Source organism: Halobacillus campisalis (assembly GCF_030345335.1).
Classification (GTDB): Bacteria; Bacillota; Bacilli; order Bacillales; family Halobacillaceae; genus Halobacillus_A; species Halobacillus_A campisalis.
Window position 1 is genome coordinate 173,014 of the sequence record NZ_JAPVRC010000007.1, and the last position, 57,671, is coordinate 230,684.

Consider the following 57,671-nt stretch of genomic DNA (forward strand, 5'->3'; position numbering starts at 1 on the left):
TGAGTTGGCACGATTCTTGCATATTCATAATCGAGAGGTAAATAAAGAAGGGAGCAAATTCTATGAAGGTAAGTAAGCTTATCATGCTTGTGCTAGTGATGGTCGTCATCGTTGGTTCAGGAACATCCAGTCTTGCAGCTAAAGGAAAAGATGATCCCGCTATTAAGGGGAGCCTTGTCATTGCCGGGGGATCACTTGGGACAAGCAATGTGGAGGTGTATGAAGAGTTCATTGATTTAGCTGGAGGTGACAAGAATGCAAAAATCGGCATTGTACCTGCCGCTTCAGGATCTTTGAAATCCACTGAAAAATTTAAGGAAGATTTGATTTCTTACGGAGTAGAGCAATCCTCGATTGAAATCCTCGAATTATCTTCCCATGATTTCAGTGGAACAGATGAGAACGAGAGAAAATGGAAGAGTAATGCTCAAAAGAACAAAATGGTAAATAAAATTAAAGATCTCAGCGGAATTTGGTTCGTCGGTGGGGATCAATTGAAAATCACCGACACTCTTCTAAAGAAAAACGGTAAAAAGACAAAAGCTTTGGAAGCGATTTAGGATATTTATGAGGATGGAGCAGTTCTTGGGGGGACAAGTGCCGGAGCCGCCATCATGAGTGATGTCATGATCACTGGTGGAGACAGCCTTGGCGGGTTCAACCAGGAATTCACTTCAGAAGACGTTTCCAATGCTGACGAGGAGTATGCACCCGTTTATATTGAGGAAGGTCTCGGGTTTTTCCAATGGGGTATTGTCGACCAACACTTTAATGAACGGTCACGCCTGGGCAGACTAGCCGCTACAGCTTTGGAGTATGAGACACAGGGAAATTATGCTTACGGTATTGATGAAGACACAGCGATGGTCGTCCATAACAAGGAACAAACCATTGATATCATAGGAAAAAGCACCGTCGCAGTCATCGATCCATCTGAAGCTGAAACAAAGGGAAAAGAAATCGACAATCTTGATCTCAGCTTCTTATCCCCCGGAGATCAAATAAACGCAGACGATAAAACCTTCAACATCAACGAAGACAAGGTTTCTACCACAGGATACGAGTATTTCAACTTTGATCCTCTCCCGGCAACTGGAGTACTCACGTCGTATGGTACATTACCAAACTACCTTTCTTATTCACTTGTCGATAACGAAGCCGCAAATGAAGTGAAGAGTTATCTTTACGACAGTGATGGCGAAGGTTTTCAACTGAACTTTGAGCAGAAAGAAGAGACGGATGGGTTCTGGGGCTATCAGGATGGCCAGAAGGATTCTTATTCACTAGCTCATGTGAAAATGGATATTGAACCTATTCAGATTAATTTTGAAGAAAATAACCAGGCCATTACAGATTACAACACCTCCACATTCAGCGTACCTGACATTTCATTCAATCCTGAAACCAAAGGCAGCTTAGTCATGGCAGGTGGAGCTTTAGGCAGCTCCAACGAAGAAGTTTACGATGCATTCATTTCAAAAGCTGGTGACGATGCCACCATCGGAATTATCCCAGCAGCAAGTTCCAGCTTAAAATCTTCAAATACCTTTAAAGAAGATTTGATCCATTATGGAGTCGATGAAGAGAGCATCGATATCCTCCCTCTTTCCAATCACGATTTTAGCGGAACAGAAGAAGATGAGAGTGAGTGGTTGAAAAATAGAAATGATCAAGAATTAGCGGAAAAAATAAAAGAATATGACGGCATCTGGTTTGTCGGAGGCGACCAAACGGATATTACAGCGACACTATTAAACGAGGATGGTACCCAATCGGAAGTTCTGGAAAGCCTTTGGTCCATTTATGAAAAAGGCGCTGTATTAGGCGGCACAAGTGCCGGGGCTGCCATCATGAGTGACGTGATGATTGCTGGAGGCGGAAGCCACGATACGTTAGCAAAAGGGTTCACCGATACGTACGACGGCATGTCCCAGCAGGAAGGCGGAGCCTCCTACTTAGAACAAGGATTAGGTTTCTTCCCGCACGGCATCATCGACCAGCACTTCGATAACAAAGCACGGTTAGGGCGATTGATTGCCACTACCTCCGCTCACGGTAATGAAGAGGAGTTCTCTTACGGCATCGACGAGGATACGGCACTGATTTTCGATAACCAAACAGGAATCCTTGAAGTTGCAGGACGCGCCGGGGTGTCCGTTGTCGACCTGTCAGAAGCTGAGAATTCTGATAACGCCCCCTCCTTATATGAGGACATCCAATTATCATGGATCACGTCGGGAGATACGTTGGATCTGAACACAAAGACTTTCACAATCAGTGACGCTAAAGTTTCGACAAAAGATTATGAGTACTTTGATTATGAAGCCGTCCCGCATTCAGGCGTGCTCACCCCTCACCCGACCTTGGCTAACTTTTTATCTTACAGCCTTCTGGATAACTATCGCGAAGACGAAGTGAAAAGCTATAGTTTTCATGAAGGAAAAGGATTTGAGTTAACATTTAGTAAAGAAGAAAACACAGAAGGGTTTTGGGGATATCAAGATGGGAATAAAGATGATTATTCTTTCTTGCATGTGAACATGGATATCCAGCCGGTTGAAGTTGATATTGCGAAACAAAAATAATTGATCTCTTCATCCTCGGTGTTGATGTTCTTTGTGAAAAACTCCGAAGAGCAGTATTGTTAAGAATAGAGGAAGGGGGGATGGGAACCACTCGTCGTTTCCATCCCCCACCTATTACTTTCTTTCATGATCCAAAGGCAACTTCCCCGCAAAAATAATGAAGTACGCTTTCTCGTAAAAAGGCTTCAGCCTACCAGTCCATTTACTTACACACAGGAGCGCAGCTGAATATGCTTTCGCTGCAGAAACCTTAATAAGCTTTGAGTCCTCTAGTAATTATCTGCCGCTTCATCATGAGCAACCACCTGCTCACGATTCAAATCCCGACTTAGCCCCAAAAATACCAGGCTACTCAATTTCAAATTCTACAGCCAATTGTGTGGAAAGCTCTGTATTTGCCGCTTCGAATGTTTTTATTACCCTATAGGTGCCTGAGCTTACATCAAGTCTTGCTAAATCGATTTCCTGAGTATGCGTTTTGCCTGGTTCTAGCTGATATCCGATCATTTCGAAAGACTGGTCTCCCGATATGTTTTCCCATGCTCCGGAACTATACTTTTCTATAGAATAAGGCTTGCCGAAGTTTAAGTGCGTAGGTCCCCAGTTCTCTACTTGAATTTCCAATGTATCATCTGCTCCTAAAACTTCTCTTTCTGTATACATACGAGCGTTTAACTCTTCAGGCGGTACGTGATAGATGGCTACATCGGTATCTAAAATTTCATGATCTTCACTTAAGACTTCTTGACTGTAAGTGTAAACCGCTCCTTCTTTTTCAGGAAGCTGCACCCTCAGCTTTTCACCTTTTGTAAAGACTTCTTCTTTTACGACCTCAATTTCTTCTAAATCCTTTCCTCTTTCAACGAGTTGGACGCGAATTTTCTCGTTCGGAAAAGACTCGTTAGTACCCACTTTTGCACCTGGGTCCACCCTATGATAAGTGGTCGTTAAATGAATTCCTTCAAAAAATTTATTTGTGTATGGTTCATACCCTGCTTTTTCGCTTATCCCCTCTGTGGTCCAATCTTTATAATCAGTCATGCCACTCTCAGCGTCAGGCTCCCCGACTTGATTGGGGATATTGTTTGATGCTCCACCGTTTTCTGTCATCGTGGAACAGCCGGTAATAAGTAGTAATAAGATAATCACCCTCATACCTTATCCCTCCTTATTAAGACTTCTTGAAAAACTTCAACTAAATCAAATATTGTATGGCAGCTGCTGAAACACTGCCATTCCCGCTCATCATATAAATGAAAGTAAAAAATCCCCTTCGAACATGCAGCTCCCCAGAATAGAAGATATATGATTTTAAAATTAGTCATTTGCTCTAAAGTTAAAAGAGCAAATGACTAATGAGTAAAACAAAATTTAAAAGGTTCTATTATAAGGGTGAATTACCTTTAATTCATATAGCGATATTCCATCAAGCTATTCAACATATAGACTTCCTGCAGTAGTTCTTCTCCTACATTCGTTTCCAGAACCTTTTTTCTCTCGAGCTCTTTATCAACCAGTCGTTTCACCGATAATACATCTGTTCCATTAAGCAGGACGTCTTCTTTGGAGTTGAAGTGTTTATGGGCGACTAGCTGCATGCCGTACGAGTTGTATAACAACGTATAACCAGCTATGCCTGTGGTAGATTGATAGGCTTTAGAGAAGCCTCCATCGATGACGATCATTTTTCCGTTGGCTTTGATTGGATTTTCTCCGTCTATTTCTTTGACGGGGGTGTGTCCGTTTATAATGTGTCCTTGTTCAGGGTTAAGGTCGAATTCTGCCAGGATGTTACGGCAGATGTCTTCTTGTTCCCGTAAGGTGTAATAAGGGTTTTTCTTTTCTTTATGAGATTGTTTATCTTTAATAAAATATCTTTCGAAGGTAGTCATTTCTCTTTTACCAAAGAGGGAGGAATATTCACCTGTCCATAAATACCAGACCATGTCTGTTGCGAGATCGTCTGTCTGTTCTGGATTAGCAAAAGCGTGACGCAAATAATATTCAAAAATATCCAGCAGGTCACGGCCACCGTAAGTTTTGTTTTCGATCGTCATTTTTTCCATATTTCCTTTTTCGTCTAAAGGAATACATCCGTGAATCAACAGGTTTCCGTTATATTTCAAATAAAGGCTGCCTTTTTTCATAAGGAAATTCATATGTCTTGCCAGTTTTTCCGAGTGTTGGATAGAAAACAGCAGCTTGTCGATGACTTGTTCTTCCTCTTCTAACAGCTGATCCGGTCGCTCTGGATCGACAGTTGCGAAGCATGGGTTATCAAGCGGATATGTGTTTCCGTGAATCGTAATTTCGTTGTTATCGTAATCCACTTTCTCAAGCAGTCGTCTCTCAGACATATTAAAGTACGATCGTCTCTTTATGATCGGGCTTTCCAGCTTGAACTGAATCATGGCAATGGCTTGGTGAATTTTTGTAATTTGATCTTTTTCCTGCGTCGATTGTTTTTCGTCTGAATCTACTTTTGGCCTAAAGGCTGGATGGTCATCGTAGTATTTCTCCGCAAGGTTGAGAAGGGGCCTAAGGTTGATTCCATATACGTCTTCAATAATGTCTAAATTATTGTACCTGGCGCAAATACGAAGAATATTGGCTAGACAAACCTTTGATCCGGCAAACGCACCGATCCATAGGACATCATGATTTCCCCACTGGATATCTACAGATGGATAATTGATGAGAGTTTCCATAATTTTATCAGGTTCTGGTCCACGATCATAAATATCACCGACAACGTGAAGATGGTCGACTACCAATTTCTGCGTCGTATAAGAAAGCCCGATGATGAGCTTGTCAGCTTGTCCAAGCGAAATAATCTGCTGGACAATTTTTGAATAATACGATTCTTTATTGATGAAATCATTCGTTTTGTACAGCAGTTCTTCTATAATGTACACAAACTGCTCGGGCAGCGCTTTCCTTAATTTCGAACGAGTATATTTGGAGGAGGCATACGAGATGAGCTTTATCATCCGTTCGATGATTTGTGAGTACCATTCGTTCAATTCTTTCGTATTGTCAAAACCGTTCTTTATCAGCTTGATTTTTTCTTCAGGATAATAGACTAATGTCGCAAATTCATCAATTTCCTTATCGGATATTTCATCCTTAAAAAGGTCGGTTATTTTCTCTTTTACTCTCCCTGAACCATTTCTAAGTACATGTTGAAACGCTTGATACTCTCCGTGCAAGTCGCTGACAAAATGCTCTGTCCCTTTTGGCAGATTAAGAATGGCTTTTAGATTAATAATTTCAGTGACTACTTTTTCTTCCGTATCATATGTTTTAGCCAGTAAATCTAAGTATTTTGAGTTCATTTATGTATCCCCTTTCTAAATTGATTACTGTTAACTCTTTTCACTTCTTATTTTACAGGAGAAATATTAATTTGAACCCTAATGGTTAAATTAATTCGCAAAAACCGCTGAAAAATGTACAAACACTTCAGCGGTTGCTTTTAATCTATCAGCTCCGTTACATTTCCTTGTTGTTTTGTGATAAGTTATATCGAGATATTTCGATGTTTTCCGTTACTAATAATGGTGCTTGAAGGTCCGGGAAATCACTCGCTTTCCTTGGGCGTACGGTGAGCTTCCTCGGGCTAACGCCCTGTGGGATCTCACCATGTACTGTTCTCCCATCTCTTACACGTAAATTACTCTAGAGCCATAAATCAGTTCATAAATCTTATGGGGGGACGATCCAGCTCCAGCGCTTAGCGGCTATTGAGACTTCCTTCACTTCTGGACGATAAGTCAACAACGAATCTCTCCGTTCTTCGTGTTTCCTTTATCTCCGACAGCTCAGTCCAGTCCATACGCCGCTGACCAAAGCGCTTCCGCTTTTACAAAAGGAGTCTTGCAATTTCCCGGACCTTCTTGCTCTTATGAGGATAACGGAAACATCTGTGACCACGCTTCCCGTAGTAAACTGGAACTGTGCAGAATGGAACTTTTTCTGTATCACTTATGAAAGGCTTCCTCTGATGCCCGAGGGTTCGTTCATTTCATATCGCATGGGGTGGATTGGAAACGACGAGACTCCCGCGGGAGATGGTCCTAGGCGAGATCCCACAGGGCGAAGCCCGAGAAAGCTTGCCAGGTCCCCCGCAGGAAAGCGAGTTGTTTCCCATCCACCCCTGCTCTTCATAAGCTAACGAACCATTGGTCCAGAAATGGGTCAAACAGAACTCACCTATGAAAATGATTTATAAAATGGAGTATTCGACGTCGTCTCTCTCTTTTCCTACCGTCTCCATATAATTGCTGCCCCACTCATACATGGATTCTAAAATAGGAATTAATGTTTCACCGTGTTCCGTGAGCGAGTATTCAACTTTTGGCGGTACAACTGGATAAACTTCGCGGTGAATGAGCCTGTCCTCTTCCAGTTCTCTGAGCTGTTTTGTGAGGATTTTTTGTGTAATGTCAGGAAGCAGACGTTGTAATTCTCCAAATCGCTTTGTGCCTTCTTTTCCTAAATGCCAGAGGATGATCATCTTCCATTTGCCTCCGATTAGAGACAATGTGAGTTCTTTTTCACAATTGAATTGCTGCACTGGTTGTCTAGTCAATCGTCTCTCTCCCATCGTATATCTATTGCACGGTATCATTATGGATACTAGGTGTTTTAAAAGTGCGTACTATTATTATACTACTAGAGCTTATACAATGGATACTGTGACAAATCATCATACAACAAGGAGGCTATTATTACTATGAGTCGTTTTACGATCCCACGTGATATTTATTTCGAAGAGAACGCCCTGGAAGTACTAAGGGAATTTGAAGGAAAAAAAGCCTCATTAATCATTGGGGGAGGTTCCGTTAAACGAAACGGAAACCTTGAGAAAATTCAAGAACATTTGGCAGCAGCCAATATAGAAACAGAAGTGTTAGAAGGTTTCAATACAGAACCAACATTTGAAATGGTAAAACAAGGTGCAAAAGATCTTGAATCGTTCCAGCCGGATTGGATTATCGGCATCGGAGGCGGATCCGCGATGGATTCCGCTAAAGCGATCTGGCTCTTTTATGAAAACCCGGACCTTTCTTTTGAAGACGCCATTAAGCCTTTTGAGCTTCCACGTCTTCGTACAAAAGCGAAATTTGCCGGTATTCCTACTACAAGTGGAAGTGGATCTGAAGTTTCCAACCTTTCCGTAGTAGCCGACGAAACAACAAATGTTAAATATCCATTGGCAGACTTTGAACTGACGCCGGATGTCGCAATTATTGATCCAGTCATGATCGAAGAACTGCCTAAACACATCGCTGCTTATACAGGCATGGACGCATTCACGCACTCCATCGAATCTTATGTAGCTAAACCAAGAACCCTGTATACGGATATTCTTGCGCTTGGCAGTGCAGAAGTAATCAAAGATAACCTGCTTGCTTCCTATCAAGGCGATCAAGAAGCAGCTAAGCAGATGCACAGCATTCAAGCTATGGCTGGTATGGCATTTGCGAACGCAGTACTAGGTAACGTGCACAGCCTGGCCCACAAAAGCGGCCCGACATTCGGCATTCCACATGGTTATGCCAATGCCATCTTCCTGCCGTACGTGATTCAATTCAACCGTGCTGTAGTTGAAGATCGTTTTGCTGAAATTGCGCGCCGTATCGGACTTGAAGGAAAAACAGATGCTGAATTGACAGATTCACTTGTTGAGTATATCTATCAATTAAACAAAGACCTTGGTCTTGCCACCACACTCCAGGACTTTGGCGTATCTGAAGAAGATTTCAACAAACACCTTGATACGATGGCAAAAAATGCAATGGAAGATCCATGCACAGGTACAAACCCGCGTGAAACTTCCGAAGAACAAATGAAAGAGCTTTATAAAGCTTCATTCTACGGACAAGAAGCTTTAGTAAAAGCATAATGATGGATAAAAAGACGGAGCTTAGGGATATTCCTTAAGCTCCGTTTTTATTTATCGAGGAGTTATAATTTGATAGATTTTCAGTAAGCGTTAAATTCAGTGTTGATATTTATACAAGCTCCCTACTCTGAATACTTAGTTTCAAGATGTTCGGACTGATTCCAAATGGAGTAAGAACTGGACGTAAAGAGGCTATCACGCGGGGTTGACTTATCCTTCGATACCGGTGGTGGGCATTCATTTCACTTAAATGATTTCTACTTATCCCCCACCTAATTTTTGTTATTCAACGTTAGCTTTATAATATTCACCATAATGGTGGTTAAAACAACAATCGAAAAACCAGCACCTTACATTAAAATAAAATAATTAGAGTCATCAGCAGCATTGCTTGCTAGCAATATTATAGGAATTAAGGTTATTATCGGCCAAATGAATCCATGCCCTAGAGGTAATTCCTTTTTCCTTTTCTTGGAGGTGATATTACTTGCTTTGGCCATCCAGACTCCTCCCCATAAACGTTTATCGCTCATTAAAATCTTCTATTTCTCCCTTTCAAGCAGTTCATCTAATTTTTGTTCCATTCGATGTAATTGTTTATTTTTATTCTTGTCCCTCTTTACATAAGAGACAATCCCTATTACTACAGCCACAATAATAATGAAGAAAAACAATTGAAACATTATATCTCCTACATGAAAGCTGTCTGTCGTTAATAATAAGAACATGTAGACCCCTCCGTTACAGACGTGCAACATACTGCACGATTAAATGAATTTTTCTGTTATCTCTTTTATTCCATTCAAATGGCTAATCAATGAGATTCCTGCAAAACAAATGGTTGAAAAACTTAGCAGCAGAACTTTTTTCAGTGATTTCCCTTTAAGGTAATCCACTCCTACCCAATAGATCGCTACAATTATAGAAGCAAAGAACATGTGATAGTGCATCTTCTGGGATGCGATTTCATCTACTAACCATCTCATTTTCCACTCGTCATCTTGTGTAGGGGTATAGGTGATTCTTTCTTCTTCGATTCCCAATGCGTTATGTGGCTGAACGGTCACCGCATCATCCTTTTTCTCAACTACGTCGTAACCGAGCGGTGAATATTCGAGTGGATAAGCCAGGACGTAGGACAATGCGAGTGCAACCATCAGAAATGCAGTGTAAAGAAGGCCACGTCTGATTTTATTCAGTGTCTGTTCAGTCATCATTAACCTCCAATAAAGCTCTGCCTTTTATTATCTAATCATCGTCATTGTCTTCATATCCAAAACCAGATTTACCCCAGTAGTAGAGAAACGCTGCTGGTGCGGCAATCATTAAGATCCCGATGATCAAATTCATTGAACTCCTCCTTAGTTTTTGTGAGCTTACTTTCTATACGAATGAGGAAGCATTGAGTTTCACTCGCCCTGGCTTCCTTCATATCTCGAAATGAGGGAATACGGTGAAATGAAGTCTACACAACAAAAAAATCCCGCCTCAACTTTTGAGACGGTTTTTTCCTTCAATGTAAGTATGGGGATTTTCTTCTGTAAGTAAGCGGATGAATTCTGCTTCATGCTTCGGGGATACCTGAATCGTTTGATGATCCCCATACAGAATATCCAATCGATCAATAGAAAGCGCAGGAGCTGTAAAGGGATTCCTGGTCTTGCCGAGTTTCTTTATTTTTTCAATCGATATACTTTTTCTGAATGGGCCGTAGCTGATATGAACCTTGCCCTTTTCAATAGTATAACCGGTTCTAAACCATATCCATAGAAGCAGCCCGATGATTAAACCTGAGACGATATACCCGGGTATACTATTATATCTGATCAGCTGCCAACCTTCAGGCTCACCTCCAATGATATACATCGTCAGGATAAAAAGAATAATACCCCCGAACATGATAAGAAACCAACCATCTTTTTTTGAAGAAAAATACAGAGGGACCACTCCCTTTATTGAAAGCGTTGTTAAACGATTTTGAAGACTCCGTTTCGAGACTTTTGGAGGAGATGGTGGCTTTAGATTGGAAGATGCTCGAAACTACTTTCAAGTGCAGGAAGTTTCCAAAACTAAATGCTATAACCACATCAATGGAGTGTGATGCCCCCGTTATTATTAAGAAGCCTCTTATTCAAGCGATTTCGAAAAGCAGATGTATGTTAGGGGCGGCGGGGAATGGGGAGACTCCTGTGGGAAGAGAGTGCTTGGTGAGATCCCGCAGGACGAATAGTCCGAGGAAGCTCACCGCGCTCCCACGGAAAGCGAGCCATTCCCCGCCGCCCTGATCCACTCACCAAATGTCACGGAATCAAGTCTTCAGCAATAACGACAGCAGCTGGATTCCACCTCCTTCACAACGGTTCCAGAATAGCGGTCATGCGGCATAAGGGCTCCTTCTTGTATTGTAAATCCTTTTCGATCTTTCCAATAATCAATACCGCTGATCAAGTCTCGATAAGCCATCCGCTTAACGATTTGCTTTGACGTCGGCTTGCCTTCTCCTTCATTATCCAAGGCCAACCCCATAGACAAATACCCAACGGTCGTACCGCTCGCCTTAAGCTGAGCGTACTCCAGCGACCACATGACGAGAGTCGGTGTGATTAATGCGTGTACGGCTTCATTTTTCACTTTTTTGCGGAGCAGCTTTTCTACACCGAAAGTTACGGCTGTTGAAATCACGAAGTCTATACAGAAAGCTGCGGTTCTTTTTTTTGTAATTAAGTGCATGTTCTGTTCTTCTCCTTCTACTAAGTATGTTTTTTATACTAACGATTTCACCTTACAAAAGGTTTCAAAAAGATATAGTTTGCCTATGCTAAAGGATGGATAGAGATTTTAGATTCATGCTACTTATGAATCAATTTGAGCAGCAGAAAGTTCATACTGTTTACATATACCCTTACCGGGTAATAGTATGCAACATATAGAGATGAAACGGAGGGATCTCGTTATGGAACAACATCATCACTCTCATTCTCAAGAAGAACATGACCATCATGAAGACCACGATCATTCTGGTCACGATCATGGTGCGATGATTGAGGATTTCAAACTGAGATTTTATATTTCTTTGTTCGTTACGATTCCAATTTTATTATTATCACCCATGATTCAGGAATTTTTCGGTTTTAGTTTAACTTTCCCTTACGATCAATACGTTTTATTCGGCCTGGCTACGTTTGTCTTCTTCTATGGAGGATGGCCGTTTTTGACTGGAGCTGTTGATGAACTGAAGAGTAGAAATCCAGGCATGATGACGTTGATTGGTCTGGCCATTGTCGTGGCTTATGGATACAGTTCGCTTGTTGTCTTCGGCTGGACAGGAAAGAACTTTTTCTGGGAACTGGCTACACTGATTGATATTATGCTTCTAGGTCATTGGATTGAAATGAGATCCGTGATGGGAGCTTCGAATGCACTTCAGGAATTGGTGAAATTGATGCCAAATACCGCGCATCGATTAACGGAAGATGGCAAAACGGAAGAGGTCGCGTTGAACGAACTCCATGCAGACGACCTTGTGCTCGTAAAGCCTGGAGAGAAAATCCCTGTAGATGGATTAATTACAGACGGAAGCTCTGCCATTGATGAATCTATGTTGACTGGAGAATCTGTACCTGTTGAAAAAGGCAAGGATGATGAAGTGATAGGGGGCGCCATCAATAAAGAAGGAAGCCTGACCATCCAAGTAAAAAACACGGGAAAGGATACGTATCTTTCCAAAGTCATCACCCTTGTAGAGGAAGCACAAAATTCAAAGTCGAGGGCTCAGGACTTAGCGAACCGTGCAGCCAAATGGCTGTTCTATCTAGCGCTCGGAGCCGGTATTACGACATTCATCGTATGGATCGCTTTAGGATTTTCCTTTGATGTCGCAATAGAACGAATGGTAACTGTCATGGTCATCACGTGTCCGCACGCTCTAGGATTAGCTGCCCCGCTTGTCGTGGCCGTATCCACCTCTTTATCTGCAAAACAGGGACTGTTGATCAGAAACCGTACTCAATTTGAGAATGCACGAAGGATCGACGCCGTCATTTTTGACAAAACAGGAACCCTGACAAAAGGTGAGTTCGGGGTCACGAATATCATTCCTGCCAACGAGCAAGCGGAACAGGATGTTTTATACTGGGCCGCAAGCGTCGAGCAAAACTCTGAACACCCTCTCGCTAAAGGAATTTTAGAAAAAGCTGAGGATCAAGAGATTGCTCTCGGTAAAGTGGAAGACTTTGAATCCATAACCGGACAAGGGCTAAAAGGAACGATTGACGGCAGATCCGTTAAAGTTATGAGTCCAGGGTATATGGACGAGCAGGGGTATTCGTATGATCAATCAGCGTTTACTGAACTGTCTGAAGAAGGAAAAACCGTCGTCTTCGTACTTGTAGACGATCAATTTATCGGGATGGTCGCACTTGCTGATATGGTCCGGGATTCAGCGAAAGAAGCGATTGCCGAGCTGAAAGCCAAAGGCATCCACTCCATCATGCTTACTGGAGATAATGAAAAGGTTGCTCACTGGGTCGCAAAGCAGCTCGATATTGAAGAGGTTTATGCAGAAGTCATGCCTGATCATAAGTCGGACAAGGTGAAGGAAGTCCAGTCCAGCGGAAGGAAAGTCGCTATGACAGGAGATGGCATCAACGACGCTCCCGCACTGGCTACAGCGGATGTAGGCATTGCCATCGGCAGCGGTACCGACGTGGCGGTGGAAACAGCAGACATTGTGCTCGTCCAAAGCAACCCGAAAGATATCGTGTCCGTGTTGAGTTTATCTAAGAACACGTATAGAAAAATGGTCCAGAACCTCTGGTGGGCAACTGGCTACAACATTTTTGCGATTCCATTAGCTGCAGGAGTTCTTGCTCCTATCGGAGTTGTGCTCAGCCCAGCTGTAGGTGCTGTTCTAATGAGTTTAAGTACAGTCGTAGTAGCAATTAACGCAAAGCTGCTTAAGGCTGATTAAATATATATAGATGATAAAATGAGGAGGAACTGAAAATGAAAAAAAGAATGTTAGGATTGGCTGCGCTATTGTTGATTTTGCTTGTCGCTGCTTGTTCCAGCGATGAGCAGGAAAATGAAAGCACGAACGAGAACGAGGAAAGCAATGAGTCCAGTGAAGAAATGGACCATTCTGAAATGAATCATTCAAGTTCAGGCGAGGTGCCTGACGATCTTGAAGAAGCAGAGGATCCTTCCTATGAAGTCGACAGTACCGCTGTCATGAATGCAGACCACATGCCAGGAATGGATGGCGCAGAAGCAACGATTTCTGGAGCTTTCGATACGGTAGCTTATGTCGTTTCTTATGATCCAACCAATGGCGGAGAACGTGTGGAAGATCATAAATGGGTCATCCATGAAGAACTCGAAGATCCAGGAGAGGCACCTCTTGAAGAGGGAGCAGAAGTCACCTTAAACGCTTCTCATATGGAAGGCATGGAAGGTGCTGAGGCAACCATTGATTCCGCAGAAGAAACAACTGTCTATATGGTCGATTTTGAACCGACCGACGGAGGAGAAAAGGTTGAGAACCATAAATGGGTAACAGAAAGTGAATTATCCGATGAATAATATGTAAATGAAACGGACACCATTCCCAGTTTGGGGATGGTGTTTTTTTATAATGTAACCATGGTACGATAGGGGAAAAATAGAAATGACAGGTGATTCCGTGTTAAAGAGAATAGAACTTCAACGTGAACGCATTCCTTCTTTTCAAACTTATCCTTTTTCAATCCCTTCTATAAAAAATCTTCAGCATCTTGATATCAGCAACCGGGTGACTTGCTTTGTTGGAGAAAATGGCTCCGGTAAATCGACGCTGTTAGAAGCCATCGCCGATCGATGCGGCTTTCATACAGCAGGCGGCGGACGGAATAATTATTATGACGTCCATGCTTCTGAATCGGCACTCGGAGATTATGTCAAACTGTCCTGGCTGCCAAAACTGACGAAAGGCTTTTTCCTTCGCGCCGAGTCTTTCTATGATTTCGCGTCTCATATTGATGAAGTCGGCGCTCATGGAGCATATGGCGGGCAGTCGCTGCACGCACAGTCTCATGGGGAGTCGTTTTTGTCTCTATTCTTGAACAGGTTCCACGGGAAAGCCATTTACCTGTTGGACGAGCCTGAAGCGGCTTTGTCCCCTCAGCGTCAGCTTTCTTTTTTAAAAATCATGCATGACTTAGTTTCCTCAGGAGACTGCCAGTTCATTATAGCCACCCACTCCCCCATTCTGTTAGGGTATCCTGACGCTGATATTTACAGTTTTGATGAAGAAGAGATTCATAAGATCCAGTATGAGGAGACAAACCACTTTCAGATTACGAGTTATTTTTTGCAAAATCGTGAGAGATTTCTCCGCGATATTTTAGATGATGATTGAACTTAGCTTATAAAAGAGTTGAGCTGACGGTATTTTTTAAATAATTGGAATTTGGAATCTTGTTCACTCTCCAACCAACTTAACTCTTTCAAGCAAATGTACGTTTATATCACCATTGGGTTTTCTTTGGAGAGAATAAACTGATACCGTATCAAGAATGAATGCCTCGCTCATTTCCATTGATAATAATTCATCAGTTTCTTTAACTGACAGCGATGAATTATTACATAATGTGCAATGGGGCTTATAAGGAAATGAGCTATCTGTAAATTTAATATTTGAATTTACAAGTTGTTCGTGAAATTTTCGAAACGGACTTTCATCTTGTAAGGTAAAAAAGAAAATATCCGTATGTGGAAACCTGCTGACTTTTCCGAAAGTGCCCTTAATCGGTCTCGTCCGTGAAGCTATATCTTTAGTAATTTTATAGACATTGCTCGAATCTTGTTCGTACTGTAAGACTCCTATTCCACTTGAACCAGCCACAGTTATTTCGGCAGGCAAAGACATAGTATACCTATATTCAGATCTTATCTCCTTAACTTTATCAGCAATTTTATTTGGTAAATCCAATACGATGTATGTATCATGTTTCAAACTTTTCACTCTAAGTCCTCCTCTCTTTTAACCTCTCCTGCCTCTTCCGATTATAATCGATTTACTTAAATAATGTTAAAGATGGTTGTTGATGTTCATAAGAGAGTTATTCAATAATAAAGAAGGATTGTTGAATACTCAATTTCGAGATAACCGGGGTTCGTTGCCGAATTAAGAGTCAGGGGTGGTTGGGAAGCTACTCGCTTTCCTGTGGGGGAACTGGCGAGCTTCCTCGGGCTTGCAGCCCTGTGGGATCTCGCCTACCTCCTTCTCCCACGGGAGTCTCGCAGCTTCCCAACCACCCCATTTGATAGAGTTAAGAAACGAACCCCTTTACCAAGAAAGTGGGTCTTCTATATGCCTGTCAGGTGAGAAGATAGCGCCTCACATCAAGTTTTTACACTTGTTATGAAAACCAGCAAGTGTTTGCTTTTTCGTGAAGCGGTTTCGAGAGACATATATGGAAAGGGACGGAGGGAAACGGTGAGACTCCTGTGGGATGAGCGGGACAGGTGAGACCCCACAGAGCGAAGCTCGAGGAGGCTCAGCGCCCGCCCCACGGAAAGCGAATCGTTTCCTGCAGCCCCTAAACTCTCACTATACCTCGAAACTAAGCCTTCAAGAATAGGGAGATTATATGAATAACAACATGGAAATTTAACAGATCATAAATAAAAAGGGCGATCGCAGTATGAAGCAATCGCCCTCTTTCATTAACCTTTAAATCCTATTATTCAACTTGAGAAATTTATTACAATCGGTGCGAAAAAACCTTAGGATGCAGACCAGACGTCCTTCGCAAAGCGACCGGATTGTTCAAGCCCTTCCAACCAGGCAGCTGCTTCTTGATTACTTGTCTGATGAAGGTCTTGATAACACCCGATCAGCGTATCCGTCACTTCAGGAGCCATCTTGCTGCCATCGCCGCAAATGTACAAGTGGCCTCCTTGATCTAAGAGAGAGATAATCGTTTGTGCATTTTTCTTCATTAAATGCTGGACATATACTTTTTCTTCATTGTCCTGTCTGGAGAATGCACTATGAAGCTCAATAAGCCCAAGGCGTTCGGCTTCCTTCAGTTCTTTCTCGTATAAAAAGTCCTGTTCTGGATGACGGCACCCGAAGTACAGGTGAGCACTTCCCAGCGTTTTCCCTTCCTGCTGCATGACATGGCGAGCTTGGATGAATCCTCTAAACGGCGCGATTCCCGTTCCTGGTCCTACGAGAATCATCGGAGTTTCAGGATCGTCAGGCAGCTGAAATTCCGATTGAGGCGTCCTAATGAAACAGGCGATTTTGTCTCCTGTTTCTCGAGATGCGAGATAGTTAGAAGCTACTCCTTCATACTCGCCTTTGCCGCTCCAGGCTTCCCCACGGACGACACTGACCGTAACACTTGTCTGGTGTTCATCCACACGTGGTGAACTAGAGATGGAATAGTAACGGACTTTCAAGGACGGCAGCAAGGAGATAAAGCTTTCGAATTCCATTTCACAGGATGGATAAGCTTCAAGCAGCTCAAGCATTGTCTGACGTTTTTCCAAAATTTCTCGTTTGTAGATGTCATCCTCTACAAGTTGTTCAAGCTCCTTTTTGTGAGGAGGGCAAGGGTTACTGGCTGCGAGCTCGCGAATTTGTGCACGAGTGGCAGGTTCCTGCAGTTCCACATATGACGATAATAATTGTGCAAGCTGAACAGGCTGGTTGGCAGGCAGATGGGTCGCTCTTCCTGTACCTGCTCCAAGAATGACATGCTCTTCTCCTTTTATTCCAAACCGGTTCAACACCCTGTGTACAAGTGCTGGTGTATTTTCAGGAAGCACGCCAAGATGATCCCCTTCTTTGTAGGTGACGTCGGCAGGCAGCTGTACATCAATGTGACGAGTACTGCGTTCACTAGTATTCAAGAGTTCCTGGTTGTCACGAATAACGGCAGTAAAAGCATCATACGTGCGAGCAACTGGTGTATAGCTGATGCCACTGACAAATTCCATAGAGACGTGACTAGACGTATGGTCTCCATCCTCCAGCTCAAGATTAAAACGATCCGCTAAACTAGGCCATAAACGCTCCTGCCATTTTTCAAAATCGCCATCAAAGTCTTCACTTGCATCTCCTTCTCCACGTTCAAGCAGTCTTGAAGCCCCTTTGGCTTCGAGCTCTCCATCGATAATGGCCGGAATGCGCTGATAGGTGTTCGCCCAATTGCGATCCCCACAGCCGAAGACAGCATAGGTTACCCCTTCCAGGTCAGCTTCTTCAACAGAAGGAAGCCAATCCATAAAGGAAGTTGCATTATCTGGCGGGTTTCCGTTATAGGAAGCAGATACAATCAAGACAGCCCCTTCTGTCGGAAGATCCCCGGCACATTCATTCAATGGAGCGGTGGTCACTTCAAATCCTTGATATCGCGCAGTTTCCGCAAGCTCTCGGGCTACCCCCTCTGCCGTTCCCAAATTAGATCCAAATAACACAAGTAATGGCGTGCCATTTGATTGAATGACAGGCGCAGCCTTCGATTCTACAGATATTTCTTGTTTTTCTTCAGAAGCTGGCGCTTGGAATACCATAGCTTCTTTTCTCGATTTCACTTTCATCGTTAATCCGTCAGGCTTAAACGTTAACGTTTCTTTGACGTCCAGCTCATAATCTGTATGATCTTTGAGGTCAAAATGTTGCAGGACCATGCCGAGAACGAGCGTCGCTTCATGAAGAGCGAACTGCTGCCCAATGCAAGCCCGCTGCCCGTTGCCAAAAGGTTTATAAGCATGATGCGGAATGTTTGCAGGATCTTCAAATCGCTCCGGTTTAAACTCTTCCGCATCTTCCCCCCAGACGGACGTGTCACGGTGCAGCTCTGGTAAAAGCAGGGTGAACGAATCTCCCTTTTCCACCTCATATTCTCCATCAAGGGTCGTGTCTTCCTTGGCAAAAACAGAAAAAGCCGGTGCAGTCGGCCATAATCGCAACGCTTCATTCAAGATCATCCGTACATATTTCAACTGTTTCACCTGTTTATAGGAAGGTGTATCATCACCAAGCACTTCATCCACTTCTTGATAGGCTTTCTGTAATTTCTCAGGATCTTTCAACAAGAAATAAATCGCAAAAGAAAGAAGACCGCTCGTTGTTTCATGCCCAGCAATCAAGAATGTAATGATTTGAAACCGGATGTTCTCATCATCCAGGGCTTCCCCTGTTTCAGGGTCTTTTCCTTTCAACATGTGGCCAAGTAAATCGTCCTCTCCTTGATCACCTGCTTGTTTACGATCTTCGATTAATTGATCGACAAGATTGAACATGTAATCAATATCTTCTTTATATTGTCGTTTGGAACGGACCATCAGCTTATCCTGGATACCAAGCCGCTGTGACTGGCTCATCGATTCATCCAGCGCCCTCACCATTTTTTCTACGAATGGATGAGAATCTTCACGATAGAAACTGTTGAACCGATAGTTGAATCCGCACAAACCAATAGTATCAAGCGTAAGGCGTGTCATATCGTCGGGTACATGAACTTCTTCGTTCGAATTAAGACGCGCCCATTTTTGGACCAGCTGGGAAGCAATATCGACCATTTTATCATGGTACCCCTTCATCGCCTGCTGGCTGAAACTAGGAAGCAGTATATTGTGGGCTTTCTTCCAATTCGGTTCTTCCGTTTCACTTGTGAACAAACCATCTCCGCCAAAGGCGCGTACCTTTTGAAGAGCTGGTCCAACTTTTTTATCAAAGCGTGTTTCATCACAGATTTCTGCAGCAAAACGAGCATTAGAAACGAAGTTACTTACTCGACCCGGAAATTGGAATTGGTAGACCGGCCCCAGTTCCCGGGCATGTTTCATAAACGATTGCACGGGTTTATCTTTATCAATGCCCGGTAAATTTCCGAGCGGTCCATAGGATTTCGGTTGTGGAAGTTTTTCTATATGATTCATGAATAAGCACCTCTTTCATGGAATTGAAAATAACCGGAATGAATATTCATTCCTTTAATAGGATAAGAAAACTGAGCCCCATCACGAATGATGACGCACAGCATCCCAGCAACTTTCCTCTACTCCTGCCAATAATTCTTCCGACGATTCGATGTCACCTGCACGGATCAATTTAAAAAGCTCAAGAAAACCACCAAATATAATAGCAATTAACGCCTTCGATGGAAGATCTCGAATTTGCTTTTCTTCTTTCCCCTCATCTAGGAAATTCTGGAGAATCATAAGCAGATGATTAAAACTCTCTCGACTTGTATCATCAAGAAAGTAAGCAGCATTATGTGTTTTTATAAAATAAAGGGCATGCTCATGTTCATTTGTAAAACGAATCATCCCTTTAAATAAATGATGGAATTGATCACGAATACTATCTTCCTTCGGATAATCTTCCTCCAGCGTCTGGGTGAACAATGTCACATAATGCTGGAACAACGTATTGACGAGAACTTCTTTGTTCTCAAAATAGCGATATATGGTTCCTGCGCCTACGCTGGCATCATTAGCAATCATCGGAATCGTTGTCGCATCGAAACCACGTTCTGCAAATAAAGTCAGCGCACTGTGGATGATATGATCACGTTTACTTGTGGATGTCGGCATATGAAAGTTTCCTCCTTTTGTCACGGAATGAACATTCATTCCTAAGTATTGTAGTACATTATTCCATATCGTACAATCATCCAAAGGTCTCAAAAAAGCTTGCACATCTAATTTAGGTTTAGATACTAGAAATAAAAGGAACTACCATTTTTATGGATAATTAGGAGCGTAATGAGGATTGTACAGCCCTTGAATTTACGTTAGTAAAATCAAGATGAGATTCCAATAGCGTAACCAAATATTCGTACTATTACTTATTATTAGGAGGCACACAATGAGATATTTAGGTGTAAGTTTAGTTATGCTAGCAGGTTTATTCTGGGGCATAAGCGGGGGAATTGCGGATATTTTAATGGACAAGGGCTGGGATCCTATTGTGATTTCATTTTATCGAGGGGCTGTTGGATTTATATGTTTTCTCGCCTGGTTTCTCGTTCGCTTTAAACAAAATTGGACGACCTCTCCTCGTTTATATATATGGTCCTTATTAGCAGGGCTCGGTGTTGCTGGTAATTTCACTTTTTACTTTCTTAGTATCGAGTCTTCAAGCATTGCTGTTGCGGCTACTTTAGTGTACTCTGCCCCTGTGTTTGTTCTTTTAGTCTCCTTTTTAAGAGGAATAGAACGCTCTACCTGGTTCAAATGGGGATGCATTGCCGGCGTGCTTATCGGGATTATCCTGCTTACAGGCGCCTACAACCCCGAATCGATTTCAGTAAGTTTTCTAGGGGCGGCAGCTGGGCTTGCTGCTGGGCTTTGCTACGCATTGTTTATATTCGGATTTAAAAAAACCGCTTCTATTGCAAAGCCGCAGACGACCTTAACTATCGCCTTTTTCTCATTCTGCCTCATTCTTCTTCTCTTTATGAACAGGGGTGAAGCAGCCAGTGTAGTGACGTCAAGCGACTTAGGCTGGTTTGTTCTTTTAGGGCTGCTGGGAGCAGGAATTTCATTTATATTTTATGTGATTGGTATTCGACGGACTGCCCCGTCAACTGCTTCTATGGTCGCTATGGTAGAACCGGTGACAGCTTCATTATTCGGCGTTATGCTTTTGGGAGATGATTTGGGTCTCGTTCAATTTCTTGGAATGGTACTCATCCTGGCAACGGTCACCACCCTTAGTTTAAAGCAGTCTGACTGAGATAGTTCACGTACAGTTAACGAATTTAATTGAGATAAGTAAAGCAACACTAGTAAGTCGGCATTTAGCCAAAAACTATACGAACCATAGAGCCCCATACGACATTGCTTTCGTGTGGGGCTTTATCTTAGATTCATTATATCCATTGCTTGTGAAGGTTATCATAATGTTGCAAATCCGCATGAATGTTAACTTACGCTTCTTCGTTATAATCATGGACGGATAAATTGTATCGTAACTAGTAACTTTCTTATCCTATGATCCCTCTACTCTCTCAACCATCTCTCTTTATAATCTTCAATGTACCGGGCAATGGGAGTTGGTTTTGATTTTGTGATTTTTTCAAAATCATAGGTGACTCCTTTGGCCAACCCTAGCTTGGTTGGAAAATGAATACCGATTACGACATTCACAAAGTCCTCATTTTCTCCCTTTTGTAACATATACGACTTAAATTCTTTAACCGTTGGATTTGTATATTCGATTCTCTCCCCCAGAATAGAAGTCATTAAGTCAGCCACTTCATAAAAATCGACCGCTTTCTCTCCCGTAATGATATGACTCTTGTTTGTATGATCTGCAGGATTTTCAAAAGCGTGAAGAGCTGCTTCTGCAAGATCCCGTGTATCAACAAAGCTCGTCTTCCCCTTACCTGCAGGGACAAAAATCCTTCTATTCTCTTTAATTTCTTCTCCCAAAAAATCATGCAGGTTCTGCATGAAATACCCTGCTCTAATAAAAGTATAGGGGATATTTAGTTTTTTGATGAGCTTTTCATTCTTAAAGTGATGAATGAAAGGAAGAAACTGAACATCCTTAACCGATAAGTACACAACATGCTTTATACGTTTTTCCTTGACCATTTTAAGAAATTGATAAAATTCGATTTTGCCTCCTGGAGGATAAATGAGAAAGATCTTATCTACACCTTCTAATGCCTCTTCAAATGTAGCACGATTAGAAAAGTCTAATTTTACAAAAGCAAAGTCATTTCCATACGTTCTCTTTGCTTTTTCAACATTTCTCACAGCACCCTTAAAGGAAAGGTTCTGTTCATGTAACTTTTTGGCTACTTCTATTCCCATTTTCCCATTAAAACCCGTAACAAGTATAGTCATGTCCGAATCACTCCTATTAGAAAAAAAGAAAAAGAGCCTACCCTCTTTCTTCAAAATTTCTAATCAATAATTTTAAAAAAAGGTTTTGATACCAGCCCTGGATAAGATAATCAGGATAGAAGAGTGTGGCCATATGGTACTCATCAAGCCATGTACAACAATACAGTATATTACTTATATAATACTTTAAATTTTTCACATACCACAGGTATTTTATGATGAAAGTCTAGATTTACCTCCTGGAGCTCTTTTTTAAAAAAGTCTTCGTGAACGGTACGCCAATACTCCAATGAGCGGTCGCCTTCACCTTCTAAATAAGCGTGTTCTTCAGTAACTTCATCAAATGGAATAATATCAACCGAAGTCGTTTCGGCGATGGCCACGGCTTTTCCATCCCCATCGAGAATAATATTATGAAGACCAATATGGGGCAGCGGCTCCTTGTCTAACTCATATAACGTATAATTTGATGCTGTTGCTGTTTTCTTTCCTTCTAACACTAACTTCGCCAGTTCATCAGCCATTTCCTTAGAATCACCAAAAGCCCATGCTTCAAAATCAGTTGGTGCATTCGGGTGGGTCTTCTTAAAATCTTTCCACATTTCCTGAATTGAATCATTGCTCATATCTATCAACCTACTTTCTATTTTTCCCTTAGTTTACTTACGATTTTATTTAGAAATAGTTTCTTTTATTAAAATACTGCGAATAAGTGTTTTTTCTACTTCCCCCTTTTAGGGAAGAACTCCTCCCAATACCTAGTCATCTAAAAGACTTAAGATCGATTCATATGTAATTCCAACATATAAATTACAATATTAAGTAAAAACTTGGTTCATTAGTGTAAAGCAATGTAAATGGAATATTATTTTTCGTCTCATCCGTTTAAACCTCTGAAATAAATGGGTAAATAACAGAAGTATGAATTTACGAAGGGAAGGGATCACACATGAAGGAACGTGTATACATTAGCCCATCAAAATATGTACAGGGCAGAAATGCTATTCAAAAAATCGGTCAACATTTAGAAGGTATTGGTGAAACTGCTCTAGTCATAGCAGACGAGACAGTATGGGAGATTGCAGGAAACGATGTTGTATCTTACCTCAAAGAAACTACTATTAATACAAAGAACGTTGTGTTTAACGGCGAAGCATCTCCAAAGGAAATGGACCGAATTACCGAAATTGCTAAAGAGGCTGAAGCTTCCATTGTCATTGGTGTCGGCGGAGGCAAAACGCTGGATACTGCAAAGGCCGTTGCTGATGAGGTACAAGCTTATATGGTCATCATTCCCACAACTGCTTCTACCGACGCTCCTACCAGCGCACTTTCCGTGGTTTACTCTGATGAAGGTGTGTTTGAATCGTATCGTTTTTATAAAAAGAATCCAGACCTTGTATTACTGGACTCCAAAATTATTGCAGAAGCTCCCCCGCGTTTCTTAGCTTCCGGTATCGCAGATGCACTGGCTACATTCGTCGAAGTGAGAAGTGTCGTGAACAATAAAGGAAATACGATGGCAGGAGGACAAACGACACTAGCTGCACAGGCCATAGCAGAAAAATGCGAAGAAGTACTCTTTGATTACGCATTACTCGCATATCAATCCAATGAACGTCAAGTGGTAACGCCTGCTTTAGAAAATGTGATTGAAGCGAATACACTGCTTAGCGGTCTTGGATTTGAAAGTGGAGGACTAGGCGCTGCCCATGCCATACACAACGGATTTACCGCTCTTGAAGGTGAAATCCACCACCTCACACATGGAGAGAAAGTAGCATTCGGCACCCTTGTTCAATTAACGATGGAAGAGCATTCACAAGAAGAAATCGAACAATATATGGCATTATATATGAGCCTTAATCTACCAATCACTTTAGAAGACATTAAACTAAAAGATGTATCCAGGGAAGATATCCTCAAAGTAGCAGAAACCGCTACTGCTGAAGGAGAAACTATCCACCAGGCTTTCTCAGTAACAGCTGAAGAAGTCGCTGATGCGATTATTGCTACTGACCAATATGCTAAAAGTTTCAAAGGAATGTTAGAAATAGATGGATAATACGAAAAGCTGGGAAGATTATCTTCCCAGCTTTTTTGTAAGCGAAATACTTCCAGTCACTTCGATTGCACATATACAATAGGATCAAACTTACTTACCGTTTTTGTAAATTTAGGAGGGTAATCACGATGTCAAAAGAGCAATGGGACGAGCGTTTTTCCGATGAGAACTTTGTTTACGGCACCGAGGTAAATGATTTTATTTTAGAGCAGGCCGGCAGACTGCCAGCCAAATGTAAAATTGGCTGCTTTGCAGAAGGAGAAGGAAGAAATGCCGTCTATCTGGCATCACAAGGTCATGAAGTAGAAGCCTATGACCAATCAAGTACCGGCCTTGAAAAAATGTATAAGCTGGCTCAGCAGCATCGTGTTGAAGTAAAAGGCATACAAAAGGATTTAATCAATGAGAAAGTGGAAAGTGAGCGGTACGATGCAGCTGTTATGGTATTTGGTCATGTACCTAAATCCGGGCAACCTTTTTTAATAGAAAACATTCTTCAGTCTGTGAAAACAGGCGGTATCGTCATGTTTGAAGTCTATTCGGAGAAGCAGCTGGAGTATGGTACAGGAGGTCCGCCTTCTCAACAATTACTGTATACCCCTTCTGATGTGCTGAGTTGGATAGAACATCAGAACGTGCTTCATTTCTATTATGGAGAAGCTGTTCGAAATGAAGGTGAAAGACATAATGGTCTGGGACATGTCATCCAGGTAGTTCTTCAGAAAAAATAAAAAACGTACCTCTTCCACAGTGAAGCAGGCTTTCAAAGCGTTGATGGAAAAGTTTTAATAAAGATTGATTATAGTATATCGAATTAAAAGAGTGGGCCATTACTAATGGTCCACTCTTTTTTGTTTTTTTTGTGCGATGCGATGGATCTATTTTTCCATCTAATGAAGTATTTTAAGAAATTTTTAAGAACTTCATAAGAGCCATTTAAGTTCTTTGCATCATACTGGTGAAGGAATTAAGAAAGGGGGATTTTTTATGACAGAGCCAGTAGCTCAGATGAAAAATGTAAAGAAACAGATTGGAAATAAAACAATCATCCATGGGATATCACTCGATGTTTATCCAGGCGAAGTGTTCGGGTTCTTAGGCCCGAACGGTGCAGGTAAAACAACGATGATCCGTATGATCGTCGGCCTAATGAAGGTGACAGAAGGTGATATTTATATACAGGGACATCACGTAAATAAGGATTTTCAAAAGGCCATAGCTCAGGTCGGCGCGATTATTGAAAATCCGGAAATGTACGATTTTCTTTCCGGTTATGAGAATTTAAGGCATTATGCGCGATTGTCTGTGAAGCCGATTTCCAAAGACCGTATTAAAGAAATTGTTGAACTGGTTGGATTAAGCGGCAGAATTCACGAGAAGGTAAAAGGGTATTCACTCGGCATGAGACAGCGGCTAGGTATTGCCCAGGCTCTTTTACATTCGCCCTCTCTGCTGATTTTAGACGAGCCTACAAATGGATTAGATCCAGCGGGTATTCGTGAGATTAGAGAATATATTCGCAGGATCGCCCATGAAGAGAATTTAGCGGTGTTTGTTTCAAGTCACTTGTTAGCTGAAATGCAGCTTATGTGTGATCGAATAGGAATTATCCAGCATGGACGGCTGCTTCAGGTAGAAAAAATGGAAACACTTCTCAAGGAGAAAAAGCGGACAGTCCAGGTTAACGTCCATCCTAAAAAGCAAGCCATGGAATACCTTGAGTCGTTATCATGGTCTATCAATAATATCAACGGAATCCTGCATGTGGAGATTGAGCAGAAAGAGGATATAGCCAGGCTTGCATCCGACATAGTCAAGAGTGGCTATCAGCTTTATCAGCTTAACGAAAAACACGAATCATTAGAAAACACATTTTTAGAGCTGACGAAGGAGGAATTATAATGTACCTTTTTAAAATGCTTCAAAATGAGCATCTGAAAATTTACCGGAGAATAGGGACATGGATTATGATAGGGTTAATGATCCTCACTTTGCTTGTCTTTGCACTCGTATCTAAATTTATTTTAAACGAAGAAGATTCGGCTTCATGGGAAAGACAGGCACAAGCCGAAATCACTCAAATCGAGGAAAGGCTTAACAGCGGTGCGCCTTTAAAGGTGGAACAAGACTATTTAGAGCAGGAGCTGGCTGTTTTAGAATACCGGTTAGCAGAGGACGTGCCTCCTCTTCAATCTGATTCTTTGTGGGGATTCATGGCAGATACAACCAACCTTATAGGGATTGCTTCCTTATTTACGATCGTCATTGCAGCAAGCATCGTGGCGAATGAATTCTCCTCTGGTACCATTAAACTGCTACTCATCCGACCCGTAAGCCGCGGAAAAGTCCTGCTTTCAAAGTATGTGACTGTCATCAGCTTTGGATTTGTCATGCTTACCTTAATGATTGGGCTGTCTTTTATCCTCGGAGCCTTATTCTTTGGGAACTCTGGCGGAGCATCCGCCTTTCTCACATACAGTAACGGTCAGGTTGTTGAGCAACCGATGATCAGCTATATTCTCAGCCTATTCGGTTATAAAAGTGTCGAAATTATTATGATATCTACACTAGCTTTTATGATCTCGACGGTTTTCCGGAGCAGCGCTCTAGCAATAGGATTCTCTTTGTTTCTTATGTTTACAGGTCCACAGTTCGTTCAGCTGCTCAGCTCGTACGACTGGGTAAAATATATTTTATTTGCGAATACTAATTTAATGCAATATATCAACGGCGTTCCTATGGTAGAAGGAATGACGATATCATTTTCCATTATCGTACTCATCCTCTACTTTATATTATTTACTATTGTATCCTGGGCTGTTTTTAAATGGAGAGATGTTGCCGTATAATAATGAAAGAAGTTTTTGAACAGGCTGGGAGGCATGGGTACAATGTCGTTTGACCGCATCTTAATTGTTGAGGATGAAATAGAGCTTGCTGAACTAGTAAGGGACTACCTTGAAAAAGAAGGGTTTGAAGTGATTCACGCCAAGGATGGCGAGGAGGGGCTGCAGCAATTCCAGGATGCTGACCCCTCGCTGGTTATCCTTGACTTGATGCTGCCCAAAATGGACGGAATGGAACTTTGCAGAAGAATGCGAAGCAAAGCCATGCTGCCTATTATCATGATGACAGCTAAAGGCAGTGACACCGATAAAATCGTAGGATTAGGTATTGGCGCCGATGATTACATTACAAAGCCGTTCAGCCCCAGCGAATTAGTAGCCCGTGTGAAAGCCCACCTCCGCCGGTACCGCTATTATTCAGAACCTTCCAAAGAACAGCAGAGCCTGACCTTTGGCGATTTAGTCATCGACCCGGACGAATATAAAGTGACGCTTCGCGGCCAGGTGGTTGAGCTATCGGCGAGAGAATTTAAATTATTGTATGTGTTAGCCAGTCACCGCAGCCAGGTTTTTACGAAAGACCAACTGTTTGATAAGGTATGGGGCTATGATCATTTGGGGGATTTCAATACACTGACCGTCTACATCCGGAAGATTCGTGAAAAAATAGAGCCTGACCCTTCCCTTCCTAAATATATAAAGACGGTCTGGGGTGTTGGCTACAAATTTGAGGGGGAGTGACATGTGGGAAAGCTCAAGATCAGGCTTATTATCGCTTTTTTATCTATTATATTCCTCCCCGTCGCCATAACTGGTGCCTCTTTGGCTATTCAGTCCTCTCAGCTGGAACGACAGGACGAAACGGTCAGTGAATCTTATCAGCAGATGGAAGAATGGCTGAGAGAGCAGCTTTCAAATCATGAATTTGCCGAAATAAATATAGAAGAAGCGGTGGAACGTTTCTCCACTGATGTAAAAATCATGTATGATGAAGGCGAAACGATCTATCAGTCTTCTAATCATATAAGTGATGAAGAGAGTTCCGCAGTCAGCCTTCCACCTGATGAGTTCGAAGTCACTTCCGCAGAAGGATATTTGTATAATGTAGAAATGAGGAGCCAGGCGAACTTGACTAAGAACATCCTGCAATCCATTTTAATCAGTGTGGGGCTTGGGGCAGCTTCTTTACTAACATTAATCATTGTTTGGACATGGTATATTTCAAGGACGATCTTAATGCCGCTGAGAGAAATCTACAGAGCGACTGAAGAAGTAATGGAAGGAAATTTAGATTATCACCTTTCCTATAAAAAGAAAGACGAGATTGGCCGTTTTATTAAAGGGTTCAATGCGATGCGTCTTCATTTAAAAGAGCTTAAAGAAGAACAAAAGCAGTATGAAGCCTCAAGAAAACAGCTGATAGCCAGCGTGTCTCATGATTTGCGAACACCTCTATCCTCAATTAAAGGCTATGTGGAAGGATTAGAGGACGGAGTCGCTGATACGAAAGAAAAACGAGAAAAATACTATCAAGTCATCCGGCGCAAGACAGATCAACTAGACCGTTTAATTGAAGACCTTTTCCAATTTTCGAAAGTAGAATTACAAAAGCTTCCGATCCAGCAGGAACTGATCGATAGCCAGGTCTTTTTACAGGACGTTCTGGAAGAATTCGAAATGGAAGCGGAGAAAAAAGGGGTGGAGCTAAGCTATGACAAACCACTGCCTACCGTTACTTTATCTATTGACCCGGAGCGGATCGTCCAAGTCATTACAAATTTAATCGACAATGCGGTACGTTATGGCACTAAACACTTAGACATTGAGGCAGTAGTGAGCGAGGAAGGAACCTTTCAGTTAGCTGTTCATGACGATGGATCTGGTATTGAAGCAGACGAAATCGAGAGTATTTTCAACCAGTTCTACCGCGGAGAAAAATCCCGTTCCCGGGAGCTTGGCGGATCGGGTCTTGGGCTTTCTATTGCTCAATCCATAATCCAGCAGCACGGCGGGCGACTTTCTGCACAAAGCGAACCGGAAAAAGGGAGTACCTTTACCATCGAACTCCCTTTATTATTAGAACAAAAATAAGGATAAGACGGCGGATCCGCTGTCTTTTTTTATATCCGTTAAACAACAGCAAGTGGAACCGGCGCTTTGAGCGACATAGTATAAGTACCGCCAACGCTTTTATATAAAGGATGAAATTAGGATACGCTTTTCCTCAGCTTTCTTTTGTCCTTCAAATTAAAAATCAGCTCGGTTCCAAATGCGGCAATCAACCCACCCCAAAATATAAAAGACGTGGAAAAAGCATTCGCTGCGAATAGAAGATCGTAGGTAAGATCAATAAACAACAGTATCAAATATGTATAAAAGCCAATAATGGCTCCTTTTCTCCAATGAATCGTTTGTTTTTCTGTCATATTTTTAAAAAACACGACTTCATCTCCTTTTTCTGCCCTGGTATGCTTACTACGAACTAGCCACCCTTGTACTAATACGGATCTTTTCACTTGATCACATTAAGGAAAACCCCCGCGGCATGCATAAGAGTGGCTAGTCTACGTTATCTTTTTATAAATCGAGCAAAATAATTTCATACGTTCCTTTAAAAAACAAAATAAAATCTCCAATAAACCCTATGCAAAAGAGGACAAAATAGTAGCTTGCATCTGAGATTTCCTTATGAAAGAGCTCCTTGAATGCCTGGATGAACAGGCTATTAAATTTAAACCAGCTTAGTATCCACCCTATGAGAAGAAAAGTGACAATCGCCATTATTGATATCCTCCTTCATTCAAACTAATTTTTTCTCTTCGTGCCTTAATAAAGAAAAGACAAATTCAATTTATAATAAGCTATAAGAAAATCACCTAATACATAGGACTAGTGACTTTATCTATAAGAATAAAGTCACTCTATTTCCGCCAAAAATTCGTATATTCAGCTTTATCCTGTATATTAAACTCAATGATTTTCTCAAGTAATTCGTAATCCACCGATTCTTTAAAGCGAATCCGAAACAAGCCTTTCGTAGAGCTGTAACCCGCTTTAGCAATGTCATCGGCAAAGTGGGTGATTGCTGCTGGTTCCGGGGCCACGCTCACATGATGCTTCGCTGCATCAATGCCGATAATAAACGTTCCGTGATCGGTAAACATAGGTGTATTCCACTTCATTTGCGGTTCCAAATTCGGAAATCTCTCTGCCACCCACGTATAAATTTCTTCTAAGCGCTCACGGTGGTCAGGGTTATCGATCCCTTTTAAGTAAGGTTCAAAAGCTTCCATGTTGGTTCCTCCTAATGTGTATTTACTGAAAAGCGTACTAATCATTTAATCCTTTTCCATTGAGAATATGGTGTGTATATTTTTCGATCCTTGATACTCGAGTTTCGGATTTTTTTGCTTTAGAAAAATAAAGAACGTACGCCCTTTGTCTTCCCGGCGTCAAAGCTTCAAAAGCAACTTTCAAGTCAGGGATTTCATCGAATTTATTTTGAAGTTCTTCAGGAATTTCAGTATTCTTTTTAAGGTCTGCTTCCACCCCGTTTTTTTCAACTTCAACGGCCTCATCTATATAGGCTTTTAAGGTGTTTTCCATTTCCACTATATCTCGAATATTAGTGAAACGAACCTGTCGCCCCGCCTGTACATTCTCTGTTTGTTGGATGAGAATACCTTGATCATCTCGTAACAAGACCCCTTTGAAAAACAAAAGCGCACAGTATTCTTTAAAGCCGTGTATTAAAACGATGTTACTTCCCTGAAACGTATAGCAGGGAACACCCCACTTCAATTCTTCAGTCAGCTGACAGTCAAGAACGATGGTTCTCAACCTTTCATATTCTTCCTTCCACTTATCGGATCTGCTTAAAAATTCATCAACTTTAGGATTCGTTCTATTAGTCGTCATCAAGGAACGCTCCTTTTCAATTTTGATGGTATTTACTTGAATATACACCAACCTTGAATTAATATCTACGGACTACATATTAAGCTCAGGAGCTGTTCCTCTATACCAAACGATGGTCAGTAATAAACTATGTAAAACGATAATATTTTTATTTAATCATCGTGCTCTCCAGCATCGATAGGTTCGTCTTCGAAATCCAAACCATTCCTATCTCTATTAAAATCATACCGTTTTCCAAAGAATGATGGATTCCACGCTTCTGGTCTGTGATTAACGCTGGAAAATAAAGTACGTCTATCCCAGTACTGGCAGTGGATCCAGCCAATTTACGTTCGATCCTATAAACCTTCATTTACAGTAAAAGATTTTCATTGACGCACTACATAATCCCTAATAAAATGTGGTCACATTTCTGAGGAATTCCTCTATTGTAACCACTATTTTATGGAAGGGAGGAGTATGTCATGCTTTATCGTTCTGTCGTTTACCTGATGGGGATGCTGATCAACTTTTTTGGAGTGGCGCTTCTCATTAACGCTACGTTAGGCGCAGGCTTTTGGACAGCCTTTTTCATTGGAGTGAACGAGCACCTCGGGTTTACAGTTGGATTCTGGTACGCTGCATTTCAGCTCATTATTATTTTTGTGAACGCTCAGTTAATGAACCAGAGACCTGAGCATCGAGCGGTCATTCCTGTGTTTATGGAAGGTCTGATTCTGGACTTTTGGCTGGAGGTCGTTTTTTCCAATGTGGATCTATCTACAGCGCCGTACGTCCTGCAGGTACTGGCTTTATTAACAGGCGTCGCCCTTATCGGCCTGGGAGTTGCCATTTATATTCTCCCTCAATTCCCGCGTGCGCCGGTGGACCAGCTGTTCTTAGCTGTCAGTGCTCGCTTCAAATTAAGTATTCAAGCCGGGCAAACCGCAGTAGCGGTGTTCATGACATCTCTTGCCCTGATCATTGGAGGCCCTGTGGGGCTTGGAACGATAGCACCGATGCTGTTCCTTGGACCCGTTATTCAGTTCTGCTATACGAGAGCGTATCCTCTGTATTATAAGCTGGATCCACGCGGAAGCGATGTGCCTGAAGAAGTAGTTTAAGTCTCCTTGTTTTAAGGAGTTCTGATGTGGGGAGAAAATCACAGTACAGTTCTAATAGCAAAAAGAACGCTTGGATACTGATTTCCAAGCGTTCTTTTTTTACTTACTCTTTTGAAGCAGAAGCATTTGAATCCGCAATCGTTTCTGACGATTCAATCACATTTACAGGTAAAATCACATGCTCACTTTACTACCTGAATAAATCCATGGAACTGTAAAATAACCCGGAGTTCGTTGCCGTATGAAGGGGCAGAAGTGGTTGGGAATCTACTCGCTCTCCTGTAGGGGAATTGGCGAGCTTCCTCGAGCTAAAGCCCTGTTGGATCTCGCAGCTGCGAACGAACCCGTGGTATTGAGTGGAAGACTTCCTAAATCCTATCTAACCAGCTATTTGAGTATGATAAGCCAACATCGCTTAGTGCCTCAGCTATTAAAGGTATGAGTATATCATGTCGTGGGATCATCATATTCCAGTGCCGTGGTTATATCATTTAAGTTTTAAAAACTTACTACACTTGAAGGTAGTTTCGAGCGCATTCCAATCGTATGGTGGCTTTAGAAAACGGTAAGACTCCTGTGGGATGTACATGGTAGGTGAGATTCCGCAAAGCTTTAGCCTGAGGAAGATCTCCACATGCCCATTGAAAGCGATCCGTTTGCTAAAGCCACCATATTCACATACAAAATTCTTGAAACTGCTGCCTAGAGATATGGTCTCTTTTAAGGCCAAGTTATTTAACAGACAGTCATTGAACAATCAGTTGAATATCCATCCGTCAAAACTCAATACGATCCCGATACCGCTCCACTAGCTTACGATTATGCTCGTCTGCCCCATCCACATTTCCACTTCTGAAAATAGGTGGGTCTTCGCCCATCTCCTTCAAACTTACGATTGTTTTCGCCAGGAGGTCCTGAATCAGAGCGATGCCGACAACCGATGACAGCGGTGCAAATGCCTCGGAGATGCCTTCTTCTTTGACCGCGGCATCGCCTACAGCAATTTGGGTATCGATGACCGTGTCTACAACGTCTTCTAATCTTTTTCCTGAGTGGTGGCGGGAAGGCTGGGTCACGGCGTATTCTGCTGATAACAAGCCAATGACGTAAGCTCCGCATTCGCGTGCATATGCAGCGGTGTCAATGGGCGCCGGGTTGCGGCCGGATGTTGAGATAATGATCACTACGTCTTCTTTTCGGATGTCTTCTTTAACCAGGTACTCATGGACAAAGTGGTCAGTTTTTTCATATTTACTTGATTGGACGGCTCCCTGGCTGAGGGTGAGGGGTTCGATGATGAGCGGGCGCACGGGTACGAGTCCTCCCGCCCGGTAATAGGGTTCCTGGGCCAGGAGACTGGAATGTCCGCAGCCGAACAAGTGGATGATGCCGCCTGAACTCAATCGTTTGGCAATCGTTCGGCTGATGGTGGTCAGTTGATCGTTCGTTGCGTGTTCTAAATGGCTGATATGTGCAGCAGCTTTGGATAAATAGGACAAGCTTTCCACCCCTTACGTACGATAAATGTCGCTGATGAATTTGTAGCGGTCAGCACGGTAGGCTGATTTGACGACTTCAAATGGCGTTCCGTCGCTTAAGATACTGTTACGCTCAATATACAAGATGGCGGCATCGACTGGAATGTCCAGTAAGACTGCCTGGTTTTCATCGGCGGTCGTCGCTTCGATCATTTGACTCGCTTTAGCGATCTGCTGCTTTTTCTTTTTTTCCACGTAGCTGTACAAAGAACCGAGGACAGTTTGTTCATCCAAATCAGGAAACATGTCGACGGAAAGGTAATTCGTCTCAATCGCCATCGGTTTTTGATCGGCGTAGCGGATCCTTTGAATTTTATAAACGTCTGCATCTTCTTTTACGTTCAATTTGCGGGAGATATCAAAGGGAGCGGTTGTTTTTTCGAAGACGAGCAGTTTGCTGCTCGCCTCCATCCCTCTTGCCTTCATATCTTCTGTAAAACTGGTCATCCCTTGCAGCGGTTGTTCAATTTTCTTTTCCGCGACAAAGGTTCCTCTTCCTTTTTCCCGGTATAAAATCCCTTCACTGACGAGGTTGTTGAGCGCCTGGCGCACGGTCATCCGGCTGACGTCGAACGTTTCCGACAGCTCGCGTTCGGATGGGATCATATCGGAAGGACGGAATTCCTCCTTCTCGATCCGCTGTTTGATATCTTCTTCAATCTGATAATACATAGGGAGTGGTGACTTCTTATCTACCATAGTATTTCTCCTCTCAGTGCCCGGCTTTTTGATAAGCGGCTTCATCTGCAATCAGCGTAACATGCTTATGAGCTCTTAAGGCAGAGGCAGGCATGTTTTCGTCGGGTTCATCTTCCAGCAGGCTTCTAATGGCGTCGGCTTTTCTTTCACCTGAAGCAATGATGACAATTTTTTCACTTTTTAAAATCGACTGAATCCCCATCGTGATGGCCTGCTTCGGCACCATGTCCAACGAATCGAAAAAACGGGCGTTAGCTTGCCTTGTTGACTCTTCCAAGTCGATGATGTGCGTCTTGGTTTGAAAAGAGGTGCCAGGTTCATTGAAGCCTATGTGTCCGTTCTGCCCGATGCCGAGCAGCTGCAAATCTGGCGGGCCGATATCATCGATCAGCTGTTCATAGCGTTCACACTCGACGTCCAGATTCACAGCCTTCCCGTTTGGAATGTACGTGTTTTCCGAGCGGATATTAATGTGGTCAAATAAATGCTTCTTCATAAAAAAATGATAGCTTTGCGGATCGTTTTTGTCCAATCCGATATATTCGTCAAGGTTCAGCGTGCTCACGTTTTCATAGTTGACGGAACGCTCCTGACAGCCGTTTATCAGTTGTTTATACGTACCTAAAGGAGACCCTCCGGTAGCCAGTCCGAGCACGGAATCCGGCTTGTCGTTCACTTGTTTCTCAATGATGCCGCATGCTTTTTCACTTAGTTCCTGATAGTCTTTCGTGATGATGATGTTCATGCTTGATCCTCCCTGCGGTCATGTGCGAGTATGCCGCGGCACACGGTCATGACGACACGGAAGTCTTCATCTAAAATGACCAGATCCGCGTCTTTTCCTTCGGCGATACTTCCTTTCTGGTCATCTACACCTAACTGCCTGGCCGCGTTCGTTGAAGTAATGGACACGAGGTCTTCGATCGACAGATTCGTATCCTGTTTCATATGGGCAGCCGCCTCTTCAAGCGTCAAAATACTTCCCGCTAATGTTCCATCCGATAAGCGGGCTTCTTTTCCTTTTACGTGAACTTGCTGGCCTCCGAGGTCATAGGCCCCTTCAGGAAGACACTTCGCCCGCATAGCATCGGTAATCAGAATCGTTCGGTCCGCCTGCGTATGATAATAAGCGAGCTGGATCGATTCTGGTCTGGAATGGATATGGTCGACGATCATTTCTATCATTAACTTTTCATGTAAAAAAGCTGCGCCGACAACGCCAGGTTCGCGATGATGCATGCCGCTCATCTGGTTGTATAAATGAGTGACGTGACGCGCACCTGCCTGCACCGCTTCGGTCACTTGATCGAATGTCGCTTCCGTATGTCCGATTGATGCGACGATACCTTTGGCAGTCACGTGCTTAATGAAATCAAGCGCCCCGTCAACTTCAGGAGCCAACGTAACGAGCCGTATATTTTCTCCGCTTAGCTGATGCCATTGATCAAACCGATCGATGGAGGGCAGCGCAATATGGTCCACCGGCTGTGCACCTGCTTTATGTTTAGAAATGAACGGCCCCTCAAGATGAATCCCTAACACTTCAGCGCGTCCCTCATCCTGCTTTTCAGCCATATAGTCGCCGACATTTTTCACAGCCTTTGTGATCTGTTCATCTGACTGGGTCATCGTCGTCGCTAAGAAGCTGGTCGTCCCTTCTTTCGGCAAAACCGCAGCCATCCCGGCCACTGCTTCTTTACTTGCATCCATCACATCATGACCATTGGCGCCATGAATATGAACATCGATGAATCCAGGAACGAGTGTCCACTGTTTCCCTTTTCCGTCCACCGTCAGCTCCGCTCCACCAATCGGCTCACGTGCAATCTCCGTAATTTTTCCGTCCTTCACGTACACACAGCCGGACTCAAGCGTTTCCGTTTCGGTGACAATTGTGACGTTCGTAAATTCGATACTTTCTGCCATCGTCTCACTCCTTTTCATCAAGTGAGGGAGAAGCAATAGGCTTCTCCCTGAATATTAGCGGATCGTAATGATCCCTGTCTGTCCTTCAGACTGCGCACCATTCTTATGAAGCGTCAATGACTCTTTTTCCAGGTTGGTGAAAATAAGCGGCGTCACGATTGAAGGAGCATTACTTTTCACAAAATTAACATCTACCTGAACGAGAGGGTCGCCTTGTTGAACGGTTTGTCCTGTTTGTACGAGCGTTTCGAATCCTTTGCCGTCCAGTTTGACTGTATCAAGCCCAATATGAATGAGAATTTCCAGACCATTGTCCGTTTCAAGTCCGATCGCATGCTTCGTTGGAAAAACTTGAACGACTTTGCCGCTTACAGGTGAACGGAACGTATCTTCTGCAGGATCAATAGCAAATCCAGGTCCCATCATGCCTTGAGCAAACACTTCATCCGGAACTTCTTCAAGAGGCAGCACCGTACCTTTGACCGGCATGACGAAGTCTTTTTCATTCAGCTGACGCAGTTCGCGGGAAGTTTGCTTCTGCTTTGTTTGCCCTGTTGAAGGTTGTGAAGGAGCTGGATTTCCCTGTTCCATTCGCTTCTTCATCGCTTCTGCTAAAAATTCGACCGACGTGCCGACGATGACCTGAAGATTCTCTTTCCCGACCTTCATCACTCCACGAGCACCGTACGATTTCAATGCTTTTTCATTGACCTGATCACGCTCAGCCATCTGCAGACGCAGCCTCGTCGTACAGTAATCCAGTGACTTAATGTTATTCGCACCGCCCAGTGCTTCAATGTAACGATAGGCTTTGACATCCTGATCGCTCATTTCAGTGCCCGGCTGGCCGACTTCCTGTGTTTCTTCCACAAAATCTTCATCCTCATCTTCACGGCCCGGCGTTTTCAAATCGAGCTTGATGATCAAGAAGTAGAACACCACGAAATAAATAACGGCAAAAACTAAACCGACAACAACGAGCAGTAACGGATTCTGTGCGATTCCGTAATTCAAGGAAAAGTCGATTAACCCCGCCGAGAATCCGAACCCATGACGAATATCAAGCATAAAGGCTACAACCATCGCAGCCCCTGTCAATAAAGCATGGACAAAGTAAAGCAGTGGAGATAGGAACATGAACGAAAATTCGATCGGTTCCGTGACCCCTGTTAAGAAAGAAGTCAATCCGATACTTAAGAACATGCCGCCAACCGCCGCTTTACGATGCTTCTTCGCTGCTGCATACATCGCTAAACAAGCAGCTGGAAGTCCAAACATCATAATCGGGAAGAACCCGGCTAAGAAGTACCCAGCATCAGGATCTCCGTTTAAGAAACGGTTGATTTCACCTCGTACGACATCTCCTGACGCCGCCGTGAACGTACCAAAATCAAACCAGATGATCGTGTTCATGACGTGATGCAAGCCGACTGGAATAAACAAGCGGTTCAGCACACCGTATACACCGACACCGATTTCACCTGAATTTAAGATCCAGTTGGCGGTAGCGTCCAATACGTATTGCGGGTACACCCATAAGTATCCAAAAACAAATGAAAGAGCAACCATGACAAGAGACGTAATAATCGGTATAAACCGTTTCCCTCCAAAGAAGGAAAGAAACTCAGGGAACTTCACATCGTGATACTTGTTATAAAGCATCCCGGCGATTACACCAGCGATGATCCCGGCAAATACCCCCATATCAATTTCATCATTGATCCCTTCGATTCCACTTTCAAGTACTAAAACCCCGACAGCACCAGCGAGTGCAGCAGCCCCGCTGCCATCTTTCGCAAACCCCATCGCAATTCCGATCGCAAAAATCAGTGACAGATTTCCAAGAATACCGTTTCCGGCCGCCGTCACGAATGGGATATCAAACATATCATCCATGCCAAGGCGCACGAGCAGCGCAGCTGCAGGTAAAGTCGCAATCGGGAACATCAGCGATTTCCCGATACGTTGTAAGAAATTCAGCATGACAAGTCTCCTCTAAATTTTTTATTTTGTCTGAAAACTATCCTTATAAGTAATGTACCACTAAGATATATAGTTGTCTATACCAATTAATAAATTATTAGTCTTTTCATAATGTGCTACACTTGTAGCAACACTAGTGTTTCTTCTAGGAGGCAAGATTTATGAACGAAAAAGAACAACAGGTGATCGATTTATTTAAAAGCAGACAAACAGACTACGATGAAGAACTGTCTAACATCGTTAGGATTTGGAAAGAATTCTGCGACATACGCTCCCCCTATTGAGGGCAGCCCTTTTTTTATTCCATTCGTTTAATATAAATCTATGAAAAAAGGATAGCTGAATTCCTTTCGATATTGAATAACAGCTTCTATTGCCTGTTCATTATTTTCTTCAGCACTCAACGCCCGTTTATTTTTAATAGATCCTTCATACCAGATTTGATCTTTACCATTCTTCTGCACCTCTTCTGTACCTTCGAAGTAGATTTCAAAATCCTTAGTATTGTAATGTTCAAAAAGATCTCGTTCACTCAAGTTAGTTTTCACCTGTTGATAGGCAACAACGGTAGGATAACCACCACTTCCCCACGGACCGCCTCCATAGAGAACGCCATAATCAAAATCTCGTTCGATCACTTCTGTTTTTTCAGGTATATCAAACTCTAACAATGTGTCGGCATATTTCTTCGCGTACACATACTCCTGACCGACGAAAATATACAACATAAATAAGAGGACGCACGTGCCGAGTAAAATACATAAACTAATTATTATTTTTCTTCGTCTCAAAATACAGCACCTCTATTCTATACGCGAAAAAGGTTAATAAAATTGCCTCAAGTTTGTAGTCCATTCGTGCAGTGCTGATAACTATGAAAAAATCGTTACTACGGCTATTTTGAGTCAATATAGTTATATCTTTATTGGTATCTTGCCCCGCTCTGCTAAACTGGCAGTCACTGACAAGTGATTCTATACCTCTGCTCCCTCTCGTTTAGAACATTAATCCCTAAGCGGTGGATATACTACCGTTCCATCCTCTTCGACAATTGGCGTCGCACCCCATCGGCCAAGTTCATGACCGACTAGCTCCGTTTTTCCTTTAGAGTCATTGATCAGATGAAAAACCTCCCAGCCATTCGACTGCAGCCAGTTACTGACCAGCAGGCGGTGGCATCTTGCAGGGTGCCGCTCAGAGCACATATAGACAAGATTCTTTTCTTCGGCCAACTCTTTTAAATCCTCCAGTCCATCCTGAAACTCTTTCGTTAATGTATAATCCGCATAGTTGTGGAACGAGTGGTTATCCCACCCCGCATTTAAATTTTCCCCGACCTCTCCAGACCGGCTCCGCCTGCCCCCGAGCAACGGAAAATGACGGTACTCGATACCCGCTTCCCTAAGCCAATCTTCTATTCTATCCTCGTTAAACTGCGGGTGTTTACGGCTGGCGGGGAAAGCACGAATATCAGCCACATATTCAACATCAGCCGTCCCAAGCATTTTTAGGAATGGTTGCTTGTCATGGTTGGAATGCCCAACCGTATAAATTTTCATAAACCCTGCCCCTTTCAACAATACAATTTTCTATAATCTCTCCCCTTACTTTCAGAGATTTTACTAGAAAGATAACCCATGATCGAACGACGAGAGGGAATGGAGAAAGCTCCATAAAAGAAAGGATTAAAATCACAAATAGAGGGAATTTGTCTGACTAAAATTAAGTATATCACGGTTCGGACTTATACCATCAAGTGAAGGGAGATAACTTATGGAAAAGGAAAGTACGTTCAAGAGGCGTCCGAAGAATGTTGGGCCGGGTGCTTTTGTAGCGGCAGCGATTGTTGGACCTGAAACAGTAACTACAGCTAGTAATGTAGGGGCACAATTCGGCTATGCGCTGATCTGGGCACTAATCTTTTCCGTTATCGCAACCATGTTCCTACAGGAGATGGTTACGAGATTAGGTGTCATTACTAGAAAATATTTAAGAACCATATTACGAGAGCAATTCTCTCATCCCGTTCTGAAATGGCTGACTATGTTATTAATCATTTCTGCTATTTTCATAGGAAGTGCTGCTTATGATGCAGGTAACATTGTGGGCGGCGCGATAGGGTTGTCTTCCATCACTGGGCTTTCTACCCGGACTATGGCCATCATCATCGGATTGACAGCCGGAGTTCTATTATGGATTGGGAAGTATAAAATCATTGAACGCGTTTTCGTGGGACTGATCCTGACGATGACCCTCAGCTTTGTCATTACAGCCATTGTCATCCAGCCGGATATGTCTGCTATTGTGATCACAGGGGTTAGTACCTACGGTTTCGGTCGGATAATGTCATATTTATCGTATCTCTCATTGGAACAACGATTGTACCCTATACTTTATTCTTACAATCTTCCGTTGTACAGGAGCGATTCAAAGGAGAAGAAGAGTTGAAAGACAGTCGCTTTGACGTTGTTACTACCATTTCTATCCGGTATCATCTACGTGGCTATCATCATTACGGCTGCTGTCGCTTTCCTTTTAGGCACTGAAATCGAAAATCCCAGTGTCATGGCCGATCAGTTGAAACCGTTAACTGCTTATGCCACTGCAGGCGCCTTGAAATGAGAAAAGAACCTTCGTTCAGCGAAATTCCGCCTAGTTTGGATAGTGGTGCTTCTGGTTGGGGTCATTTTTGCAACGCTTGATTATGACCCGATTCAGCTAATTGTTTTTGCTCAATATGCCAATGGATTGATTCTGCCGATTATCGTTTTATTCCTTATGTTTGCTATGAATAACCGGATTACTCTTAAAGACCACACCAATCCTCTGTGGGTGAACATTGTTGGTGCATTGATTTTCCTTATTACCGTTACGTTATCACTCATCTCTTTTGGAATCTTTTAATACTGCTCTATCGGGAGGGTTCCAGTGTTATAAACCATCTGTATCGCTGCTTTCAATCGAATGCTATGGCCCTATCCAACCAAAATGATATCGAGGTCATCATGGTCGGAGGAACCTTATTTAAACAGTCGATGGTGAATTTAGGTTTAGACACCTTTGAAGCATTGAATTCTATGAGGGCAGACCTTTACATTATGGGGGTTTATAACTTTGATCTTGAAATAGGAATCAGCATCCTTCGTTCTTCAGAAGCACTCATCAAACGAAAAATGGCGTCTATTTCTACCGAAGTATTAAGTATGGTGACCAAGATAAATTGGACACGGTTTCTAATCACATTGTCTGTTTTATGAAACACAAGGCATTACGCTCATCGATAGCTAATAATCTGATGTGAGGTTTACATGAATGAACCATGAAAAAGCCAGCCTAATTAGGCTGGCTTTTTCATCTAATGTTATTTTACATAAATTTCAATACATTTCTAAATTAATAACCCCCTCCTTCTCTTCACAAAATAAAAAAGGGGGACGATTACAGAAGACTTGTTATCGAGATCATCAGGATTATCAACTAACGCTCCCAATACGTTAATACTCTAATTTACCTTTTCTACTTCAAATTTTAATCTATCTATATCCCAGACATTCTCCTCATAATTTTTGATAACTTTCACCTCTATTTTTTGCCCTTCCTCATATTTTTCTGGATTGGAAACTCGTATAGTTTGTGCATCTGGCTTCTTTTCAAATTCATATGACTCTGTAGAAGATCCTGCATTGCCAATTGTTGTCCATGCTTCGATTTCGATATCCATATCTCCACTTTCTTTGTTAACTTCTGTTATGTCTCCTTGAATAAAAGTTCCTTCTTGCATGGAACACCCCATCAAAATAATAGGTAAAGATGCAATAATGAAGAACATTTTGCTTTTGCTTTTCGGCATTTGGTAACCCCCTTGCGCTTATTAAATGCTCCATTGCCGTCACTTAAAAAACTACATTTTAGAGGCTCCCTATTGTTAAATAATCAGGGCGAGTGTTCTTTTAAGAAATCCCCCCGATACTTTTAGATTAAATCTTGTGATATTTGCAAATACGCTTCTCTAAGAATGCGAAATGATCGATAATCAAATCCATGCAAAAATAGCTACTGTAACCAATAATCATGAAATGTTTGAAAAGCTGCCATTTTAAAGACTTAATCCTACTATTTCGCTCTTCAATGTTTCAGGTTTGCCCCCAACAGCTTCTATTTAAAAATCCCAACAAATAAAAGTACAAGACCGACTATAAAAATAGCAGGAAAAATAAAAAACATTATTATACCTGCGAAGCCATTTCCTACAATAATTGCATAATGTAAGCCTATCGAAAAAGTTAAAGCTGGTGAAATCGGGATCATAATCGCTTAGATCGTAAACCTCACACTTACCAATTATTTCAAATAGAACACTTTTGCACAATACTCGTTTCGTTATAAGGAACCATTTAATGCTATTATCTCGAATTTCACAATACGCCTGTAAACATTAAGAAGAGAGCAATTCTTTTGCTTCGGAATTACCCCCGTTACTTTAATTACCATTTATTTTTGAACTTTTTGAACACACAGGAATTTCGAATAAGAATCAACTCTGCTTATCTTATTCATTAATGACGATGTTCCCAACGTACTGAGCAGTTCCACTATCTGAAATAAGGTCTACAACAACGACATACTCCCCTTTTTCTTTTGGGAGAGAGAAATCTTGATCGTTTACCTGCAATTCAGTCTTGTTATCGTTCTGCCACACCTGAGCGCTTAGTTCCTCGATTGCAAAATCTTGACTATCAAATAATATTGTCACTTGCTCACCAGAACTAAAGTACAATGGTTTTTGTTCTTTTGCCAATGATAAAATATCTTCTGTTTCTTTTGTGTACTCTTTATCAGAATCCCAGTTTATATTTGCTTCTTCTAATTCTTTTTGCTCTAGTGAAACACTAGGAGGGGTAAAATCATAACTTTCACCAATACACCCTGATAACAAAAAGACGAAAGAAAGTGTAGCTAACATTAAAATACGTTTCATTTTTAAACACACCTGCCTTTATACACTAAACTTAGATAATCTAAGTTTATCATAATTGGGATTTTCCCCCTTTTATTAACATGGATTATGTCAAATTTAAGTCTTCCACTATCCTGTCAAAAACGTTAAGAAGAGGGCAATTCTTCTATTTTAGAATTGCCCTCAGTTCAGGAAAACTTGAAACTGAGATTCTCGCTATTTGGTTTACTCTTTTTCTACAATAACTTTGCTCACTATCCTATTGTCGATTTCGTTATCTTGCCCTTTGTCAATCACCCATAAATGCACAATTGAATGCTCAGTTTGGTTTACAAATTTATCTAAATCCTTGAAAGCTTCCACTTCTCCACTGAACTTAGTCTTATCGTCGATCAGAATTTCATATGTTGGATAAGATGCTTCTGGGTCTACATCATCTTCGCCTACGATGATACTATTTTCTTTTACTTCATTAATTGAACCTTGGAAATCAGCATTATTAACATTATCATCTTCACGTCCGCAAGCTACTATTAACAGCAATAATAATATGGATATACTCCCCAATAATTTCTTTTGCATATTATGCACCCTAGCATCTCCTCTCCAGGTTACTCTATTGAATAATAGCCCCCGATAGCGAAATAAGACAATAACCTTTTACTAAGCAAAAAAAAAGGCTGCCCATTAGGACAGCCTGCCTCCCTGGTTATACATCTTTTTTAGAAATATACCAGTCGATATATTCAATGCCTTCTTCCTCAGCACGTTTAGCTGCTTCTTCTTGGGATTTCGGTGGTGAAACAACTGCTTTGTCACCTTCCTGCCAATCAGCAGGAGTGGATACGCCGTGTTCATCCGTCGTTTGTAAAGCTTTCACCAGACGGAGGATTTCCTGCATGTTTCTTCCGGTTGTCAGTGGATAATAGATGATAGACCGGATTTTCTGTTTATCGTCAATAACAAATACAGCGCGGCTTGTTTCTACCTGACTTTCACCTGGCATAATCATCCCGTATTTCATAGCCACTTGTTTATCAAGATCAGCAATAACTGGAAATTCTATGTTCGTATTAAAGTTTTCTTCGATACTTCTAATCCAGGCAATATGAGATGGGACACTATCAACGCTTAATCCAAGCAGTTCTGTGTTCATTTCTTTTAATTCAGGGTAGATTTCCTGAAGCCCGACAAACTCTGTCGTGCATACCGGGGTAAAATCTGATGGATGAGAAAATAGCACAAGCCACTTGCCTTTATAATCTTCCAACGAGATGTTTCCTTGACTGGTAGCCGCATTAAAAGTTGGTGCGTCATCTCCGATTCTTGGCATTTGTACTTGGTGATTCATTTCTGTTTGTTCCATTTTTCTACCTCCTTTTAAAATATAAACCCTCTTGGGTATATGTACCACCAGACCCGGGGTGGTTAATCATGGAATTTAGATAGTGGTACAAAAGACTTAATCACTGTTCAAGGTGCTCGGTTTTCGAAGGATTAAATTCTAAATAATCTCATGTGCACCCCTTCCTTTCCATATAGTAGTAAAAAGATTAACATGTTTAGGAGGTCCTCCCATGGATGTAAACGTGAGAAGGGGGGACACGTTCTGGTACTAAGATAACCCACTAAATACCAGCACAGTCATTAGATACATCTCCTTTTTGAGTAATTCTATTTAAGATTATTTATTTATTCAGTGTAATTTTCCGCCGAATGGATTGTTAGAGTATTCTATAATGCGAAATTCCCTCTAAGATAACCCTCACGAGTGTTTGTTTTCTACAATTTTAGATAACCCAGTAAGAAGCAACCCAATAGTAGCAATCATATAAGAAAAAAGATTACTGCCATTTAATTCATTATCCATAATAGCTAAAGCTAGGCCTCCAGCTGTAAACATTAAGAATCCCAACCAAAATATTTTTCTATGTATCTTACTACACCTCCAGCAAGGCAATCGCAGATCACCTTGTTTAAGTAAAGCCCCATATTCTGTAAGACTCAGTTTCGAGATAAAAAATTAAAATAAAGACATAGGAACCAGATGGAAGAGTTCCTATGCTCTACAGAAAATACTTACTATAAGTGTACTTGGATATTATTTATATCAAGTAAACCTTTATTAGCTATAGACTGTTTAATACCTGTAACAAATTCACCTAATTCCATTTCTTTCGTTGCTTTATTCCCATAGGACCTAACGTTTACATATCCTTTTTCAACTTCCTTGTCTCCTAGCACAAGAATAAAGGGTGTTTTGTTTATTTGAGCTCCCCTAATCTTGTACCCTAACTTTTCCTCTCTACTGTCCTTTTCCACTCTAATTCCCTCTTGTTTTAACCGATTCATTACTTGATCCGAATATTCTTTATGAACTTCGTTTGATACAGGGAGTACCTTCACTTGAATAGGCGCTAACCATGTAGGAAATGCTCCTCCGTAATGCTCAATGAGTATGCCTAAAAAGCGATCAATGGATCCAAACACAGCCCGGTGAATAACCACTGGACGAACTTTTTCATTATGTTCATTGATATATTCCAGATCGAATTTTTCCGGCATTTGAAAATCAAGCTGGACAGTTGCACATTGATGACTCCTATTCAAGGCATCTTTTATATGGATATCAATCTTAGGCCCGTAAAAAGCACCGTCCCCCTCATTCAATCTAAAATCGTAACCTAGTTTCTCTAATACATTTTTAAGTGCGCCTTCAGCTTGATCCCACAGGCGTGTGTCACCCATAGATTTTTCAGGACGAGTAGATAGCTCAATCTCATAATTGAAACCAAAAGTTCGATAAACATCATCAATCAACCGCAAGGCTGAAGTGATCTCTTCTTCTATCTGATTGGGTGTGACAAAGATATGAGCATCGTCTTGACAAAAGGAACGAACCCTCAGTAATCCGTTTAATGCTCCACTGAATTCATGACGGTGAACTTGACCGAATTCAGCCATACGAATAGGAAGGTCTCTATAGGAGCGCAAACGGTCCTTAAAAATAAGCATGTGACCTGGGCAATTCATTGGTTTAAGAGCGAAATGCTGCTGGTCAACTTCAGAGAAATACATATTGTCTTTATAATGATTCCAGTGTCCCGATTGTTCCCACAACCTCTGATTCATCATTAGTGGAGTCTTCACTTCTTTGTAATTAAACGATTCTTGCAAACTTCTAAGGAACGCTTCCAACTCATTTCTTATCACTTGACCATTACTTAAATAGAATGGCATCCCTGGAGCTTCATCTGAGAACATAAACAATTCAAGTTGCTTTCCCAATTTACGATGATCTCTCTTTTTGGCTTCTTCCAAAAAATAAAAGTATTCATTTAGTTCTTTTTCGGATGGAAAAGCTACGCCATATATTCGTTGTAACATCTCATTATCACTATTCCCCAGCCAATAAGCCCCCGAGATATTTGTTAAGGAAAAAGCTTTAAGAAATTTAGTTGACGGTAAATGGGGGCCTCTGCATAGATCTATAAATTCCCCTTGTTTGTAGATGGAGACATCTTCTTCTGGAGGAATTTTCTTTAATAGCTCCAGCTTTAAATGATCATTCGAAAAAATGCTTTCAGCTTCATCTCTAGATATTAACTCACGTCTAATTAACAAGTTCTCAGCTACAATGTTATTCATTTCTTTTTCAATTTTAGATAGATCATCTTTAGATATACTTTGATCCGTATCAATATCATAGTAAAAACCATTCTCCACCACAGGACCCGCACCTAGATTCACTCTTCCGAAAAGTCGCTTAACGGCCTGAGCCATAATATGCGTTGCGGTATGTCTCATCACCTCTAATCCCTCTGGAGAATTAAGTGGAAATAATTCAATCTCAGCGTTAGAGTTGATAGGTCTCTGCATATCATATAAGATTCCATTGACCCTCCCAATTACTGACTTTTTCTTGAGACTGGGACTTATAGATTGGGCAACATCTTCCAATGTATTCCCTTTTAAGTAAGATTTTTTGCTGCCATCTGGAAACGAAATTACCATTTTTTTATGACTCATACATACACATCCTTTTATATAATAAAAAAACCACACTCATCCCTCTTTACAAGGGACGAGTATGGTTTTACCCGCGGTTCCACCCAATTTCCCACTACCTTTTAAAGTAATGACTTTGGTTTGCTGTATCGTAGCACTACGGCATGAACTACTCATCTTTCGCCCAGGCAGCTCCAAGGTGGTAAGCTATTACGCTGCGTTAGGAAGATTGCACCATTCCTTCCCTCTCTGGTAACCGGTCCTAATAGCTCTTGTCCTCTTCATGACTATAACTTTATTCAATTAAAAAACACCCGTCCCTAAAAAAAGGGACGAGTGTTGTACTCGTGGTTCCACCCAACTTCCCATTACATTTATAAAGTAATGGCTTCGGTTTGCTGTATCGTAGCACTACGGCATGAACTACTCATCTTTCGTCCATACAGCTCCAAGGTGGTAAGTTATTACGCTGCGTTAGGAAGTTCTCACCTTTTCTTCCCTCTCTGGTAACCGATCCTAATAACTCTTGTCCTTTTCATCGCAATTCATTTTAAATTTATTTTACTATATATTTTTTGCCAAATATAGTCAATACAATACGAGAAATTTATTAGGAGATTATTTAAGATAAGCCCCCTTTTCTATAAGACTCAGCTTCAAGATATCTTCTTTTGTTGTATGTAAATAGATATAGCCGAATTTAGGTTAGCCAATATCGATATAATACCCATGCCTAATAATGTGAACCTAATTTCTACACTGACTGTATCAAGGAATAAAACAATTATTGATATACAGCTGGCCGTAAGAAATGCAATAAGAATTTGTACTTGATAATTTTTTTTGAACTGTTTTCTTGAACTCAAATTTGGAATTTTTAACATTATAAAAAACAATGCAGAGAGTAAGAGTATAGCAATAATCAAAGATTTACCTCCTTCACCTAAAAACTTAGTTTTGAGATTTTATTTTCTTCAACTAAAGCCCCCGTTTCTGGAACTTAATTTCGAGATAATTTGTCTTTACGTAGCTCAAGATTATCAACTGATTTTTAATGAAATTCTTTTTTTGCAGTAAAACACTCCGTTTGTTGAAGAATCGAAAAGGTGGAGGTTCTTTATGATTTGTCTCTGCGCCGAAAGTTACCTGTTATAGGAAACGCAAAACCACCTACCATTACCCCTATCACAAGTCCCCATCTTATTTCACCGTATATAAAGTATTCGAAGAGAATAGCAGCGACTGCATAAGCAAGGGCAGATTTAATACCATCTTTAATCCTACTGTTCATTATGCAATTCTCCTCCTACTGCTTAAACCTATATTTAATGACATATCCTTGTTATTTTTGTTTTTGAACACTTTGAAGTCTTACAGAATAGCCCCCGTTACCGGAAAACTCAGTTTCAAGATATTTTCATTACCTTAAGAGATGCTCGAGTCTTTCAATCAAACGATAAATTTAGTGAACCAAGCAATGTATTTAGCTCCCGGTATAAATAAGAGTTGTGCCAATAGAGTACCAAGAAGCCTTGAGCTTACCATCATCAAAGAAACATTCCTTAATTTAAGATAGTCACCTCTTTTATTTATCACATCGTCAGCCATTACTGAGATTTTAGGATCCACAAACACCACCAATAAGATAGTAGCTATTCCATTTATCAACCCCGAGGCCATAATAGCAGTAGAAGCTCTCTCTGGCGCTAATAGTGCTGCATATAAAGCAGACAAAACGCCTATAGTATATATTGAAGTTACAACCATATTTATTAAAAATAACCTTTTTGGAATATGAGCTAGTGAGAACCCTGTTAGATCATTTCTACTTGGAAAGTGCAGTTGATTCAAGCCTCTTTTAATATACTCTAGTGAGATAGTGAGAATATTGTCTTAAACAATGAAGGAATGGACCCTCCTTGTTTAGAAAGATGAATGATGGATCGTGAAAATAACGCTACAAATGTTGGTAATAAAATGACACCTACTAATGTCCCTAGAGTGGAAGCTCCTATTATGATCCTATATTGAGATTCGACAAACTCTAAAGTATTTGAGCTTGGGGCAGTATCCACCAAACTTCCAGTAAAAGGCTGCTGCATCATGTTAGCCATTCTTGATACAATAACCATCAAATTAAAGAGAGATAAAGCAGATGCAATTAGCCCTACTCTTGCCCCAGAGAGTCGTACAGCGTATGCAAGTGTTTCTATTGTATGTATTACTAAAATAAATAGAGATATGTATATTACTTTATCCGTAAGAAACTCCAAGAAAAAACCTCTATTCCTACTCAATTATTGTCATAGGAATTTTAACATAATTTGGTTATATTTTGGATTCGTAAGTCTACTTGTTTTATTGATTTACTATCATTTTTCCTATTAAAAAAGCGACCACCCTTATTGGATAATCGCCCCCTTTACGTGAAGACTTGAATTCAAGATAATCTTCATTGTTTTTCTTTACCCAGCATTCAAAGCTTTTAATATAAGCGTCAAGGACCATCAATATGACGAAAATGGAAATAATTATAACAACTGAAAAGGTGGATTGTTCATCTTCTTTTTTCTTTCTTAATTCTTCTCGATACTTTTTTATACCTTCCTTTTCTTTTCAACTGATTTCATTACGTCATTCTCCTTAATCCCATTTTAAAGACGTTCAATGCATATCTAAATATTTCATCATTCTAATGCTATTGCCCTAATTCTATAAATTCAACGTAAATAATAGCAATCCTTTTCTAATCTCATAGACGTATTTATCCCGAAGTTCAATATTAAACAATACTACCTAGAAGCGAAAAGCGATTGCTCTTATTAAACAATCGCCACTATAGTGAAAGACTTGATTTCAAGATATTAATGTAGGTATTATTCTAACGCATCTTTAGATGAATACTCGATATCAGGATAACACTACTATAAATTACACATAACTTTTATTCATTTCTTTTCAATATTTACTTCAAAGTTTTCAATATTAAGAACAATCATTAGAACTCTGAAGAGGACATACAAGACAATGCGTGAGACTTACCTTCTTTTTATCTAACTTATGAAAATAACAGCAAGTACGCCATATTTTATGCTCACCGAGAGAGTTAGGATCAACAAGATACGGTTTCATAGGATGTATGTCACAGTTGAAATACATATTATTTAATGCCTTTGTGTACCTCTCCACCTAAAAGGAGTAACACCGATGAAAGTCTGATTTTATAAAGGAAGGAGATTGATTCATGAGTGTAAGAAGTGGGTATAATATTAAAGCATTGGGAGGTGAATAAATTGGCTTTAGATGTATTATGCGAAGTAAAGAATTGCGTTCATAATGAAGGTGGGGAAAGATGTACTGCAACGTCTATTTTTATTATTAGTGAGTCTGGCAAAACAGCTTCTTCCCAAAAAGAAACTGATTGCAAGACTTTTGAACCGAGAGATGCATAATTTTTTCTATATGTTTTTTGTAGTCTGTAAAATGGCTAATTACCTCTGATGAAGTAATCTCTTTTTTTTGAATCGAGCCGCATTCATTGTTCCTCTCTTTACACCAACTTCTTTTCCTCGTATGTGGAAAAGCAACCGACATATTCTCTACCGACAATTTTTCATTGATTTGCCTTCCCACCTAAAAATTTGATATATACTTCAAATGATATTGGAGATTTTTCTAGGGTTCCAATACATTAAGTCCATTTGTCTTCAAGGGATCATAAACCTTATCTAACTGACCACCATAACCTATCTACAAGTCAGGTAAGAGCTTTAAGATGTATTTTAAACTGACAATATTCCACCAGACACCTTTACATCTTTCCTTTATCTTGAACGTAAGGAAAAAGCTTATTTATGAGTGATAGCCCTCTCCCTGAGCTAAGGTGTGGTCAATCATATGCGCCTTCTCCCCATCGTATCCCTACAACTGTTCATTGTCGCATTATTATCATGATGAATTTTTTCACGACGTTACGTTTAGAATATTGGTCTGTACATCTTTAAAGCTATAAAAAGAGGTGGGTTTCAATTTAAACACCACCTCTTCGCACATAACTAAATCTCAGCCATCTGCTTTTCTTTCAACTTCTTATTATGTTCATCCAACCGTTCGTTGTGAGAGGATACCATAGCACCTGCTGTTGCATCCGGATCAATGAAACGCTTCGCTTGATTGACCGCATTCGCTGCATCCTGAAAGGCGCCTGCGATCAAATGAAGCTTGCCTTCATGATGAAGGATATCTCCTGCAGCGTAAAGACCAGGTACAGATGAAGCACTTTGGACGTTTCCTTTTACGAAGAAATCTTTCACACGCTCTAATGCAATTGGACTCTCATCAAGCAAGGAAGAGTCACGATTGAACCCATGGCTGATGATAACTTCATCGACTTGAACAGACTTTATTCCCTTGGATGGGTGATCCAGAATCACTTGCTCAATGCATTGACCGTTTGGATCTGCCGCTAACGTTTGAATCGAAGACTGTTCATGCAAATGGACTCCCTGTTCAATCAATAAGTCAATACTCGCCTCGTGGCCCTTCAATTCCTCTTTACGATAGACCAAATCCACTCGTTCAGCCAACGGAGCGAGTTCATTCGCCCAATCAATTGCAGAGTGGCTTCCACCTGAGATTAAAACGCGCTTTTCAATAAATCGTTGAAGCGAGGGAACCGTATAATGCAGATTGCTCACTTCGAATTTCTCTGCACCTTGAATATCAAGCTTTTTTGGTTCGATAATCCCTCCCCCGACAGCCACGATGACTGTTTTTGACCAATGCTCCTGACCTGAACTGGTCAAGAGCTTAAACGCGCCATTCACTTTTTCAATTGACTTCACTTTTTCCCCGAGTACAACATCAGGATCAAAAGTCTTCCCCTGTTCGACGAGTTGATCTATCAATTGTTGCCCCGTAACAGGTGGAACCCCCCCGACATCCCAAACCATTTTTTCAGGATAAACATGTACTTTACCACCGAGGAAAGGGTGGCTCTCTATGATTTTCGTTTTCATTTTACGCAATCCACTGTAAAAAGCTGAAAAAAGTCCAGCAGGCCCTCCACCAATAATGATTACATCATGCATATCGCTACCGCTCCTTTATCGTTGTTAGTTACAGTCTAATGCAATTGATAATCATTATCAATATTTATTCGAACAAAGTTATAAATATTGCCCATCTAAACAGATCAGACGATTTTATTTCATATTGAAGCTGGATAGGGTACTCCTTTTCCTGAAACCGGAAGTCATAATAGTGCCAATTCTGCTTTTAGTTTAGCTGCCTCAATTTTAGGTTTATATATAAATCAATAATCACAGAAACCCCAGACAAAAGTTTTTTGCCTGAAGTCCCTAATAGCAAGCTATTATCCGAACAAATATCTTCAAACCTTCGTCATTTAATACTTGTTCTACTCCATAAGGCTTTTATATGCTTCTGAAGGTTATCTTGATTTCAAATATTTAATTATAGGTAGCAACTATCCAGTAGAATAAATCCCTCTATTTCATTCCAGAGATGTGGGGCTAGTGGTTAGGAAATTCACTTTTATTTATGCCGGTTTATCCTGAAGAGAAGGCTTTTTTATCTGCTGGTATACGCTACTAGAAAAAATCATAGCCATTTAGACATACGGTATGTTAGAAACTCCTTAGAAAAGAGATATGTGGAGGTGAATAAGCAATAAATAAACCTCCCCTTTCACACACCGGGCTGTTTCCCCTCTCTCTTTATAAGGATTCACCTATGTTAAAAAAATCCCTGACACAATAGTGTGCCAGGGATTAAATAATCAACTTAAAGTGACCCAACAAAAAAATCATCTTTGATTCTACACTTTTCCTACAACCAAAAAAAGCTTTGGATAGCCTGGTTCCCCTCTTTCTCTCTAAAGAAGAATGGTTCGTCATACATCCATTCTTCTTTAAGACATACAAGATAAAATTGAAGATTTCATGCCTAATTTCATCATAAATCTTATATATGCTTTCTAGGAAGGTTATGTTATTTTGAAAAGTTACACCGCTCCTTATTTATTTTTAAAAATTCTGTGTTACTATCCAATCTGCTATCTTCAAATTCCATTATTCCTATTATTTCCTTCTCTATTAGATTACTCACCTTTGAAAAGCTCTAGTAATAGTTCTTTATGAGTAACTATATATAAGCATATAAATTCAGACTATCATCAATAAGTTTGATTCTAATTATTTATCTGAATTAATTTTAAAGCCCACATGTCCTCGAATATGCGTTGACAATTCCGAATAGTCTCTATATCATTGTGAATGATAATCATTATCAAAGACATTATCAATATAGATAATAAGTCTTAACATTAAAAAATAGATAAGGTGGTAAGTGGAATGACAGCAAAAAGAACCATTTCTTTTTGGAGTATTTTAGTTTCAATGTTCATTATGTTTGTACTCGTTGGATGTTCAGCTGAAGACGCTGGCTCAGAAGAGGATGCATCTTCTGACACAAAGACGACAGAGGAAGAAACAACAGCAGATGGTGGATCTGATGAAGAAACATCTGATAAATATCCAATTGTTATCGAACATGCTTTTGGTGAAACGGTTATTGAAGAAAAACCAGAACGGGTAGCAACAGTTCAGTGGAACAACCATGATATAGCGCTTGCACTTGGAGTTGTTCCGGTTGGTTTCTCCGCTGCGAACTACGGTGTCCAGGATGACAGCGGTATGCTTCCTTGGACGAAGGAAAAACTTGATGAGCTTGGTGCAGAAGATCCAAACATATTCCAGGATACCGACGGTCTTGATTTCGAGGCGGTAGCCGATTCCAACCCTGATGTCATTCTTGCCGCTTATTCCGGTATCAAGCAGGAAGATTACGATATACTTAGTGAAATTGCACCGGTGGTCGCTTACAACAATGGCCCATGGGTCACACCTTGGCGCGATCAGGTGATTATTAATGCCAAAGGGATGGGCATGGAAGAAGAAGGTAAACAACTAGTTGAAGAAACAGATCAGTTTATCGAAGAAACAGCTAGTAAATACCCTGAAATCCAAGGTAAAACCGTTGCTTTCGCCAGCATTTCGGCCGAAGACCTGTCTCAACTTTATATTTATACACCAGACGACCCCCGTGGTAAATTCCTTGAAGAGCTCGGCATGAAGTATCCGGAGAGTGTCTTGAACGAAATCAAAGAAGATTCCGGTTTTTCCATCACGGTCAGCGCTGAGAACGCTGACGTGCTAAACGGTGCAGATATTATTGTAAGCTACGGCGATGCAAGTTTATTAGAAACGGTCCAAGACGATCCGCTCTTGGGAGAAATACCAGCGGTCAAGAATGGTTCTGTTGTGTTTGTTGGAGACGCCACTCCACTTGCAGCATCATTGACTCCGAACCCTCTATCCATCCGCTACACCCTGGATGAATACTTAAAACTACTTGGAGAAGCGGCTGCTGTAGTGAATGAATAGTCTAGCGGATAAAAAACAATATGTAAGTCCACAAGTACCGAAGTATTTCACTTCGGTACTTGTGGTTGGTTTAGTGCTTCTTGGAATCAGTGTAATTGCTTCATTAGTTTTTGGTTCCCGACCAGTCAGCTTACAGGAATTCATGAATGGCTTGTTTAGTCCAGAGGCAGATTCTTACGGTGCAAGCGTTGTTGAGAAAAGGATTCCACGTACTATTTTCAGTATGATGTGCGGGGCGGCACTCGGGGTCTCTGGTTCGCTGATGCAGGCGGTCACACGCAACCCGATAGCAGACCCAAGCATCCTCGGTGTTAATATGGGAGCGGCTTTGTTTGTCGTCGCAGGAATCGCTTTTTTCAATATTAGTACATCAGGGCAGTACATTTGGTTCGCTTTATCTGGAGCGTTGCTCACTTCAATTCTCGTATTTGGCGTAGGCTCGATGGGGCGTGGTGGTGCAACCCCGCTTAAGCTTTTATTGGCAGGAGCTGCGACAAGCGCTGCCCTTTCCTCTCTAGTAATTGCCATCATGATTCCACGTTCCTACGTAATGGATCAGTTTCGGTTTTGGCAAGTGGGAAGTGTCGGCGTAGCCGACTGGGGATCGATCCAGACGTTTATCCCCTTTCTTGTCGTCGGATTCTTTATTGCAGTCGTTTCGGCTTCAGCACTGAATGCAATGGCGCTCGGAGATGAACTGGCAACAGGACTCGGTGTCAAAACAAGTACACTGCGTTTAATTGCAGCCATCGCTGCCGTTCTGTTATGCGGTGCGACTACAGCCCTTGTAGGTCCTATCGGCTTTGTGGGACTTCTAGCTACACACGTCATCCGCCTGGTTCTCGGTTCAAACCTGCGCTACCTTATTCCGATGTCTGCGCTAGCAGGAGCTGTCGTTCTAACGATTTCCGATGTGTTCGGTAGGCTTATCGGCCGTCCAGGAGAACTGGAAGTCGGGGTCGTCACAGCGTTCATCGGAGCACCAATTCTTATCATTCTAGCTATGAAAGCGAAAGTGCGTTCATTATGAAAACTCAAACTATTGATTATATTATAACTGGCAGACGTCAAAGAAAACGCAGATGGTTTACAATCACTGGGACCCTAGCCGCCCTAGCCTTCTTACTCATGTGGGCAATGCTGTTACTCGGCAATACCATTTATCCGGTTCAAGATGTCCTCCGTGTTCTTATGGGAGAACAGGTGAGTGGTGCTTCTTTTGCAGTCGGTACGCTTCGTCTTCCTAGAATGCTGGCTGGTGTACTTGCTGGATTCGCTTTCGGAATGGCGGGCAACACGTTCCAAACGATGCTTCGAAACCCTCTTGCCAATCCAAATGTCATCGGCATCACTTCCGGATCAAGCGCGGCCGCTGTTTTCTGCATTATTGTCCTTCAAGCTGACAATACCGTCGTATCAATTGCAGCCATGATTGGCGGGCTGGTCACAGTCCTATGTTTATACTTTTTCTCTCTTTCAAAAGGGAAATCGTTCTCGATTGGGCGTGTCATTCTAGTCGGTATCGGGATTCAAGCGATGCTGAATGCCACGGTTTCCTACCTTCTGCTGATTGGAGACGAACAAGACATTCCTGCAGCTCTCAGATGGCTCAGCGGAAGTCTGAACGGCATTCAAATGGATGAAATCACACCACTTTTAGTAATCGTGCTGATCTTCGCCCCCATTCTCATTGTCTTAGGAAAACAATTAAGTATTCTAGAGCTGGGAGAGCAGTCCGCTACGACCTTGGGCGTTCGGACGAATCAAGTGAGAGTAGCGCTGATCTTAAGTGCCGTCGGGATGATCGCTCTCTCTACCGCTACAACGGGTCCGATCGCTTTTGTCGCATTTTTATCCGGACCCATAGCAAAAAGATTAGTAGGGGCAGGAATGTCTAATGTGATTCCATCCGGTCTGGTAGGTATCAACTTGGTCCTTGCGTCAGATTTGATAGGCCAGTTCGCCTTCGACGTGCGATATCCGGTCGGCATCATCACCGGCATTATCGGTGCTCCTTACTTGATCTACTTGCTCATTCGAATGAACCGAAAAGGAGATTTGTAATGAAACCGACTCATCTTTTTCAAGCTGAGAATATCGTCGCTGGATATGATCAGAAAACGATTTTAAACAATATTAGTCTTGAAATACCCAGCAACAAAATCAGTGTTATTATAGGGGCCAACGCTTGCGGAAAATCGACCCTTCTCAAAACGATGGCGCGGCTTATTCAACCCTCCTCCGGGCAGGTCAAACTAGACGGAAAGGCGCTAAGCAGCATTCCTTCCAAGCAATTGGCCCGAATTCTTGGACTTCTTCCACAGTCCCCGATCGTTCCAGAAGGGATTACTGTCGCCGACTTAGTAGGGCGTGGTCGTTTCCCCCATCAATCCATGTTCAGCGGGTGGTCGAAGCAAGACTATGAAGCCGTAGCCGAAGCGATGGAGATTATGAATGTGACCGAAATTGCCAACAACCATATTGATGAGCTATCCGGCGGTCAAAGACAGCGCGTATGGATTGCGATGGCTCTAGCCCAGCAAACAGATATTCTGTTCTTGGATGAACCGACCACATTTTTGGATATCACCTACCAAGTTGAGATTCTCGACTTGCTTACTGATTTGAACGAGAAATACGGCACTACGATTGTAATGGTGCTGCACGATATCAACTTGTCAGCCCGTTATGCCGATCACATTTTTGCGCTTCGAAAAGGAGAACTCATTTCAGAAGGAGACCCCTCAGACGTAATCACTAGCGAACTGATCGAGAACATTTTTGGGCTACATTCTACTGTGATTGAAGACCCAGTATC

At 41.6% G+C, this 57,671-nt stretch carries 57 protein-coding genes, 2 pseudogenes and 2 other annotated features (1 of these 61 running past the window's edge); of the genes and pseudogenes, 25 read left to right on the forward strand and 34 right to left on the reverse strand.

What is annotated here, in order from left to right; translation table 11 throughout:
* Positions 1 to 62: 62 nt before the first annotated feature.
* Together O2Q26_RS14920 and O2Q26_RS14925 are read left to right on the forward strand one after the other, a co-directional pair.
* On the forward strand, positions 63 to 560 hold the full coding sequence (locus O2Q26_RS14920; RefSeq protein ID WP_289216664.1) for a type 1 glutamine amidotransferase family protein: 498 nt from the start codon (positions 63 to 65) through the stop codon (positions 558 to 560).
* Between the two features lie 3 nt (positions 561 to 563).
* Positions 564 to 2,585: a cyanophycinase gene (locus O2Q26_RS14925; RefSeq protein ID WP_289216725.1), complete on the forward strand. Its 2,022-nt coding sequence runs from the start codon at positions 564 to 566 to the stop codon at positions 2,583 to 2,585.
* Between the two features lie 348 nt (positions 2,586 to 2,933).
* On the opposite strand, the gene O2Q26_RS14930 is transcribed toward O2Q26_RS14925, so the two are convergent.
* The 3 genes from O2Q26_RS14930 to O2Q26_RS14940 form a co-directional block, all read right to left on the reverse strand.
* Positions 2,934 to 3,740 (reverse strand): immunoglobulin-like domain-containing protein, encoded by an 807-nt coding sequence (locus O2Q26_RS14930; RefSeq protein ID WP_289216665.1) that lies wholly within the window; start codon positions 3,738 to 3,740, stop codon positions 2,934 to 2,936.
* A gap of 248 nt (positions 3,741 to 3,988) precedes the next feature.
* Positions 3,989 to 5,920 carry a fructose-1,6-bisphosphatase gene (gene fbp, locus O2Q26_RS14935; protein WP_289216666.1) on the reverse strand — a complete coding sequence of 644 codons (1,932 nt, stop codon included), beginning with the start codon at positions 5,918 to 5,920 and terminating at the stop codon, positions 3,989 to 3,991.
* Between the two features lie 890 nt (positions 5,921 to 6,810).
* Positions 6,811 to 7,176 (reverse strand): winged helix-turn-helix transcriptional regulator, encoded by a 366-nt coding sequence (locus O2Q26_RS14940; protein WP_289216667.1) that lies wholly within the window; start codon positions 7,174 to 7,176, stop codon positions 6,811 to 6,813.
* 144 nt (positions 7,177 to 7,320) lie between these two features.
* On the opposite strand from O2Q26_RS14940, the gene O2Q26_RS14945 reads away from it, so the two are divergent.
* On the forward strand, positions 7,321 to 8,493 hold the full coding sequence (locus tag O2Q26_RS14945; protein ID WP_289216668.1) for an iron-containing alcohol dehydrogenase: 1,173 nt from the start codon (positions 7,321 to 7,323) through the stop codon (positions 8,491 to 8,493).
* Between the two features lie 350 nt (positions 8,494 to 8,843).
* Here O2Q26_RS14945 and O2Q26_RS14950 read toward each other — a convergent pair whose 3' ends face one another.
* From O2Q26_RS14950 to O2Q26_RS14970, 5 genes are all read right to left on the reverse strand, one after another.
* Positions 8,844 to 8,993, reverse strand: coding sequence for a hypothetical protein (locus O2Q26_RS14950; protein WP_289216669.1), 150 nt, complete (start codon positions 8,991 to 8,993; stop codon positions 8,844 to 8,846).
* A 42-nt stretch (positions 8,994 to 9,035) separates the two neighbouring features.
* Positions 9,036 to 9,221 carry a DUF4083 family protein gene (locus tag O2Q26_RS14955; RefSeq protein ID WP_289216670.1) on the reverse strand — a complete coding sequence of 62 codons (186 nt, stop codon included), beginning with the start codon at positions 9,219 to 9,221 and terminating at the stop codon, positions 9,036 to 9,038.
* A gap of 39 nt (positions 9,222 to 9,260) precedes the next feature.
* Positions 9,261 to 9,707: a hypothetical protein gene (locus O2Q26_RS14960; protein ID WP_289216671.1), complete on the reverse strand. Its 447-nt coding sequence runs from the start codon at positions 9,705 to 9,707 to the stop codon at positions 9,261 to 9,263.
* Positions 9,708 to 9,981: 274 nt separating this feature from the next.
* Entirely contained in the window at positions 9,982 to 10,392 is a 411-nt protein-coding gene (locus O2Q26_RS14965; RefSeq protein WP_289216672.1) for a PH domain-containing protein, read from the reverse strand.
* Positions 10,393 to 10,809: 417 nt separating this feature from the next.
* The gene (locus O2Q26_RS14970; protein ID WP_289216673.1) at positions 10,810 to 11,223 is read right to left on the reverse strand and encodes an RDD family protein; all 414 of its coding nucleotides are present in this window, start codon (positions 11,221 to 11,223) and stop codon (positions 10,810 to 10,812) included.
* 223 nt (positions 11,224 to 11,446) lie between these two features.
* On the opposite strand from O2Q26_RS14970, the gene O2Q26_RS14975 reads away from it, so the two are divergent.
* The 3 genes from O2Q26_RS14975 (at position 11,447) to O2Q26_RS14985 (ending at position 14,887) form a co-directional block, all read left to right on the forward strand.
* A complete protein-coding gene (locus O2Q26_RS14975) occupies positions 11,447 to 13,462 on the forward strand; it encodes a heavy metal translocating P-type ATPase (protein ID WP_289216674.1) in 2,016 nt (671 codons plus the stop codon).
* Between the two features lie 29 nt (positions 13,463 to 13,491).
* Complete coding sequence (locus tag O2Q26_RS14980; protein WP_390216736.1) at positions 13,492 to 14,073, forward strand: YdhK family protein; 582 nt, start codon at positions 13,492 to 13,494, stop codon at positions 14,071 to 14,073.
* Between the two features lie 85 nt (positions 14,074 to 14,158).
* On the forward strand, positions 14,159 to 14,887 hold the full coding sequence (locus O2Q26_RS14985) for an AAA family ATPase (RefSeq protein WP_289216676.1): 729 nt from the start codon (positions 14,159 to 14,161) through the stop codon (positions 14,885 to 14,887).
* 63 nt (positions 14,888 to 14,950) lie between these two features.
* Here O2Q26_RS14985 and O2Q26_RS14990 read toward each other — a convergent pair whose 3' ends face one another.
* From O2Q26_RS14990 to O2Q26_RS15000, 3 genes are all read right to left on the reverse strand, one after another.
* Positions 14,951 to 15,493 carry a 2'-5' RNA ligase family protein gene (locus tag O2Q26_RS14990; protein WP_289216677.1) on the reverse strand — a complete coding sequence of 181 codons (543 nt, stop codon included), beginning with the start codon at positions 15,491 to 15,493 and terminating at the stop codon, positions 14,951 to 14,953.
* Between the two features lie 764 nt (positions 15,494 to 16,257).
* Positions 16,258 to 19,425: a bifunctional cytochrome P450/NADPH--P450 reductase gene (locus tag O2Q26_RS14995; protein WP_289216678.1), complete on the reverse strand. Its 3,168-nt coding sequence runs from the start codon at positions 19,423 to 19,425 to the stop codon at positions 16,258 to 16,260.
* An 81-nt stretch (positions 19,426 to 19,506) separates the two neighbouring features.
* Entirely contained in the window at positions 19,507 to 20,082 is a 576-nt protein-coding gene (locus O2Q26_RS15000) for a TetR/AcrR family transcriptional regulator (RefSeq protein WP_289216679.1), read from the reverse strand.
* Between the two features lie 274 nt (positions 20,083 to 20,356).
* Between O2Q26_RS15000 and O2Q26_RS15005 the strand changes: the two genes are divergently transcribed.
* Positions 20,357 to 21,226 carry a DMT family transporter gene (locus O2Q26_RS15005; protein ID WP_289216680.1) on the forward strand — a complete coding sequence of 290 codons (870 nt, stop codon included), beginning with the start codon at positions 20,357 to 20,359 and terminating at the stop codon, positions 21,224 to 21,226.
* A 266-nt stretch (positions 21,227 to 21,492) separates the two neighbouring features.
* On the opposite strand, the gene O2Q26_RS15010 is transcribed toward O2Q26_RS15005, so the two are convergent.
* Both O2Q26_RS15010 and O2Q26_RS15015 read right to left on the reverse strand, forming a co-directional pair.
* A complete protein-coding gene (locus O2Q26_RS15010) occupies positions 21,493 to 22,344 on the reverse strand; it encodes an SDR family oxidoreductase (RefSeq protein WP_289216681.1) in 852 nt (283 codons plus the stop codon).
* A 170-nt stretch (positions 22,345 to 22,514) separates the two neighbouring features.
* A complete protein-coding gene (locus tag O2Q26_RS15015) occupies positions 22,515 to 22,970 on the reverse strand; it encodes an ASCH domain-containing protein (RefSeq protein WP_289216682.1) in 456 nt (151 codons plus the stop codon).
* Between the two features lie 323 nt (positions 22,971 to 23,293).
* On the opposite strand from O2Q26_RS15015, the gene O2Q26_RS15020 reads away from it, so the two are divergent.
* The 6 genes from O2Q26_RS15020 to O2Q26_RS15045 all read left to right on the forward strand — a co-directional run bounded on the left by O2Q26_RS15020 (position 23,294) and on the right by O2Q26_RS15045 (position 29,346).
* Entirely contained in the window at positions 23,294 to 24,409 is a 1,116-nt protein-coding gene (locus O2Q26_RS15020) for a glycerol dehydrogenase (protein ID WP_289216683.1), read from the forward strand.
* 128 nt (positions 24,410 to 24,537) lie between these two features.
* Complete coding sequence (locus O2Q26_RS15025; RefSeq protein WP_289216684.1) at positions 24,538 to 25,140, forward strand: class I SAM-dependent methyltransferase; 603 nt, start codon at positions 24,538 to 24,540, stop codon at positions 25,138 to 25,140.
* 256 nt (positions 25,141 to 25,396) lie between these two features.
* Positions 25,397 to 26,311 carry an ABC transporter ATP-binding protein gene (locus O2Q26_RS15030; protein WP_289216685.1) on the forward strand — a complete coding sequence of 305 codons (915 nt, stop codon included), beginning with the start codon at positions 25,397 to 25,399 and terminating at the stop codon, positions 26,309 to 26,311.
* Positions 26,311 to 27,258 carry an ABC transporter permease gene (locus tag O2Q26_RS15035; RefSeq protein ID WP_289216686.1) on the forward strand — a complete coding sequence of 316 codons (948 nt, stop codon included), beginning with the start codon at positions 26,311 to 26,313 and terminating at the stop codon, positions 27,256 to 27,258. The genes O2Q26_RS15030 and O2Q26_RS15035 overlap by 1 nt, the downstream gene beginning before the upstream one ends.
* Before the next feature lie 42 nt (positions 27,259 to 27,300).
* Positions 27,301 to 27,996, forward strand: a complete 696-nt coding sequence (locus O2Q26_RS15040) for a response regulator transcription factor (RefSeq protein ID WP_289216726.1) — start codon at positions 27,301 to 27,303, stop codon at positions 27,994 to 27,996.
* Positions 27,997 to 27,999: 3 nt separating this feature from the next.
* The gene (locus O2Q26_RS15045; RefSeq protein ID WP_289216687.1) at positions 28,000 to 29,346 is read left to right on the forward strand and encodes a sensor histidine kinase; all 1,347 of its coding nucleotides are present in this window, start codon (positions 28,000 to 28,002) and stop codon (positions 29,344 to 29,346) included.
* Between the two features lie 116 nt (positions 29,347 to 29,462).
* Here O2Q26_RS15045 and O2Q26_RS15050 read toward each other — a convergent pair whose 3' ends face one another.
* From O2Q26_RS15050 to O2Q26_RS15070, 5 genes are all read right to left on the reverse strand, one after another.
* On the reverse strand, positions 29,463 to 29,696 hold the full coding sequence (locus tag O2Q26_RS15050; RefSeq protein ID WP_289216688.1) for a hypothetical protein: 234 nt from the start codon (positions 29,694 to 29,696) through the stop codon (positions 29,463 to 29,465).
* 136 nt (positions 29,697 to 29,832) lie between these two features.
* The gene (locus O2Q26_RS15055) at positions 29,833 to 30,036 is read right to left on the reverse strand and encodes a hypothetical protein (RefSeq protein ID WP_289216689.1); all 204 of its coding nucleotides are present in this window, start codon (positions 30,034 to 30,036) and stop codon (positions 29,833 to 29,835) included.
* 140 nt (positions 30,037 to 30,176) lie between these two features.
* On the reverse strand, positions 30,177 to 30,548 hold the full coding sequence (locus tag O2Q26_RS15060; RefSeq protein WP_289216690.1) for an iron chaperone: 372 nt from the start codon (positions 30,546 to 30,548) through the stop codon (positions 30,177 to 30,179).
* A gap of 37 nt (positions 30,549 to 30,585) precedes the next feature.
* The gene (locus tag O2Q26_RS15065) at positions 30,586 to 31,173 is read right to left on the reverse strand and encodes a YdeI/OmpD-associated family protein (protein ID WP_289216691.1); all 588 of its coding nucleotides are present in this window, start codon (positions 31,171 to 31,173) and stop codon (positions 30,586 to 30,588) included.
* Between the two features lie 148 nt (positions 31,174 to 31,321).
* Positions 31,322 to 31,498 carry a hypothetical protein gene (locus O2Q26_RS15070; RefSeq protein ID WP_289216692.1) on the reverse strand — a complete coding sequence of 59 codons (177 nt, stop codon included), beginning with the start codon at positions 31,496 to 31,498 and terminating at the stop codon, positions 31,322 to 31,324.
* 139 nt (positions 31,499 to 31,637) lie between these two features.
* On the opposite strand from O2Q26_RS15070, the gene O2Q26_RS15075 reads away from it, so the two are divergent.
* A complete protein-coding gene (locus O2Q26_RS15075; RefSeq protein ID WP_289216693.1) occupies positions 31,638 to 32,276 on the forward strand; it encodes a YczE/YyaS/YitT family protein in 639 nt (212 codons plus the stop codon).
* Positions 32,277 to 32,302: 26 nt separating this feature from the next.
* A complete protein-coding gene (locus tag O2Q26_RS15080; protein WP_289216694.1) occupies positions 32,303 to 32,494 on the forward strand; it encodes a hypothetical protein in 192 nt (63 codons plus the stop codon).
* A 558-nt stretch (positions 32,495 to 33,052) separates the two neighbouring features.
* Here O2Q26_RS15080 and O2Q26_RS15085 read toward each other — a convergent pair.
* The 5 genes from O2Q26_RS15085 to nagE are packed head-to-tail and all read right to left on the reverse strand — an operon-like array spanning position 33,053 to position 38,422.
* Complete coding sequence (locus tag O2Q26_RS15085; RefSeq protein WP_289216695.1) at positions 33,053 to 33,775, reverse strand: SIS domain-containing protein; 723 nt, start codon at positions 33,773 to 33,775, stop codon at positions 33,053 to 33,055.
* A 12-nt stretch (positions 33,776 to 33,787) separates the two neighbouring features.
* Positions 33,788 to 34,513 (reverse strand): GntR family transcriptional regulator, encoded by a 726-nt coding sequence (locus tag O2Q26_RS15090; protein WP_289216696.1) that lies wholly within the window; start codon positions 34,511 to 34,513, stop codon positions 33,788 to 33,790.
* A gap of 13 nt (positions 34,514 to 34,526) precedes the next feature.
* Entirely contained in the window at positions 34,527 to 35,258 is a 732-nt protein-coding gene (gene nagB, locus O2Q26_RS15095) for a glucosamine-6-phosphate deaminase (RefSeq protein ID WP_289216697.1), read from the reverse strand.
* The gene (gene nagA, locus O2Q26_RS15100; protein ID WP_289216698.1) at positions 35,255 to 36,439 is read right to left on the reverse strand and encodes an N-acetylglucosamine-6-phosphate deacetylase; all 1,185 of its coding nucleotides are present in this window, start codon (positions 36,437 to 36,439) and stop codon (positions 35,255 to 35,257) included. Before nagA ends, nagB begins: the two co-directional genes overlap by 4 nt.
* A 54-nt stretch (positions 36,440 to 36,493) precedes the next feature.
* Positions 36,494 to 38,422: an N-acetylglucosamine-specific PTS transporter subunit IIBC gene (nagE, locus tag O2Q26_RS15105; RefSeq protein ID WP_289216699.1), complete on the reverse strand. Its 1,929-nt coding sequence runs from the start codon at positions 38,420 to 38,422 to the stop codon at positions 36,494 to 36,496.
* A 161-nt stretch (positions 38,423 to 38,583) separates the two neighbouring features.
* On the opposite strand from nagE, the gene O2Q26_RS15110 reads away from it, so the two are divergent.
* On the forward strand, positions 38,584 to 38,706 hold the full coding sequence (locus O2Q26_RS15110; protein ID WP_289216700.1) for a hypothetical protein: 123 nt from the start codon (positions 38,584 to 38,586) through the stop codon (positions 38,704 to 38,706).
* A gap of 27 nt (positions 38,707 to 38,733) precedes the next feature.
* Here the strand turns inward: O2Q26_RS15110 and O2Q26_RS15115 are convergent, their stop codons facing one another.
* On the reverse strand, positions 38,734 to 39,213 hold the full coding sequence (locus O2Q26_RS15115) for a hypothetical protein (RefSeq protein ID WP_289216701.1): 480 nt from the start codon (positions 39,211 to 39,213) through the stop codon (positions 38,734 to 38,736).
* 213 nt (positions 39,214 to 39,426) lie between these two features.
* Positions 39,427 to 39,981, reverse strand: coding sequence for a DUF488 domain-containing protein (locus O2Q26_RS15120; RefSeq protein ID WP_289216702.1), 555 nt, complete (start codon positions 39,979 to 39,981; stop codon positions 39,427 to 39,429).
* A gap of 214 nt (positions 39,982 to 40,195) precedes the next feature.
* On the opposite strand from O2Q26_RS15120, the gene O2Q26_RS15125 reads away from it, so the two are divergent.
* From O2Q26_RS15125 to O2Q26_RS15140, 4 genes and pseudogenes are all read left to right on the forward strand, one after another.
* Positions 40,196 to 40,870, forward strand: a complete 675-nt coding sequence (locus O2Q26_RS15125) for an Nramp family divalent metal transporter (protein WP_289216703.1) — start codon at positions 40,196 to 40,198, stop codon at positions 40,868 to 40,870.
* Positions 40,801 to 40,968, forward strand: a complete 168-nt coding sequence (locus O2Q26_RS15130) for a hypothetical protein (protein ID WP_289216727.1) — start codon at positions 40,801 to 40,803, stop codon at positions 40,966 to 40,968. The genes O2Q26_RS15125 and O2Q26_RS15130 overlap by 70 nt, the downstream gene beginning before the upstream one ends.
* A gap of 94 nt (positions 40,969 to 41,062) precedes the next feature.
* Positions 41,063 to 41,326, forward strand: a pseudogene (locus O2Q26_RS15135) (divalent metal cation transporter); the annotation flags it as partial.
* Between the two features lie 101 nt (positions 41,327 to 41,427).
* The gene (locus tag O2Q26_RS15140) at positions 41,428 to 41,679 is read left to right on the forward strand and encodes a DeoR/GlpR family DNA-binding transcription regulator (protein ID WP_289216704.1); all 252 of its coding nucleotides are present in this window, start codon (positions 41,428 to 41,430) and stop codon (positions 41,677 to 41,679) included.
* Positions 41,680 to 41,924: 245 nt separating this feature from the next.
* On the opposite strand, the gene O2Q26_RS15145 is transcribed toward O2Q26_RS15140, so the two are convergent.
* From O2Q26_RS15145 to O2Q26_RS19165, 8 genes and pseudogenes are all read right to left on the reverse strand, one after another.
* Positions 41,925 to 42,272, reverse strand: coding sequence for a hypothetical protein (locus O2Q26_RS15145; RefSeq protein ID WP_289216705.1), 348 nt, complete (start codon positions 42,270 to 42,272; stop codon positions 41,925 to 41,927).
* Between the two features lie 699 nt (positions 42,273 to 42,971).
* The gene (locus O2Q26_RS15150; RefSeq protein WP_289216706.1) at positions 42,972 to 43,400 is read right to left on the reverse strand and encodes a hypothetical protein; all 429 of its coding nucleotides are present in this window, start codon (positions 43,398 to 43,400) and stop codon (positions 42,972 to 42,974) included.
* Positions 43,401 to 43,604: 204 nt separating this feature from the next.
* Entirely contained in the window at positions 43,605 to 43,970 is a 366-nt protein-coding gene (locus O2Q26_RS15155) for a hypothetical protein (RefSeq protein WP_289216707.1), read from the reverse strand.
* A gap of 118 nt (positions 43,971 to 44,088) precedes the next feature.
* Positions 44,089 to 44,745 (reverse strand): peroxiredoxin, encoded by a 657-nt coding sequence (locus O2Q26_RS15160; protein WP_253936882.1) that lies wholly within the window; start codon positions 44,743 to 44,745, stop codon positions 44,089 to 44,091.
* 716 nt (positions 44,746 to 45,461) lie between these two features.
* The gene (gene thrS / locus O2Q26_RS15165; protein WP_289216708.1) at positions 45,462 to 47,408 is read right to left on the reverse strand and encodes a threonine--tRNA ligase; all 1,947 of its coding nucleotides are present in this window, start codon (positions 47,406 to 47,408) and stop codon (positions 45,462 to 45,464) included.
* Positions 47,409 to 47,456: 48 nt separating this feature from the next.
* Positions 47,457 to 47,681, reverse strand: a binding site (T-box leader).
* A gap of 31 nt (positions 47,682 to 47,712) precedes the next feature.
* Positions 47,713 to 47,935 (reverse strand) — a binding site (T-box leader).
* A gap of 569 nt (positions 47,936 to 48,504) precedes the next feature.
* Entirely contained in the window at positions 48,505 to 48,678 is a 174-nt protein-coding gene (locus O2Q26_RS15170) for a hypothetical protein (RefSeq protein ID WP_289216709.1), read from the reverse strand.
* A 158-nt stretch (positions 48,679 to 48,836) separates the two neighbouring features.
* Positions 48,837 to 49,660: pseudogene (locus O2Q26_RS15175) on the reverse strand (lipid II flippase Amj family protein).
* 85 nt (positions 49,661 to 49,745) lie between these two features.
* Positions 49,746 to 49,988, reverse strand: a complete 243-nt coding sequence (locus O2Q26_RS19165; protein WP_491624964.1) for a hypothetical protein — start codon at positions 49,986 to 49,988, stop codon at positions 49,746 to 49,748.
* A gap of 692 nt (positions 49,989 to 50,680) precedes the next feature.
* Here O2Q26_RS19165 and O2Q26_RS15180 point away from each other — a divergent pair.
* Entirely contained in the window at positions 50,681 to 50,839 is a 159-nt protein-coding gene (locus O2Q26_RS15180; RefSeq protein ID WP_289216710.1) for a DUF1540 domain-containing protein, read from the forward strand.
* Between the two features lie 603 nt (positions 50,840 to 51,442).
* Here the strand turns inward: O2Q26_RS15180 and O2Q26_RS15185 are convergent.
* Entirely contained in the window at positions 51,443 to 52,477 is a 1,035-nt protein-coding gene (locus tag O2Q26_RS15185; RefSeq protein ID WP_289216711.1) for an NAD(P)/FAD-dependent oxidoreductase, read from the reverse strand.
* Positions 52,478 to 53,761: 1,284 nt separating this feature from the next.
* Between O2Q26_RS15185 and O2Q26_RS15190 the strand changes: the two genes are divergently transcribed.
* The 4 genes in view from O2Q26_RS15190 to O2Q26_RS15205 are tightly spaced (each overlapping or abutting the next) and all read left to right on the forward strand, a layout consistent with a single transcriptional unit that may run on beyond the window.
* Positions 53,762 to 54,853, forward strand: coding sequence for an iron-siderophore ABC transporter substrate-binding protein (locus O2Q26_RS15190; protein ID WP_289216712.1), 1,092 nt, complete (start codon positions 53,762 to 53,764; stop codon positions 54,851 to 54,853).
* The gene (locus tag O2Q26_RS15195; protein ID WP_289216713.1) at positions 54,846 to 55,883 is read left to right on the forward strand and encodes a FecCD family ABC transporter permease; all 1,038 of its coding nucleotides are present in this window, start codon (positions 54,846 to 54,848) and stop codon (positions 55,881 to 55,883) included. Before O2Q26_RS15190 ends, O2Q26_RS15195 begins: the two co-directional genes overlap by 8 nt.
* Positions 55,880 to 56,917: a FecCD family ABC transporter permease gene (locus O2Q26_RS15200; protein WP_289216714.1), complete on the forward strand. Its 1,038-nt coding sequence runs from the start codon at positions 55,880 to 55,882 to the stop codon at positions 56,915 to 56,917. The genes O2Q26_RS15195 and O2Q26_RS15200 overlap by 4 nt, the downstream gene beginning before the upstream one ends.
* Positions 56,917 to 57,671 carry the 5' portion of an ABC transporter ATP-binding protein gene (locus O2Q26_RS15205; RefSeq protein ID WP_289216715.1) on the forward strand. It continues 67 nt past the right edge of the window, so the window shows 755 of its 822 coding nt (coding positions 1-755); the start codon lies at positions 56,917 to 56,919; its stop codon lies off the right edge, out of view. Before O2Q26_RS15200 ends, O2Q26_RS15205 begins: the two co-directional genes overlap by 1 nt.

What these genes read in the sequence shown, in the direction of transcription:
- O2Q26_RS14920 (WP_289216664.1), top strand. Translation starts at nt 63, where the DNA reads ATGAAGGTAAGTAAGCTTATCATGCTTGTGCTAGTGATGGTCGTCATC.
- O2Q26_RS14930 (WP_289216665.1), bottom strand. Translation starts at nt 3,740, where the DNA reads ATGAGGGTGATTATCTTATTACTACTTATTACCGGCTGTTCCACGATG.
- fbp (WP_289216666.1), bottom strand. Translation starts at nt 5,920, where the DNA reads ATGAACTCAAAATACTTAGATTTACTGGCTAAAACATATGATACGGAA.
- O2Q26_RS14945 (WP_289216668.1), top strand. Translation starts at nt 7,321, where the DNA reads ATGAGTCGTTTTACGATCCCACGTGATATTTATTTCGAAGAGAACGCC.
- O2Q26_RS14950 (WP_289216669.1), bottom strand. Translation starts at nt 8,993, where the DNA reads ATGGCCAAAGCAAGTAATATCACCTCCAAGAAAAGGAAAAAGGAATTA.
- O2Q26_RS14955 (WP_289216670.1), bottom strand. Translation starts at nt 9,221, where the DNA reads ATGTTCTTATTATTAACGACAGACAGCTTTCATGTAGGAGATATAATG.
- O2Q26_RS14960 (WP_289216671.1), bottom strand. Translation starts at nt 9,707, where the DNA reads ATGACTGAACAGACACTGAATAAAATCAGACGTGGCCTTCTTTACACT.
- O2Q26_RS14965 (WP_289216672.1), bottom strand. Translation starts at nt 10,392, where the DNA reads ATGTTCGGGGGTATTATTCTTTTTATCCTGACGATGTATATCATTGGA.
- O2Q26_RS14970 (WP_289216673.1), bottom strand. Translation starts at nt 11,223, where the DNA reads ATGCACTTAATTACAAAAAAAAGAACCGCAGCTTTCTGTATAGACTTC.
- O2Q26_RS14975 (WP_289216674.1), top strand. Translation starts at nt 11,447, where the DNA reads ATGGAACAACATCATCACTCTCATTCTCAAGAAGAACATGACCATCAT.
- O2Q26_RS14985 (WP_289216676.1), top strand. Translation starts at nt 14,159, where the DNA reads ATGACAGGTGATTCCGTGTTAAAGAGAATAGAACTTCAACGTGAACGC.
- O2Q26_RS14995 (WP_289216678.1), bottom strand. Translation starts at nt 19,425, where the DNA reads ATGAATCATATAGAAAAACTTCCACAACCGAAATCCTATGGACCGCTC.
- O2Q26_RS15000 (WP_289216679.1), bottom strand. Translation starts at nt 20,082, where the DNA reads ATGCCGACATCCACAAGTAAACGTGATCATATCATCCACAGTGCGCTG.
- O2Q26_RS15005 (WP_289216680.1), top strand. Translation starts at nt 20,357, where the DNA reads ATGAGATATTTAGGTGTAAGTTTAGTTATGCTAGCAGGTTTATTCTGG.
- O2Q26_RS15010 (WP_289216681.1), bottom strand. Translation starts at nt 22,344, where the DNA reads ATGACTATACTTGTTACGGGTTTTAATGGGAAAATGGGAATAGAAGTA.
- O2Q26_RS15015 (WP_289216682.1), bottom strand. Translation starts at nt 22,970, where the DNA reads ATGAGCAATGATTCAATTCAGGAAATGTGGAAAGATTTTAAGAAGACC.
- O2Q26_RS15020 (WP_289216683.1), top strand. Translation starts at nt 23,294, where the DNA reads ATGAAGGAACGTGTATACATTAGCCCATCAAAATATGTACAGGGCAGA.
- O2Q26_RS15025 (WP_289216684.1), top strand. Translation starts at nt 24,538, where the DNA reads ATGTCAAAAGAGCAATGGGACGAGCGTTTTTCCGATGAGAACTTTGTT.
- O2Q26_RS15030 (WP_289216685.1), top strand. Translation starts at nt 25,397, where the DNA reads ATGACAGAGCCAGTAGCTCAGATGAAAAATGTAAAGAAACAGATTGGA.
- O2Q26_RS15035 (WP_289216686.1), top strand. Translation starts at nt 26,311, where the DNA reads ATGTACCTTTTTAAAATGCTTCAAAATGAGCATCTGAAAATTTACCGG.
- O2Q26_RS15040 (WP_289216726.1), top strand. Translation starts at nt 27,301, where the DNA reads ATGTCGTTTGACCGCATCTTAATTGTTGAGGATGAAATAGAGCTTGCT.
- O2Q26_RS15055 (WP_289216689.1), bottom strand. Translation starts at nt 30,036, where the DNA reads ATGGCGATTGTCACTTTTCTTCTCATAGGGTGGATACTAAGCTGGTTT.
- O2Q26_RS15060 (WP_289216690.1), bottom strand. Translation starts at nt 30,548, where the DNA reads ATGGAAGCTTTTGAACCTTACTTAAAAGGGATCGATAACCCTGACCAC.
- O2Q26_RS15065 (WP_289216691.1), bottom strand. Translation starts at nt 31,173, where the DNA reads ATGACGACTAATAGAACGAATCCTAAAGTTGATGAATTTTTAAGCAGA.
- O2Q26_RS15075 (WP_289216693.1), top strand. Translation starts at nt 31,638, where the DNA reads ATGCTTTATCGTTCTGTCGTTTACCTGATGGGGATGCTGATCAACTTT.
- O2Q26_RS15090 (WP_289216696.1), bottom strand. Translation starts at nt 34,513, where the DNA reads ATGGTAGATAAGAAGTCACCACTCCCTATGTATTATCAGATTGAAGAA.
- nagB (WP_289216697.1), bottom strand. Translation starts at nt 35,258, where the DNA reads ATGAACATCATCATCACGAAAGACTATCAGGAACTAAGTGAAAAAGCA.
- nagA (WP_289216698.1), bottom strand. Translation starts at nt 36,439, where the DNA reads ATGGCAGAAAGTATCGAATTTACGAACGTCACAATTGTCACCGAAACG.
- nagE (WP_289216699.1), bottom strand. Translation starts at nt 38,422, where the DNA reads ATGCTGAATTTCTTACAACGTATCGGGAAATCGCTGATGTTCCCGATT.
- O2Q26_RS15110 (WP_289216700.1), top strand. Translation starts at nt 38,584, where the DNA reads ATGAACGAAAAAGAACAACAGGTGATCGATTTATTTAAAAGCAGACAA.
- O2Q26_RS15120 (WP_289216702.1), bottom strand. Translation starts at nt 39,981, where the DNA reads ATGAAAATTTATACGGTTGGGCATTCCAACCATGACAAGCAACCATTC.
- O2Q26_RS15125 (WP_289216703.1), top strand. Translation starts at nt 40,196, where the DNA reads ATGGAAAAGGAAAGTACGTTCAAGAGGCGTCCGAAGAATGTTGGGCCG.
- O2Q26_RS15140 (WP_289216704.1), top strand. Translation starts at nt 41,428, where the DNA reads ATGGTCGGAGGAACCTTATTTAAACAGTCGATGGTGAATTTAGGTTTA.
- O2Q26_RS15145 (WP_289216705.1), bottom strand. Translation starts at nt 42,272, where the DNA reads ATGCCGAAAAGCAAAAGCAAAATGTTCTTCATTATTGCATCTTTACCT.
- O2Q26_RS15150 (WP_289216706.1), bottom strand. Translation starts at nt 43,400, where the DNA reads ATGAAACGTATTTTAATGTTAGCTACACTTTCTTTCGTCTTTTTGTTA.
- O2Q26_RS15160 (WP_253936882.1), bottom strand. Translation starts at nt 44,745, where the DNA reads ATGGAACAAACAGAAATGAATCACCAAGTACAAATGCCAAGAATCGGA.
- thrS (WP_289216708.1), bottom strand. Translation starts at nt 47,408, where the DNA reads ATGAGTCATAAAAAAATGGTAATTTCGTTTCCAGATGGCAGCAAAAAA.
- O2Q26_RS15170 (WP_289216709.1), bottom strand. Translation starts at nt 48,678, where the DNA reads ATGAACAGTAGGATTAAAGATGGTATTAAATCTGCCCTTGCTTATGCA.
- O2Q26_RS15185 (WP_289216711.1), bottom strand. Translation starts at nt 52,477, where the DNA reads ATGCATGATGTAATCATTATTGGTGGAGGGCCTGCTGGACTTTTTTCA.
- O2Q26_RS15190 (WP_289216712.1), top strand. Translation starts at nt 53,762, where the DNA reads ATGACAGCAAAAAGAACCATTTCTTTTTGGAGTATTTTAGTTTCAATG.
- O2Q26_RS15195 (WP_289216713.1), top strand. Translation starts at nt 54,846, where the DNA reads ATGAATAGTCTAGCGGATAAAAAACAATATGTAAGTCCACAAGTACCG.
- O2Q26_RS15200 (WP_289216714.1), top strand. Translation starts at nt 55,880, where the DNA reads ATGAAAACTCAAACTATTGATTATATTATAACTGGCAGACGTCAAAGA.